Raw genomic sequence first — 57,671 nt, forward strand, 5'->3', positions numbered from 1 at the left:
GAGAAAAACTTCGTGAAAAATGTTCATTTTCACGAAGTTTTTTCATTTCCACCAAATACAACATAAAATGGGATTATTAAGAAATATTTTCGGACCAAGTAAGGAAGAAATCTGGGTACAATTAGAACAAGAAATCAATGCACAATTTATCATGAAAAAGAGTTTTCTGGTAGATGATTCTAAGGTAGTACTGGAACATAAAAATTGGACAATCGTACTGGATGTCTTTCATCGTTCTACAGGTAAAAGCACGATACCTTATACCAGAATGCGTTGTGCTTATGTAAACAAAGATGATTTTAGGTTTGAGATTTTCAAGGAAGGCTTTTTTGCAACAATCGGGAAATACTTTGGCATGGAAGATATTGAAATAGAAGATAAAATCTTTGACGATACTTTTGTGCTAAAAAGTAAGAATCCTGATAAAATAAAAGCATTGTTCAAGGATGAAGCCATCAAAAATGATTTTCTGGCATTGTCTAGTTTATCTCAATTTCAAGTAAAAGTTAAAGATGATGAAGGTTATTTTGGACAACATTTCCCTGAAGGCGTTGATGAATTATATTTAGAAGTAGTGGGTATCATCAAAGATTTAGCACAATTAAAAATACTGTTCAAGCTCTTTGCCGAAATCATGGATAGACTCTGCGAAATTGGTTCAGCTTATGAAACTCGCCATGAAATTGATTTGAAATAGCAATTTACCTTCATTAAACCTCTACAAGCTTAAATGAAGATTAGCTATCTGTTTTTTGCAATTTTTCACCCTTGAAAAAAATATTTGTAAGGTAGAAAAAAACATTTTCACCCTTGAAAAAAATATTTGTAAGGTAGAAAAAAACATTTTCACCCTTGAAAAAAATATTTGTAGGATAGAAAAAAACATTTTCACCCCTGAAAAATTATTTTGTAGGGTAGATAAAAATATTTTTACCCTTGAAAATATTTTTATTAAAGGGTTTTAGGAAAGAAAAAGGGGATGCTTAAACTCATGAAGGAGTAAGGCATTTTGTCAACAGGAGATAATGACTTAAACCTTAATCTTCTCTGAAATTTTGTAAATATCAAAGGCTACTTTTTGAAGATCGATGAATTGTTCGGCGATGAGAAGAGCGTCGTCATCTTCTTTAAAAACATGTTTAAGTGGAAGTATTTTTAAATCATTTTCCGCAACATTCTCATCTTTAATTAAGGTCATCATGGCTTCATTCAAAAGCTTTTCGCTGTTGGAAGCAATTTCTTTCAAACCTTCAATCGCAGGAATTTCTTCTCTGTGTTCCATAACATACAATGCCAATGTTGCTACATAAGAAGACATCAAATGATTTAATACCGAAAACTTGTGGATTTCTTTGATGCTGAGCTGTTTGCTTTTAGGTTCAGAGAACATTCTTTGGAATGCCGAAGCTAAATTGGCACTGCGAACATATACTTCTTTACGGATAATTTTATAGGGAATCTTATCATATTGTTGTCCGAAATAATAAGTTGAAACTTGGTGATAGTATGCCAAATTTACTTCTATCATTTCAACCAAAACTGTTTTGAGTTTTTGATGTTCCCAACTTGGTAGAAAAACGTGACTGGCAATAAAAGCGATACTTCCACCGATAATGGTATCATATACTCTTTCTATAAAAATGGCTCTACTTCCCATTCCTAAAAAATCATAGAGTATCAAAATAAAGGGCGTCATAAACAATACGCTGACTACATAATTTTTTCTTTGGAAACTGTAAGCACCCAACATACAAATCAATAAAATAGCAAAAAGAGCTTTACCGTCTTCAACCCAAGAGAGAATACTCATGCCGACGATTGCCCCGATAATTGTTCCAATCAAACGGTGATAATTTCTTTCTTTTGTCAAACTAAAAGCGGGTTTCATGATTACCATGATGGTCAACAAAATCCAGTTACTATGTAAGAAATTATAAGATTGAGCAATGATAAAACCTATCAACATCACAACCGATACTCTGATGGCATGACGAAAAATCTCTGACTTTAAGGCAAGATTCTCTCTGAATAAACTGAATTCATATTCTTCATGAGAGATAAAGTAAGCAGATTGTGTTTGACTTTTAGTCAATTTTCTAGCTTTTCTATCTTTAAAATGTCCGTTGATTTTTTTGATTCTATGAAAGATATTCTCAACATTTACTTCAATATTCTTCAAAGCTTGTACGCCACTTTCTTTGAAATTAGTACCGTATTCTCCTCTTTCTAAGGCTTCAATTTCAAGTTTTAAATCTCTAATCTCACGAGGTAATCTTAACGAAAGTTGAGGTTTAGTATCTGCCTTCAACGCATAGCCAACTTCTTCAAGCTGGTCGGATAATTGCAATAAAACTGTTTCAAACTGTTTTAAAATTCCTATTTCATCAAATTGTTTATGTAAAGTCTGGTAACTATAAAAAGTTGACATGATTTGTTCGAACAAATCCATCACATCTACAAAAACGATGACTAAGAAACGTCCTTGTTGTGTTGATTCACGGACAATTTCCCTACTTTTAAAGAGTAAATCACGAACGGCATTTTGTTTTTCATTGACCAATACTTGGCATTCTAGCAGTTTTTTATAGTTTTTATCGTAATCCATTCCTTCTTTATAAAACCCCGCTTTGATTCGCATGAAATGAGCAACTTCAATCACACAATCGCCCAAAGACTGTTGTGCTAAACGATAAGGCATGATTTCATACAAAGAAATACTGAGGGCAGAATACCATAAACCACCCGCAATGATATAAAGTGTATAGAGTAAAATTTCGGAAAAAGAGCGAATATCACCAATTCCTAAAGTCATTACCAATAAAGCTGCCGTGCCGATTGAAGCAATACGGTTGCCATACACGTAAAGCATTGAAAACAGAAAACTGAAGACAAGAATTAAAATGCCAAGAAGATAAACAGACGCATTGGCAAAGCCAGTTAACAAAGAAACGATAGAAACAACTAAGGTTGTAACCAACATCGCATTACGACGATGGGTAATTGGTCCGGGCGTATCGGGAATACTAGCACATAAAGCACCCAAAGAAACCGTAATGCCTATTTGTAATAAACCAAACTGAGATAAAATTAAACTGGGTACTAATGCACCAAAAGTAATCCTGAGTCCATCACCGAAGTAAGAACTCAAGACAAAATTCTTGATTTCGTTGGTCGTTTGTTGTGTTTTTGAAATCATGTTTTTTACTTAATGAGTGATTTAGTAAGTTATGAATGATTGAAATAATTTTAATCATAAAGCTGTTTAAACTTTCTTGATTTTCACACAATCTTTCTAAAGTCTCAAAATCAGTTTTTGTAAAAATAGATAAAATATTCAAGAAACTATGACGAAGATTGCCACTTCAATTTTCATTATGAACAACATTTAATATATTGCTCAAAAAATGATAACCTCTCTTCCTAAAAGACTATGTTTAAGAAATCTTTAATACTTTGTTGCTTCATCATCTTTAAGTTTGTCTTACAATCAACATTAATTGATGCTGGTTATGATTTACATCGAGACGAATACTTACATCTCGACCAAGCTCGTCATTTAGCTTGGGGATATTTATCTGTTCCGCCCGTTACTTCTTGGTTTTCTTATATTATTCTCTTGTTAGGGAATGGCATATTTTGGGTGAAGTTTTTCCCAACACTTTTTGGTGTATTAACCATGATTATCGTTTGGAAAGCCATCGAAGTACTCAATGGAGGAATTTTTGCTTTGATTTTAGGAGCAACTGCCATTACGCTGTCTGTAATTTTACGGATAAATACCCTTTTCCAACCCAATTCTTTAGATATACTTTGTTGGACATTTTTGTATTTCTCCATCTTGAAATACTTCAAAACACAACAAAATAAATGGTTGTGGATAGCAGGAGTTACTTTCGCTTTTGGCTTTTTGAATAAGTATAATATTGTCTTTTTATTGGTAGGATTATTACCTGCTTTACTGATAAGTCTACAGCGAAAAGTATTCAAAAATCCACATTTATATTGGACTATTTTGGGAACGTTTTTGTTGATACTTCCGAATCTAATTTGGCAATACGAAAACAATTTTCCTGTGATTCATCACATGGCATTACTCAAAAAATATCAATTAGTGAATGTAAAAAGGACAGATTTTCTGAAAGAACAAATACTCTTTTTCTTATCGTCTTTCTTTGTATTAATCGCTTCATTCATTTCATTTTTCAAGTATAAAGCTTTTAAGGAGTATCGTTTTTTCTTTTGGGCTTTTGTATTTTCTCTTTCCATTTTCGTGTATTTACAAGCAAAAGCCTATTATGCTATTGGTTTGTATCCGATTTTATTAGCATTCGGTTCGGTTTATCTGGAAAGTATCTTGAAAGAAGGCTGGACAATTTACCTTCGTCCCCTAGCGATTTTACTGATTATCGTTCTGTTTTTACCGATGATGAAAATTGCTTTTCCGAATTATAATCCAACAGAAATTCAACAGAGAACTGAGCTATACAAAAAGTTTGATTTGTTAAGATGGGAAGATGGCAAAGACCATACCATTCCACAAGACTTTGCCGATATGTTGGGTTGGAAAGAGTTGGCACAAAAAGTAGATAGCGTTTATGCAGGCATCACAGACAAAGAACATACATTAGTACTTTGTGATAATTACGGACAAGCAGGAGCTATCAACTATTATTCAAAATATCCAAATATCGGAGCTGTTACTACTAATGCTGATTATATCAATTGGTTTCCGCCACTTGATAAAACAGTAATTAAAAACATCATCTTGATAGAGGATTCGGATGATGATGATAAAAATCGTGAAAAAGAAAGACCACTTTTTCAATCAGTTACTTTAACAGGAAAAATTGAAAATCATTTTGCCAGAGAATATCAAACAAGTATTTATTTGCTAAAAGATGCAAAAGTGCCAATCAATCATTTTCTGGTAGAAGATATTGAGGAGGAAATGAAAGATTGGCGATAAAGAGTTTTCTTTATCGCCAATCTGTAGCTCAATTATTCTTCAATAGTAGCTGCCATCAAGCCAATAATTACATCATTACAAAGTGAAATTACTTGGATAGATTTGATTGGTTTTGAAAGAATAGGGAATTGATAAACATTAGCCGCTCCACCATCAATAGCCATATTACTAAAGCCTTTGATACTTGTATGTTTGGGATATTGTTTCATAAATTCGCCTGATTTTAATAACAAACGAGTTGGTCGTGCTGACTGATTGTATTGAAAAGCTTTTCCATCATAAAAATAATCTTGCTCGATTGGCCACCAATTGTTTGGATTATGTAATTCAAAAGTAGTTTGTTCCCCATTTTCGTATCGAATCACAATTTTTCCATTGACCATTTGGCTTTGCATTGGGTTTGTTGTCCCAGCCATTAATAAATGAATATTTTTACCTTGAACTTTTTGTTTGGGAAGAATCAGCAAAGTATCAGGGAAATTATCCCATTTACTCGTAAAGGCAATATTTACTTGGCTACTATCAGCAGGAGTAGCAAATGGAATTTGCTGATAATGAATGAGACCATTTTGTTGCTTTGCTTTTTGACGAAGTCCTGAATCGTCAATATTGGCATCTACTAAAGGATAACACCAATTACCAATTCCTTGAATAGGTAATTGTAAAGTAGCACTTTGCGGGCGTGGCGATAAATACTTATTTTTAAAAATACGAGTAACTTTATCGTTGAAAGCATTACTTAAATCAATGGTTTTAAATACTTGATTTTCAGTAATGTTTTGTAGTTTTTGCTGAACAATTTCAACTTTTTCTTTTAAGGAATTATTTGTTTTAGGATTGATTTTATCTCCTTCAAACAGTACTTTCACCAAAAAGCTTTTACCTTTTTGCGTGCTAATTTCAAGGATTGGCTCATCATTTCCGTTAGTTTTCCAAGTGAATTTTGTTGGTTTACCATTCACCAAAACCGATTTTACTTTTGTATATTCTGCTGGAATATTGAGGATGATTTCAGCGTTTTTCTGCCAAGAGGTTTTTATTTCATATTCATAAAGCTTTGTATTTTTCTTAAAATTAAACTCAATATCACTTGTTTTAAGGTTTGCATAAGCCCATTCATTCGGGAAACCCGGTTGAATAAGTATTTTACTTTCTAATAATTGTGGTCTGATTCCAAATAATCCTTCTACCAAACTTCTGCCAGCCATACCGATTCCATCTGCAAAATCTCTATACAGTTCACCTCTGATGGCATCTAAACTTGATAATTGTTCAAAACCACCCGGAGAAGCAGAAGTATAAAGACTTTCGATGAGTGTATTTCGCCAAATTTCGTAAGCTAATTTCTTATTTCCTGCTTGCCAACAAGCTAATGAAGTATGGAGGTTTTCGCTCAAAGCTACATTATTGATACTCCAAGTATAAGGTTGCCAATTGGTTGTGCTGAGTTGATAGAAATCTTGTTTGAGTGCTGGAATGCTGAAAGGAATATGCGGAATGTTATTTTCAACATATTTTGTCATAAGATATTGTTGTTTTGGCGAAGCCGCTTGTGCGTCGATAGCATGATAGATTGTCCAAAGTCCTGCCGAAGGATGCGTTAATTGTAAACCCAAAGCATCTTTGTATTCAGCAAAACAACCTGTTTCATCTAGCCATAATTTTTCTTGCAAAGCTTTATAAATCTTGTTAGCTTCATCTTCATAAGGTGTCTCATTTTTGCCTAATAATTTAGCCAAGAAAGCTGCCGAACGAAAAGCCCGATAATTATAAGCCGTAGCATGAGTAACGCCACCGCCACTATATTGCAAAGCATCACTTGCCCAAATACAGCAATAAGCATCGTAAAGTCCGTCGTTATCAGCATCAAAATTATGTTTTTCCCAAGCCAAGTGTTTTTCAATGGTTGCCCACATTTCACGAAGATAAGTAGTGTCGCCAGTCCAATTGAAGTGATTTAGCAATTGGTCGATATAAACCAAATTCATGTCATAATGATGCGCACGAATATCTCCGTTCGGATTTCTACAAATATATCCTTCTGTAAAAATACCTTTTCCAATTTTCTCAATTTGACGAGCCAAGTGCATGGCAGTATCTGGAGAAGAATGTGTTAAAGGAAATTCATCACCAACCTGAGATTTTGAATAAGCTGTAAAATGCGTTTTTGCTCTATCATGTTGACCAAGTACATCAGCAATATAAGGTCCACGCCAAGCAGGCAAACGCATTCGCCAAGCAACAGCTCCGTGCATATAAGTTGGACTATCCCATATAGCATCGGCAGCTAAACTTAAAGCTTGTCCCATCGGATTCAATAAAGTATCAGGTGTTTTAATTTGAATGGTATTGACGATTTTCTGACGCAATACTTCATTTTGCTTTTTAAAAGAAGGGATTTCTGCGTAAGTAATATCAGCACTATTTCCTTTTTGAATCAAGATAAATTGCTCCGTCTTTTGTAAATCGCCAATACTCATCAAACATGGATTGGTGATTTTATCAGCAAAATTTTTGACAGACAAAGGCGATTGTTGAGCCTTAGCCTCTGTAATGGCTAAAGTATAAGTATTAGGGAAAAGACCTGAAACTACTTGCGTAGAATCTTTAGGTTGATATTGAATTTGAAAAGTATTTTTCGAGAGCTTGATTTTATTGTTGCTACAATTTTCAGCTTTTAGGTAAAAATTACTTTCTGGGTCAGCACCAATATCACCATCTCTTGAAAATTTCTTAGCCGTAATTCCACCAAACAATGCTAATATTTGGGTTTGTTTGGGCATATTTCCTTCATAATGGTATTCAATTAGCATGGCTTCATGTGTGTAAGCGGCTGTTACTTTCAGTATCAACATGGCATCGCCCAATAATTCATCTTGAATTTTGTAGTACATTGCTCCATCTTGATACACTGTTTGGATTTTCTGTGCTTCCGACAACCATTTGCTTTTTGCGCCATTCAATAAACCGATTTTACAGTTTCCACCCATGCCGGGCAAATACAAAGCAAACTCTGGGAAATCGCCAGCTTCTACTCTAAAAGCAGAATTGCCTCCATACAAAGCTCGATTGAATTTTTGTTTTGGATTAACACAAACAAATCCGTTTCCCTGAAAAGGTTGATAATGTAAGTTTTTGACAACAGGTTTTATCTGGGCAGTAACCTGAATAGAAAATAGGAAGAAGCAAGCTAAGAATAGATAGTATTTCATAAATCATTTCATTTGAGAGTATCGTAAACATAAGGCTAAAAATGCCTTTTTTTACCCTATTCCCTGAAAATTAAATGATTTGTAGAACGACTTTATATTCGTTTTTAACTTGTTCCAGCCGTTGTCAGTGTCTTTGTGAACGAATGTTTTGCTTATTTATCAAAATGAAGTCTGTGGACAGATGAACTTTTGCAAAAATATTAAGGACTTTTTTTTTCTTCCATTCTTAACAATAACTTTTCTAAGTTATCAGCATCTTCACTCCATCTTTGGGGATTTGTAATGATGTATTGTTGGCATTTATGTAATTCATTTTCAAAACGAATAATATGTTCCCAATAATTTCTTTGCCAAACTTTTGCAGACTGTTGTTGTATTAAATGATTGTCTTTTAGATGTTTATAATAGCTGTAGAAGACTAGCGATTTAAAGCTACCGATAATATTTCCTAAAAGAGTATGTTTGGGGGATTTTAGAATCGCTTCATCTTTATTAATCTCACTATTTTCAATATGAATAATTGCATGAAGATGATTGGGCATAATTTGAAATGTATCTATCACAACGGAAGAAAAACGATTTGGAATATTTAACCATTCTTTTTCAATAATTGAACCTAAGTAGGAGAGATTCATTTCTTGATTTACAATTTCGCCAAAAATATTTTCACGATTGATTGAACAAATCGTGATAAAATATGAACCACCAGCAGAATAGTCGTGGTTTTTGTAGCGAATGGAATGTCTTGATTTTTTGTTTGGCATAGGATTAAGTGTAAAAATATTGTGTTCATTTTCGGCAACCGTTCGTCGTCCAAAGGTTTAATTCACAAAAAAATCGTTCTCGGCAACCGTAAAGGATTGCCGCTACATTTTTCGAAACAAATTATAATCCTTTGTAGTAGCGGTAACCCTTGCGGTTACCGTTCGTCGTCCAAAGGTTTTACTCACAAACAAATCGTTCATTCTCGGCAACCGTAAAGGATTGCCGCTACATTTTTCGAAACAAATTATAATCCTTTGTAGTAGCGGTAACCCTTGCGGTTACCGTTCGTCGTCCAAAGGTTTAATTCACAAACAAATCGTTCTCGGCAACCGTAAAGGATTGCCGCTACACTTTTAGAAACAAATTATAATCCTTTGTAGTAGCGGTAACCCTTGCGGTTACCGTTCGTCGTCCAAAGGTTTCACACACAAACAAATCGTACATTCTCGGCAACCGTAAAGGATTGCCGCTACATTTTTCGAAACAAATTATAACCCTTGTAGTAGCGGTAACCCTTGCGGTTACCGTTCGTCGTCCAAAGGTTTAATTCCCAAACAAATCGTTCATTCTCGGCAAGCGTAAAGGATTGCCGCTACATTTTTCGAAACAAATTATAACCCTTTGTAGTAGCGGTAACCCTTGCGGTTACCGTTCGTCGTCCAAAGGTTTCACTCCCAAACAAATCGTTCATTCTCGGCAACCGTAAAGGATTACCGCTACATTTTTCGAAACAAATTACAATCCTTGCGGTTACCGTTCGTCGTCCAAAGGTTTCACTCCCAAACAAATCGTTCATTCTCGGCAACCGTAAAGGATTGCCGCTACATTTTTAGAAACAAATTATAACCCTTGCGGTTACCGTTCGTCGTCCAAAGGTTTTACTCACAAACAAATCGTTCATTCTCGGCAACCGTAAAGGATTGCCGCTACATTTTTAGAAACAAATTATAATCCTTTGTAGTAGCGGTAACCCTTGCGGTTACCGTTCGTCGTCCAAAGGTTTCACTCCCAAACAAATCGTTCATTCTCGGCAACCGTAAAGGATTGCCGCTACATTTTTCGAAACAAATTATAACCCTTGTAGTAGCGGTAACCCTTGCGGTTACCGTTTATTTATCCCTAAAAACAATTTCTAAAAGACACAATCTCTCTACCAATCCAAGCTATTTTAAATCTCGTGATTTAATCGCTACTTCAATCTGTCTTAACACAAATGAACATAGCAAAAGTGCAATAGAACTTCCGCCACAAAGCAATACTAAACTGGAATCGTTGTATTTGAAAATGGAATAGCTTAGACCAAAAAGTACAATCAGCGTAGTAATTGAGAGGATAATGACAAAAGCCTTAAATTTTTTGTGTTTAGCTTGTAGTTCTTCTAAGGTTAAATGATCAAATTTTAGGTTCTCTTTCATGTTAATTATTTTGGTTTAAATGATTTAGTTTTCCTTCATACTACGTCATATATTTTGTGCTTTAACCCAGCAACTTATATTATTGTCTGTAGAAATAAGAGTGATTTTTGTATGCTTAAATATACTAAATCAAATGCAGAGAATGGTGCAAAATAGTATAAAATGTCATCATTAACATTGCACCAACACCAAATAATAATATCAACCCAATAATCCAAAGTATTAAAATCATACCTGCTTGGGCATAAGAATCTTCGGATTCATCAGCCAATACTTTTTGAACCTTTTGGACATTTCTGTACCGAATAAACAGAAAGACTCTGCCTAACAGAGAAAGAAAGATGTCTTTGATTAAATCGTTCATTGAGTACTTTCGCCGTTATCCCGTGTCTTCACGAACGACTATTTGTTGACTGTGGTAGTGTAATGATTTATCTATCAAAAGTTAGTGGAAATATAGTCTCGGCAAAGGAAAATAAAGCTAAAAAAGTAAACCGAAACGCTACGTTTAACGTAAATTTAAGAGAATTGCTTTTAGTTTAATTAATACAAGCACTCATAAAAAGGCTTTACTAATAATCTTCAGCAACAATATTCATACATCAGCATCAAAAGACTAGATAGAAAATGGTTATTAAAAAAGATAGTATCGAAAAAGATAGACTTAAAGAAGTACGTCGATTTTTAAAATTAGATTTTAGTAAATCATCAGATTTTCAGGATATTGTTGACCTTGCTGCACTGCTATGCGAAAAACCTGTAGCACTGATTACTATTTTAGATGAAGATGTAAATTGGATAAAAGTAAGGTCGGGTGTTGAATATGAAGTAATGCCAAGAGAAACGTCTTTTTGTCAATATGGTATTCAACAAGATGAAATTTTAATCATACCCGATGCTACTAAAGATTATCGTTTTGATGATAATCCGTTGGTACAATCAAACCCTCATGTACGTTTTTATGCAGGAGCACCATTGATTTTAAATAATGGATTAAAACTTGGAACGCTTTGTTTGTTTGATTTAAAACCAAATAAAATTACCCCATTACAAGAGAAAACTCTCTCCATTCTTTCAAGACAAGTTACTTACCTAATGGAATTAAAATTAGGACAAGCTTTATTAAAAAAACAATTAGAAGAAACAGAAGCTAAGAATAAGGCTTTAAGAAAAATTGCCTTTATGCAATCGCATGATATCAGACATCCTCTATCATCAATTATGTGTTTAGTTAATTTAGTAAAAGATGGTATTCATCCTGTAGATGAGCATTGGTTAGGAATGATTACGGAGGCAACCGATACTTTAGATAATAAAATCAAGGCGATTGTTAATGAAACTGCTGCCGATAGAAGCTGAGAGTAAGCTAACGAACTTTGGCACAAAAAACTCATGGCATGACTTATCAAATAATGCTGAGTAAAACCAGTCTATCGTCAGTCATGCCATGAGTGATTATTTAGCACCATTTTTTTCCATTGCTTTCAAGCTTTATGTAAGGTTGATTTTGACAATTTTGAATCCTATACTTATTGATTTGCTTACTCAAATGTAAATAAACATTCAATTCTTTATATTATCAGTAATAAAAAAGAAGTTCGTGGAGACACGAATTTCGGCAAAGAGTGAGATTAATCTATTTTACGGTTACGGGTTTCTATTCTTTTTTGTAGGATGTCAAACTTAATTTCTAAAGGCTTGATACTGTTTTCAATTTCAAGTATACTTGCATTATTAATTTGTAATTTTTCAAAATTAAGTTCAGAGTTATCTTTTAAGATTATATTTTGCTCTCTTAATCTTTTAATCTCCTTCCATTTTGGGATTAAAATAATACATAGTTCGGAAAATAGTTGTCTGTCGTCCCTTACCTTGACAAGCTCATTCTTAGCATTTTCAAATAATTCTTTTGGGAACTTTTCGTCAAAAACAAGCTCTGCAATGATTTCCAGTGAGTTTTTCCCATCAATTTCTTGGGTCTGTAAAGAATCGATAAGTTCTTTTTTTGTAAATTCTTTAGACATTTTTTATTTATTTGAATAATATTATGACTACAAGTAATTAAGTCGTCAATTTTTTTTTGATGTTTATTAGATTATTCCAAGTAGAAGCCCCGCTTTAAATAGAACAGGTTAAAATATATAGATTGACTCAATTGTCATTAGTGTCTTATCACATAATTATTTAATGACTTTTGCGATACATTTATTATTATTTGGAGTCAAAAAGAAGTTCAAAGAGGGACAAACTTTAGCAAAATATATTTCTATTTCCTTTCTTCTTTTTCTTTGTTGAAATATGAACCTGTCTCAACTTTTGAAGCATAAAAGTTAAAAAACAACCCTACAAAAGCAAAAAACAAAATAACTTGTGATACTGCTAAAAATTGTCCTAATGTTGTTTTTGGATAAATATCTCCATAACCAACTGTCGCTGTAGTAATGAAACTATAATAAACTGCTTCAAAGTTATTTGTTAACTGTCTGTTGAAAAAGTTTTTGTTAGTTAAATCACAATACGAATAAATTACTGCAAAATTTAAAGCTATTTCTATGTAATTGTAAAATAAGTTTATTAAAGATCTTTTGTAAGTTACAGGCTTGGTATTTAAGTCTGCACAAAAAATAAGATAATTCAAATATATTAAAGTGTCAAGTAGTAAATAAGCTGATAGACATGGTGTCCACCAATGGTTTGTTTGGTTGAAATAAAGTAAAATAATTGGAGAAGCCAATTTTGATAAAACTAAAATTTCCACTCCGATTTTTCTTCCTTGAAATCCAAACCAACCGGATACATGTCTAACATAAAGTCCAATAGAAATAAATTGAAAAAGCGTTAAGAATAGTCTATAAATTCGTTCAATACCAAAGTCTTTGTATGTTTCATTTTTCCAAAGACGTTTTAAGTTTTTGACTTGGTTCTGAAATGCAGGATTAAGTTTTCTATCAATAGAATAACTTCCTAAAAATAATGTCTTTATAAAATTTGATTTTTTTCTCATTTAAGATGTTATCTTGGGTTACTGCTAATTCATTAATATGTAAAGACTTTACAATATTTTTTGTCTTGTTAAAAAATAACTGCTATCTCTTACGTTTATTCGTGAATATACCAGTGACTGCAATCCACCCCCAACTTACCTAAACCCCACATACTTCCCAAATTATCATACGATAATTCCTCAAAAACTTATTAAACGGTAAATCGTCCTCAAAACATAACCTTGTTACTCAACAATAAAACGCCTCAATCTTGCATCACTTTTAAGCAAGATTTCAAGAAAATAGATTCACTTTAATCGCTTACTATGATGACTGTATTTGTCATTTTGTAAGCTTACAATAAAGTTTTGTTGACTTACAATGAAGCATTGTAAGTCAACAAAATTATTTTGCATGGTTGCAAAACTTTTTTGTAAGCTTACAATAACATTTTGTTGGCTTAAAAATTACATTGTAAGTCAACAAAACTATTTTGCATGTTTACAAAATTTCATTGTAAACAAACAAAATTCCATTGTAAGCTTGCAAAACTATTTTGCATGGTTACAAAACTTCATTGTAAACAAACAAAATGTCATTGCATTCTTACAATATTCCATTGTTGACTTGCAGAGAAGCGTTTGCAACCTGCAACATTCTTATGTTTGTCATCAATTTTTCTTCTTAAACCTTCCCCGTTCTTTCTCGCACAAACTGTGCTAAATCGCACATTTATTGTATTTTATATTTTGTTTAATTTGCTGATATTCAATGTATTATTGTTTGGCATTGTCTTTGGAATACTAATAGCAAATCTAATAAAATTATGGATAAAGAAATTTCTCAAAACCTGATTAAACAACGTAAATCTAAAAAATGGTTTATTGGTCTTTCGCTGGTGTTTGCCTTGCTTGTGTTGTTGTATTTTTTTAGAAACTCGCTTCAATCTTCTTTAGAGGCTTCTAAAATCAGAACGGCGGTGGCTGAAATTGGTAGTGTGGAAAATACTTTAACGGCTTCGGGCGAAGTAATTCCTGCTTTTGAACAAAGCATTAGCAGTCCAATAAAAGCGAGTATCAAAAAGGTGTTTTTTAGCACGGGTGCTGCTGTAAAGGCTGGTCAGCCGATTATGGATTTGGATAAATCGCTGACGCTTATCGAACTGGAAAAGCTCAAAGACCAATTGGCTTTGAAACAAAATAGCATCGGAAAACTCAAAATGGATTTGGATAAAAAAATCTATGATTCCGACATCAGCGACAAAATAAAATCGCTAACTATCAACCGTCTGAGAGCTGATTTGGAAGATACCAAACGCCTGCAAAAAGTGGGCGGACGCACACAAGAAGATGTCACCAAAGCCGAAAACATCTTGAAAATTGCTGAACTGGAAAAGGCTCAATTAGAAAACGAATTGAATTATCATCGCAAATCTGTGGGGGCAAATGTCCGTGAGTCGGAATTGAATGCTGAAATTGAAAGTAAGAATTTAAAAGAATTACAGCATAAAATCACGATGGCGGATATTGTTGCCGACCGTGCGGGCGTGCTTACTTGGGTAAATGATAAAATTGGTTCTGCCGTCAATGAAGGTGAAATGTTGGCAAAATTGGCTGATTTAGGCAGTTTTCGGGTAGAAGGTTCTTGTTCTGATGCCTATTCCGACCAATTGAAAGTGGGTATTCCCGTCATTGTAAAAGTCAACGAAATCAGTTTGCGTGGCATAGTCGTACAAATAAAACCTTCGGTAGCCAATGGCATTGTACAATTTTCAATTGCTTTAGACGACAATAAACACGCTTCACTTCGCCCCAATATGAAAGTAGAAGTGTTTATCGTCACCAATCGCATCGCCAATGCCGTGCGTGTTGCCAATGGCCCTGCATTTAATGGCAAAAGAAAAACATCAGTATTTGTCTTGGAAAAGGGCATTGCCAAAAGGAGGGAAATAGAAATTGGTTTGTCGAATTTTGATTTTGTAGAAATCAAAAGTGGCATTCAAGCAGGCGAAAAAGTGATTATTTCGGATTTGAGCCAATACGAACATTTGCAGGAAATTAAAATTGAACAACGATGAAAAAGATATTACTCGCTTTGTTGTTCATGGTGAATATTTGCTTTGCACAACAAACAGCATTAAGTTTAGAAGAGGCAGTACAAATGGCAAAAGATAAATCTATCGCCGCCAAACAGGCTTCTACCCAAAAGGAAACAGATTTTTGGCGATTCAAATCTTTTCAAGCGGATTTTAAACCGCAATTGAGTTTGAGCGGTGCTTTGCCCAGTTTTACTCGTTCTTTTATTCAAGTACTGCAACCTGATGGAACGGTGGCTTTTCAGTCGGTTTCTAACAATAACTCTACTTTAACGCTTGCTTTAAGCCAAAGTATAGCCAAAACGGGCGGAACGATTTTCATTCAAAAGCAATTACAACGCTTTGATGATTTTGAAAGAAATTCTACATTGTACAATGGCGTACCTGTGGCTTTTGGACTGAGTCAACCGCTTTTTCGATACAATCAAATGAAGTGGGACAAGCAAATTGAACCTTTGAAGTATTCAGAAAGTCAGCAGGTTTTTCTGGAATCTTTAGAAAAGGTTTCTTTAAATGTGAGTGATTATTATTTTGATTTATTGATTGCTCAAGTGAATTTACAGATTGCCGAAAAGAACCGAAGTAATAATGATACGCTGTATAAAATTGCTTCAAAAAGGTTGGAATTGGGCAAAATTTCAGAAAATGACATTTTACAATTGCGTTTGTCGGTGCTAAATGCCCAAAAAGATTTGGCTTCTGCCAAGCAACAAGCAGAAGTAGCGACTTTGCAATTGAAAGCATATATTGGTTACAGAGAAGAAAATAAGTTTGATTTGGCGATTCCTTTTCAGATTAAAAACTTTGAAATTGATGCCCAGAAAGCCATTCAAGCGGCTTTGGGAAGTCGCTCGGATGCGATTGCTTTTAGAAGAAGAATCCTTGAAGCCGAAAGAGATTTGAATAAAGCCAAAGCAGAAAATGGTTTGAATGCCAATTTGAATGTGGCTTTTGGTTTGTCGAATCGAGGCACAAAACCTTTGGATATTTACAAAAATGCCCAAGACCGTGAATTTGTAGAAATTCAGTTTACTTTGCCTATCATGGATTGGGGAAGGTCGAAAGCCCGAACAGAAACCGCAAAAGCGAATTTACAACTCACACAGCAAAGCGTAGAACAAGACAAGCTGACCTTCGAGCAGCAGATTTATACCCAAGTAACACTTTTTGAAATGTTACAAAAACAAGTAAAGCTGACGGCAGAAACCGATGAAATTGCTACCAAACGGTATCAAATTGCCCAAGACAGGTACATTTTAGCCGATTTGAGTATTACAGATTTGGGTATTGCTTTGCAAGAAAAAGACCGAGCTAAACGAGATTATATCGTTGCTCTTAGAGATTACTGGCGTGCATATTATACTTTACGATATTATACTTTATACGATTTTGAATTAAATGAATCTTTAAATCTTAGAAAATAATCATGATTAAACTCAGCAACATCGAGAAGGTCTATCAGACCAGCAATATTGAAACATTGGCATTGAACAATATCAATATCGACATCAAAAAAGGAGAATTTGTATCTATCATGGGACCTTCGGGCTGTGGCAAAAGTACGCTTTTGAACATCATGGGGCTTTTGGACGAACCTTCAACGGGAACAATTGCCATTGATAATAAGCCCGTTGAGAAGTTTACCGATAAAGATTTGGCGTATTTAAGAAACCAAAAAATCGGTTTTATTTTCCAAAGCTTCCATTTGATTAATGATTTATCCATTTTGGATAATGTAGAAATTCCATTGCTTTATCGTGCTTCAACGAATAAAAGTAGGAGAGAAGCCGCCAAAGAAGCTTTAGAAAAAGTAGGCTTGAGTAATAGAATGAAACATTTTCCGAATCAACTTTCGGGCGGACAAAAACAGCGTGTTGCCATTGCCAGAGCCATTGTAGGAAATCCAGAAATCATTTTAGCCGATGAACCCACAGGAAATTTGGATAGTGCAATGGGGAATGAAATTTTGAACATTCTGCTACAACTCAATGCCGCAGGAAGTACCATTGTGATGGTAACACACGATGAAAACATGGCAAAGAAAACCCATCGTTTGATTCGCCTTTTCGATGGCACACAAGTATCTTAGTTTAACCTCTAAAATCTAAAAATCATGTTATTCAATTATATCAAAATAGCGTGGAAAGTCCTTCTTCGGCATCCATTCTATACTTTTATTACACTCTTTGGCATTACGCTGACGCTGACAGTGCTGATGGTGATTACTTCTTTTATCGATCATTTAGTCGGAAGTCATTATCCAGAATACAAGAGAGATAGGTCGCTGTATATTATGAATATTGCCTTGCGAGATTCAGCTAGAACTTCCATGAATGGCGGCCCTGTTTCTTATAATTTTATTAAGGAACATTTAAAAACCTTGAAGACACCCGAAAAAGTAGGTTTTTCAACGATGATTAGTTCGGCTAATTCCTATTTGAATGGAAGAAGAATTAAAGTAAGTACGAAGTTTTGTGATGCTACTTTTTGGGAAGTAACCGACTATGAATTTTTAGAAGGAAAGCCTTTTAATGAACAAAATATTGCCAATGGCGAACACGTAGTAGTGATTACAGATGCCATGAAAAAACAGTATTTTGAGGACGAAACTGCTTCTGCCATTGGCAAGAGTATTGAAATTGACAACGAGAAATTCAAAGTAATTGGTGTAGTAAAATCTGCACCTGTTACTCGTATTATGACTTTTTCCGATGTGTTTTTTCCTTATAATTTGCCTAAAAGTAATTATCAATCCAAAGGCTTACAAGGTAGTTTTACCGCAATTATTTTGGCAAAAAACAAAAGCGATTTCAAAGCAATTCAAGATGAATTTGACGCTTCTGTCAGAAGAATTCCTTTGCCTATTATGAGTTGGGGAAATAGATTTGATATTATCGACATCAAAGCACAAACCTATGTAGATACTTTTTTGAATAGTTTTACAAGAGATGGACAACAGATTTTTCTGTACGTTGGTATTTTCTTTATTGTATTGATGTTGATGGGTTTGCCTGCTATCAACTTAGTGAATTTGAATGTGAGTAGAATCATGGAAAGGGCTTCAGAAATTGGTATTCGTAAAGCTTTTGGCGCACCTTCCAGTTCTTTAGCTTGGCAGTTTATTATTGAAAATATCTTTATTACGATGATTGGCGGTTCGTTTGCTTTGATACTTACCCTCATCATTATCAGTATTTTCAATGACAGCGGACTCATTCTTCATGCCGATTTGAGTATCAATTTTAGTGTATTTGGCGTGAGTTTATTGGTTTGTTTGATTTTTGGTTTGCTTTCAGGCGTAGTCCCCGCCCTCAGAATGTCGAAAATGAAAGTAATTGATGCTTTGAAAAGTTCTTAGAGGCTGTCGGACTTCGGCTATCGGATTTCGGTCTGATTACAAGACATTTTTTGGTAATGTGTAGCGGCAAACCCTTGCGGTTGCCGTTGAACGCAGGGCAATCGCAACAGTGCAACCGCAAGGGTTGCCGTTCAACGTCGGGCAAATGCAAACGTGGAAAACGCAGGCAATCGCAACAGGGCAACCGCAAGGGGGTGCCCCTACAACATATTGTTCGTGTAAAAATGTCTCGTAATCAGAATATCGGTTTAAAAAATCACTCAATCACTCATTCACAACTCACAATTAAAAAAATCACTCATCATTCAGCATTCAAAACTCAACACTCAAAATCATGTTAACGCATTTATTTAAACTCATCTGGAACAAAAAACGACACCATACTTTATTGATGGTAGAGATTTGGTTTTCCTTTCTGGTACTTTTTGGCGTAATGTCGCTGATAAGTTACAACTTCAAAAACTATTTAGAACCTATCGGTTTTGAATACGAAAATGTTTGGGCTTTGGACTTGAACAAAAACCAAGATACCACAGCCATTGCTGAAAAATTAAATACCGTTTTTCAGAAAATTCAGTCATATCCAGAAGTAGAAGTAGTAACAAGAATGTCTAATAATTCCCCTTTTTCATTTACACATAGTAATGGAAATATTAGCTACCAAAAGAATACTATCCTTGCTGATTATTATGTAGCCGATGAAGATTTTACAAAGGCTTTGGGCATGAAAACAATAATGGGTCATTGGTTTAAAAAAGCTGATGCAGTAGCCAAATTCAAACCTGTGGTAATTAATAAAAAAGCACAAGAAGCTTTGTTTGGAGAAGTAAATCCGATTGGCAAAGTAATTGGAGACAATCAAAAAGTAGTAGGAGTCATTGAAAACTTCAAAGCAAAAGGAGAATTTAGCGAAAATAGTCCTTGTATTTTTAATCTTGCTGATGATAAATATGAATATAATAAAGTACTGATAAAAGTAAAACCTGGCACAGATGCCAATTTTGAAGCAAAATTGACGAAAGACATCGGAGCTATCGCTAAAGATTGGACGACAGAAGTAAGTTACCTGACTGACCAACGCCAAAATCAGCATAATTTTGCTTTAGTACCAGTCATTATTTTTATGATTATTACCGTATTTTTATTGGTGAATGTGGCAATGGGCTTATTTGGTATTTTGAATTTAAACATTGCCAAACGTCGTGAAGAAATCGGTGTACGTCGTGCAATGGGAGCAACCGCAGGCAATATCAAAATTCAGTTTGTGGGCGAAATGTGGGTAATCACTACTTTCGGTGTTCTTTTGGGTATTTTATTTGCGGTGCAAGTTCCCTTAATGCACATGTTCAATATAGAAAGCAGTATTTATTGGATGGCAATTGGACTTTCTATCGTAATTTTATACGGCATCGTAACGCTTTGTGCTTATCATCCAAGCAGACAAGCCGCCAACATTCAACCAGCTATGGCGTTGCATGAACAATAGCCTTAGGCAATAGGCTTTAGGCTGTAAGCTTTTGAATGTACTTGTTTAAAGCTTATAGCCAACAGTCCTAAAGCAAAAAGACTGTAATAACTTCCTGCCTATAGCTTACAGCCTATAGCCTAAAGCAAAAAAAATGAACAAAATCCTTATCATAGACGACGATTTTGCTGTGCAGACATCACTTTCGTTGATGCTTCGGCAAGAAGGCTTTCAGGTGAAGACAACCTCTTCACCTGTTTTGGCGATGGATGTTATCGAAGAGTTTCAACCTCATTTAATTATACTTGACCTTAATTTTTCGATTGAAACTTCGGGCGATGAAGGCATAAAAGCCTTGAAAATCATTTGTCATACTTTCCCAAATATTGCTGTGATTTTACTAACAGGTTGGGGAACAATCAATTTGGCGGTGGAAGGAATGAAATTAGGAGCTAAAGATTTTGTGACTAAACCTTGGCAAAACGATTATATCATCCAGTCGGTTAATACGATTCTGAATCTTTCTCAGCAAAAAGTACAATCGCTCAATCGTAAAAAATTAGACCAACAATATCAGTTTGAGCACATCGTGGGCGATGACCCAAAGCTCTTAGAAATCCTTGAAACAATTGGCAGAGTAGGTATTACAGATGCCCCCATATTGATAACAGGCGAAAGCGGCACAGGTAAAGAACTGATTGCAGAAGCCATACACCAAAATAGTAAAAGAAGAACTAAGCCATTTATTAAAGTAAATCTAGGAGGTGTTTCAGCTAGTTTGTTTGAAAGTGAATTGTTTGGACATTTACGTGGAGCATTTACAGATGCAAAATCGGACAGAATTGGGCGTTTTGAATTGGCAAATAAAGGAACAATCTTTTTAGATGAAATTGGTGATTTAGATTTGTCGAGCCAAGTGAAACTATTGCGAGTTTTACAAGACAGAACTTTTGAACCACTGGGAAGTAGCAAAAGTAAAACGGTTGATGTAAGAGTAATTTGTGCGACGAACCGTAATTTGGAAGAAATGGTAGCGAACAATACTTTTAGGGAAGATTTGTTTTACAGAATCAATCTGATTTCGGTAAAATTGCCCGCTTTGCGTGAAAGACCCGAAGATATTGCAGCCTTGGCGATTTACTTTGCCAATAATTTGAAAACCATTTACGAGCGTCCGAATTTGAGTATTAGCCCGAAAGCAATCAATTGGCTTAAAACTTTAGCTTTACCTGGCAATATCAGACAACTGAAAAATTTGGTAGAAAAAACCATTTTATTAACACCAACAGATGAATTAACGATTGAAGATTTTCAAAAAAATATCTCCATCAATACTTCACAAACTAACAAAAATACTTTGCCAGAAGTAGGCACAATGACTTTGGATGAAATGGAATTATTGATGATTCAACGAGCAATGGCTTTTCATCAAAACAAAATTTCAAAAGTCGCTCGTTCGCTCGGCATCACTCGCTTTGCTTTGTATAGAAGATTGGAGAAGTTTAATATACCTTTTGTGGAGTGATGAGTTTTGAGTAAAATTTCAAAGTATAAAAAAGAGTACTCACATCTTCTTTCATTAGAGTGCGACTTTAGTCGCACTCTAATGAAAGAATTCAAGATAGATATTAAAACAATATTCACCAAAAATACTCCTCATTCAAAACTCATCATTCAAAACTCAAAAGCCTTGTCCCTAAAAGCCAAATATATTCTTTTCGTTACGCTCATTCATGCCGTGATTATCTTTTTAACTTTTCGGCTTTTGAATGAAAATAAGCTCTATTTTATCCTTTCTGAAATCTTGGTTTTGGCTTCGATTGCGATTGCCATCAAGTTATACCAAGATTTCATACAGCCTTTAAAATTCTTGTTGATGGGGGCAGAAGCGATAAAAGACCAAGATTTTTCTGTAAAATTCAGAAAAGTTGGTAAACAAGAAATGGATGAATTAATAGAAGTATATAATGCCATGATTGACCAACTTCGCAACGAACGCCTGCAAGCAATGGAACAACATTTCTTTCTGGAAAAACTCATTCAGGCTTCTCCGATTGCCATTGTGATTTTGGATTTTGATGGAAATATTACTAAAGCTAATCCTCAAGCCCAAGCACTTTTTAGTTTGCCAGAATACTCATCGAGTACTTTGTCATTAAGTCAAATTCAACACCCAATTATTCCATATTTGATTTTATTAGAAAACCGAGAAGCTAAAACTATTCAATTAAATGGTTTGAGTACTTATAAAATTCAACGTTCATTTTTTATGGACAGAGGTTTTGCTCGCCCTTTTTTGCTGATTGAAGAACTTACCAATGAAATCTGGGCAACTGAAAAGAAAGCCTACGGAAAAGTAATCCGCATGATGGCACATGAAGTAAATAATTCTATTGGGGCGGTGAATTCTATTTTAGAAGTAACTAAAAAATTTATTGAAGACGACGATTTATCCAACGCTCTAAAAGTAGCTACCGAACGTAACGACCGATTGAACCTTTTTATGAGGCGTTTTGCCGATATTGTGCGTTTGCCTTTGCCCAATAAAGAAATCAAAAGTATGAGTAATGTCGTTAAAAATGTAGTTGAACTGATGCGTTTACAAATGGAACAAAAAGGCATTTCATTACAAACAGCATATCAAGAAAACACCAATCAAGCAAGTTTTGACGTTGGACAAATTGAACAAGTATTAGTGAATATTTTGAAAAATGCCATTGAAGCTTGTGATGGAAATACAGAGAAAATAATACAAGTAAGCGTTACAAATACACAAATCATCATCGGTAATAATGGAAAACCTATTCCAGAAGCAATTGAAAAACAATTATTTACACCATTTTTTAGTGATAAACCAGAAGGACAAGGAATTGGATTAATGCTTTGTAGAGAAATTTTAAATAATCATGGGTTTGCGTTTTCTTTACAAACGAATAAAGAAAGCATTACAGAATTTATCATAGATTTTGTTTAGAAGAAAGAATTAATAAAAAACAAAAGAGGTCAAAATCATCATGATTTTGACCTCTTTAATATTAAAGAAAAACGAAAACTATTTCGTTAAAGCAGCTTTAAGATTTTCATCTAATGCCGCTAAGAATTCTTCAGTATATAAATAATGCTCGCCATGATTTACTTTATTTCCGTAAATACAAACAGCTAAATCTTTAGTCATTTTACCAGATTCAACAGTTTCAACACAAACTTGTTCTAAAGTTTGGCAGAAATTGATTAACTCTTGGTTGTCATCTAATTTACCACGGAATTCTAACCCACGAGTCCAAGCGAAAATAGAAGCGATTGGGTTAGTAGAAGTTGGTTTTCCTTTTTGGTGGTCACGGTAATGACGAGTAACTGTTCCGTGTGCTGCTTCAGCTTCCATTGTTTGTCCGTCTGGAGTAATCAATACTGAAGTCATCAAACCTAATGAACCGAAACCTTGTGCAACTGTGTCAGACTGAACGTCTCCATCATAGTTTTTACAAGCCCAAACGAAATTACCATTCCATTTCAAAGCAGAAGCCACCATGTCATCAATCAAACGGTGTTCGTAAACAATTCCTTTTTCAGCGAATGCTGCTTTGTAATCTGCTTGATAGATTTCTTCAAAAATATCTTTGAAACGGCCATCATATTTTTTCAAGATGGTGTTTTTAGTTGATAAGTATAAAGGCCATCCTTTGCTTAAAGCCATGTTGAAACATGAGTGAGCAAATCCACGGATAGACTCGTCAGTGTTGTACATTGTTAAAGCAACACCGTCGTTTTTGAAATTGAATACTTCAAAAGTTTGAGCTTCCGAACCATCTTCTGGAGTGAAAGTAACTGTTAATTTACCTTTTCCTTTTGTAACGAAGTCAGTAGCACGGTATTGGTCACCAAAAGCGTGACGACCAATCATGATTGGAGCTGTCCAGTTTGGTACTAATCTTGGAACATTAGAACAAACGATTGGCTCACGGAAAACAGTACCATCCAAGATGTTACGAATTGTTCCGTTTGGCGATTTCCACATTTGTTTCAAGCCGAACTCCTCAACACGTTGTTCGTCTGGCGTGATTGTAGCACATTTGATACCAACGCCGTATTGTTTGATAGCATTTGCAGCATCAATTGTTACTTGGTCGTTAGTTTCGTCACGGTATTCCATTCCTAAATCGTAGTATTTAATATCTACATCTAAGTAAGGAGTAATCAATTTATCCTTAATGAATTTCCAGATAATTCGAGTCATTTCGTCGCCATCTAATTCAACGACAGGGTTCGCAACTTTAATTTTTTCCATTGTGAAATATGCTAATTGGGAATTTTGAATTTTAATTGATTGAATTAATTCAAATTTCTTTTATTAAAGAATTATTTTGGGGCAAAGGTAATCAATGTATTAATACGGAATGTGTTTTGTTTATCTAAATTCTATATAGATTCATTCGTGCTTGAAAAAAATACAATTTTTAGTGCCTGAAAATAAAAATATTGAAAATCAGGCTTGATAAGAAACCAAGATTTAATTTTTAACTGAAAATGTCATTTTAACTAAAATAGTAACAAATCCTTTGAATATAATAAGAATTAATCTACTTACTTTGTATTCTGTTTGAAGGAGAATAATGCTAAAAGTGAAGTATTTACCCCAAAATGATATTAATTAATTTTATTTGTGGAAATCAAAAAGATAAGTCCTGAAGATACTTGGTCAATTCGCCAAAGTGTAATGTGGCCCGACAAACCACTTACTTATGTACAATTAGCCGAAGATGAAAATGGTTTACATTATGGAGTATTCGAAAATGACGAATTACTTTCAGTTATATCCTTATTTATGGAAAATGACAATGCACAATTTAGAAAATTTGCCACACAAGTAATTCATCAAGGAAAAGGGCGTGGTTCGGCTTTACTTAATTTCTTGATTCACGAATGTGAAAAACAACATATAAAAAATCTTTGGTGTAATGCCAGAACAACTGCTTATCCTTTTTATCAAAAATTTGGTTTTGAAATTGTGTCAGAAACTTGGACAAAAGATGGAATCGAGTTTGTGAAAATGAGTAAAACATTCAAAACCCAGATTTAATATTCATTAAAAATGACTGATTATATATTAAGAATAGATTGTCCTGACGAAAAAGGACTTGTCCATAAAATTACTGGAGTACTTTTTTTCAACAATCTCAATATTGAACGTACCGACGAATTTGTAGATATAGACAACAATCTTTTTTTCATGCGAGTAGCTTTTTCAGGAGATTGTGAACCTGAAAGAATTGAAGATGGCTTAAGAGGAATTTTACCCAATTCTGCCAATATCGACCTTTCGACCAAGCAAGTAAAAGATGTTGTGGTGTTGGTAACGAAAGAACATCATTGTTTGTCTGATTTATTGATTCGTAATGAATTTAAGGATTTGCCTTTCAATATTTTAGCTGTTGTCGGTAATCACGAAGTACTGCGTCCGCTTACTGAAAAGTTTAATATTCCTTTTCATTACATTCCTGCCGAAGGCATTACTCGTATAGAGCATGAAAAGAAAATAGAAGAATTGGTGAAAAGTTATTCGCCCGATTATTTGATATTGGCGAAATTTATGCGAATTCTTACCCCAGAATTTACCGAGAAGTTTAGCAAGAAAGTAGTCAATATTCATCACTCGTTTTTACCAGCTTTTATTGGTGCAAATCCTTACAAACAAGCTTATCAACGAGGCGTGAAAATTATTGGAGCTACAGCACATTTTGTAACGGATGATTTGGATGAAGGTCCAATTATTTTCCAAGATATTACTCGGGTAAATCATACCAAAAATGCTTTAGAAATGGCTCAGGCAGGACGTGACGTAGAGAAAATCGTATTGGCAAAAGCCCTAAAATTAGTCTTTGAAGATAGAGTGTTTATTCACGGAAACAAGACGATTATTTTTGAATAAAAATAAATAAAACTACTTTGAAATTATCAATCATCGTTGCCGTTGCAGAAAATGGCGTTATCGGACATAATAATCAGTTGATTTGGCATTTGCCAGAAGATTTAAAAATGTTTAAAAGACTTACTTCGGGGCATCCGATTATTATGGGTCGTAAAACTTTTGAATCTATCGGAAAGCCTTTGCCGAACCGTACTTCAATTATTATTACAAAAAATCCTGAATTTCAAATTGAAGGTTGCATTACGGTTCATTCTTTGGAAGAAGCCATCGAAGCAGCCAACGAAATAGAAGAAAACGAGGCTTTTATTATTGGTGGAGCAGAAATTTATCGCTTGGCTTTGCCTTTTGCAGATACGATTTACTTAACAGAAGTACATCATGTCTTTGAAGGCGATACTTTTTTCCCAGCAATTGATAAAGACCTTTGGGAAGAAGTAAACCGAACCGACCACGACACAGACGAAAAACATTTATACAAATACTCTTTTGTGGAATTGGAGAAATAAGTAAACTGAATTTGAAAATTTGAAGGTGTGCTGATTTGAAGATTGTTTTAATCAGTAATATTAAAAATCAAACTAATAATTTGTAGCGGCAAACCCTTGCGGTTGCCGTTTTAGATAAGGTAACCGCAAGGGTTACCTCTAACATGTTTAGTCTAATGAGTATTATTAAATGACGCTAAACTTTGCATCAATTCACAATTCTTAATTAAAATGATACAAATAGCCGACAAAGCCATTGATATTCAAGCTTGCATTGATGCCGCACAGTCTGACCGTGCGGGAGCTGTGGATGTATTTATCGGAACAGTCAGAAATCATAATAAACAAAAAGAAGTTGTTCGACTCATTTTTGAAACCTATGATACGATGGCAGTCAAAAAAATGCAAGAACTTGCCGACCAAGCTTGTGAAAAATGGGAAATCGAAAAAGTAGTAATGGTTCATCGCAAAGGAGTATTAGAAATCGGTGATGTAGCCGTAGTAATTGCCGTTTCTACGCCACATCGTAAAGCATCATTCGAGGCTTGTCAGTGGTTAATTGATACTTTAAAGCAAGTAGTACCCATCTGGAAAAGAGAGGTTTATGAAAATGGTGAAGAATGGTTAGAAGCCCATCCTTAATTACATAATCATCAAATTACAGCCACGAATATCCGAATTGTCGAATCTCCCCAATACTCTAAATTGTTGATTTCCTGTGACAAATGAGCCTAAATCTTTAGTTTCTATAAAAGAACATGAATCAACATTGGCTAAATCAATGACGTTGATGCCACCTCTTTGTTGATTTTCAAAGTTAAATGGGTCGTTTACATCACGTAATAAAATCTTCATCGAAGCAGGTAAATCAAAAATACCCTCGCCAAAAGAGTAGCCTTGAGAAAGTAATTCCGTCATGCCATATTCTGAATGAATTTTATCGACAGAAAAGGCTTTCGTTAAGATTTCGTGTACTTCTTCTCGCAATAACTCTTTTCTTCTGCCTTTCATTCCGCCCGTTTCCATCACGATTAAGTTGTTGAAATCTTGTAAAAAAGATAAATCTAAGCTTGCTTCGGCAAAATCCAACAAACCAAAAGTAACGCCGATTAAAAGAATTTTTTTCTCAGGATTTTCTGTCGAAATACGCTTCATTGTTTCTCCTAATTCCTGATAATTATTCAAGTAAAATCCTGAATCTGGCGATTTACTTTGTTGAATAAAATGCTGAACCATGTAAACCAAAGAAGAATTATTACGTTCAAGATAGGAGGGAAGTAAAGCTAAAATGGTAAAGTCTGAAAGTTTTCCATAAAATTTCTCAAAAATTTGTTCCGCAATTTGCAAGTAAAAATCAGGGTCGGCTACTAAATGTCTTGAAGTATTTTGTCCAGTCGTTCCGCTACTTTCAAAGATAACTTTAGGCTGAATATCGCCAGTGATAATACTTTGAGTCTTGAAAAATTCTATCGGTAAAAAAGGAATGTCTTTAATTGACTGGACTTTTGATACATCAACTTGAAGATTTTTTAAGTACTTTGCGTAAGTAATGTTATTTTGTGCTTGAAAACGGAAAATATCCAAAGCCAAAGCATCAAAATTTGCTGGATTTACTGTTAAAACGCTTGCTTTTAGTTGTGTTGATGTTATCATTTTTGTGGTCGATTCTTCAAATCTATCTACTGCCATTCTACAAAATTAAGCAATTCTGTAAATTGCAGAACAATAAAGCAACAAGCAAGAAGGATAAAACGTTATATCGTCAAAATATTTTTTTTATACTATGAAGAAGATTTTATACATATTTGGATTTTTAATATTGATGGTTTCTTGTACTGGGCTACCAGATTTCAGTAATACGCCAAGTATTTCCTATAATAATGTTCGTATTTTAACGGGTACAAGTACGGGGCAATTGGGTAATCCGACTAAAAGAGATTCTGTAATTATATCTATTGACTACCAAGATGGCGATGGTGATTTAGGATTCAATGATGCTGATTTTGCAGCACTCCAAAAACAATATGGTTTAGATGTAAGAACTTTTTTGATTGAACTTTATGTAAAAAAGAATGGAGCATTTGTATTGACCAATCCAAGCGTAAAGTATGGAGGAAATATTAGATTCCGATTGAAAGAAGGAGCTAAGCCTGGGCCAATCGAAGGAGTAATTGATTATTCTGTAAATTTTGAGTATAACTTAATCGAAGGAATCCCTGAATTAACTGGTAAGCGGGACACGGTAAAATTTGACGTAACCATTAAGGATAGAGCGATGAATACCAGCAATACCATTCAAACACCAGAGGTTGTGATTTATAAAGAATAAAAATCCTAAATATATCTTCTAAAAAATAGGCATGGCTTCGGTCATGCCTATTTTGTTTTGGGCTATTACAGCTTTGTAACAGCCTTTTCTACGCTATTTTTTTTAACTTTGATGATATATCTTACAATTAATTCTGTACAAACCGAAAAGCTATTCGTCAAATCATTAATCAACAATCAATTCCCATAACATTCGTGAAAAAACTACTCTTTTTTGCCTTAGTAATCTTCTCTGCTAATAATTACTCCGCATTGGCACAAAACAAAAAAGCCATTACTTTAGAAGACATCTGGTCTAAATACACTTTTGTACAGAAACAAGTACAAAACATCAACTGGATGAAAGATGGTGCATACTATACTGCCCTTGATAATGGCAAAGTTATCAAACACCAAGTAACAGATGGTGCTGCGGTTGAAACTTTATTCAACGAAGCCGTGAGTGTTGAAAACTTAGGAAAGAAAATCATCGTGGATGATTACGCTCTTTCTGCCGATGAACAAAAATTATTGATAAGTACTGAGTCTGAACCAATTTATCGTAGAAGTTCTAAGGAAGAAAACTTCGTTTATGACTTAAAGACCAAGAAATTAGTCCAGTTATCAAGCGGTGGAAAACAAATGTTTGCTACTTTTTCGCCTGATGGTGCTAAAGTCGCTTTTGTTCGTCAGAATAATTTGTTTGTGGTTGATTTAGCAACCATGTCTGAACAAAAAATTACCAACGATGGTAAGTGGAATTATATCATCAACGGTGCTTGCGACTGGGTTTATGAAGAAGAATTCTCGTTTGCTCGTGCTTTTCAATGGTCACCAGATAGTAAAAAGATTGCTTTCTATACTTTCGACGAAACCAATGTTCCAGAATACAATATGCAAATGTGGGGCAAGCTTTATCCTACAGATTACCGCTATAAATATCCAAAAGCTGGCGAAGCAAACTCTACAGTAAGCATTTCAGTACATCATTTATCAGAAGGGAAAACCATTAAAATGGACATTGGTTCTGAAACAGATATGTATATTCCAAGAATCCGCTGGACACAAGATGCTAACGTACTTTCAATAGAAAGATTAAACCGTTTACAAAATCGTTTGGACATTATTCATGCTGATGCCCAAACTGGTACAGGCAATATTGTGCTTACAGAAACAAGTAATACTTATGTGGATGTTGAAAACTTCGGAGATGATTTGACTTATTTATCAGATGGAAAATCATTTATCATGTCTTCTGAAAAAGATGGCTTTAAACACCTTTATCACTATGATATAACTGGTAAATTAATTCGCCAAATCACGAATGGTAAGTGGGAAGTAGATAATTTTTATGGCATCGACGAGAATACTAAAACACTCTATTTTACTTCTACCGAATTATCAAATACTGAACGCCAATTATTCAGTATTTCTTTAGAAGGAAAACTAAAAAAACAACTTTCGCAAGAGCATGGCATGAATACCGCAAGCTTTAGCAACGACTTCAAATATTATATCCTTCAACATTCTGCTTCCAATAGTCCACTGAAAGTAAGTTTACACAAAGCACCATCGGGACAATTAGTAAAAGTATTAGAAGATAATGCCGCACTCAGAAAAACACTTGAAAGCTTTGATATTGCCCAAAAAGAATTCATGACTATCAGAACCTCAGAGAACATTGAGCTAAACGCATGGATGATTAAACCAACGGATTTTGACCCTAAAAAGAAATATCCAGTCTTTATGTTCTTGTATGGTGGGCCGGGCAGTCAGCAAGTATTGAATCAATTTGATAGCTTTAATGCTTTTTGGTATCAACATTTGGCTCAAAAAGGATACATCGTGGCATGTGTAGATAACCGTGGTACAGGCGGAAAAGGAGCAGACTTTAAGAAATGTACCTACTTGAATTTAGGGAAATTAGAAGTAAAAGACCAAATAGAAGCCGCCAAATACTGGGGTAATTTGCCTTATGTAGATAAAACAAGAATTGGTATTCAAGGATGGAGTTATGGTGGCTATATGTCATCCAACTGTTTGTTTCAAGGAGCTGATTATTTTAAAGCAGCCATTGCCGTTGCACCCGTAACCAACTGGCGTTTTTATGATAGCATTTATACTGAACGCTTCTTGAGAACGCCCCAAGAAAATGCAAAAGGCTATGATGAAAACTCACCCGTTACTTATGCCAAAAACTTAAAAGGAAATTTCTTATTAGTACACGGTACAGGCGACGACAACGTTCATTTTCAGAATTCAATCGCTTTAGAGGAGGCATTGATTAAGGCAAATAAACAATTTCAATCGTTTTATTACCCTAACAAGAATCATGGTATCTATGGAGGAAACACACGTTTCCATCTTTACACAATGATGACCAACTTTATCGAGAAAAACTTATAAGCATTCCTGATTAATAGGGAAGGTACAGAGCGTAGAAGCAATTGGCTATTGTTTAAGTAATATTAAGGGAGGTAAATATGAGTTGTGAATTGTGAATGATGAGTTGTGAGTTTAAAATATTGATATACAATGTTTTAAATTGAAAAAGATGTCGTTATTCATTTTGAATATAATATTTATTTTAAAAGACAAATCACTTAATGAATACTTTCGATAGCCAATTTTATAAATGCAGTCGCTTATCCCGTCCGTGCGATAGCCTATCCCGTGAGTGCAGGAGCTAATAATATCAATGCAGTCGCCTATCCCGTCAGTGCAGGAGCAAATAGTATCAATGCAGTCGCTCATTCCGTCAGTGCAGGAGCAAATAGTATCAATGCAGTCGCCTATCCCGTTAGTGCAGGAGCTAATAGTATCAGTGCAGTCGCCTATCCCGTCAATGCAGGAGCTAATAGTATCATTGCAGTCGCTTATCCCGTGAGTGCAGGAGCTAATATTATGAATGCAGTCGTCTATCCCGTAAGTGCAGGAGCTAATATTATCAATGCAGTCGCCTATCCCGTGAGTGCAGGAGCTAATATTATCAATGCAGTCGCCTATCCCGTTTGTCACATCCGTAGCACGAGTTTCCAACTCGTGAAATAGAGAATAGTTTTATTAAGCCATCGAAATTAATGATAAGCAATATATGAAACTCTGCTTCGCAATACCTGAATTATTGATATATAATTTGGAGGAGTATAGTATTTATTATGAATGTTTTCAAGGTCCTGATTGGTCAGAAGATTGAAACTAATCATTTGGCACTGTCCGCCTTTATTTCATTTAATTGGTTAGTTATTTGTTTTGCATAGAATTGAGAATCATTTTTAAAAAACAATTTCAAATCTTCTGTCATCTTGATTCTAAATGTGTATTTTTCCCCATTACTCATATAAATTGTATAAGCATTATTGAATACACTTGTCATCTCAATTTGTTTAAATTGAGCAATCGGAACTTTTTGTGTACCATAGATATTCTGGAGTATTAGAAAACCGTCTTCATACCAAATGTTCCACATTTTCGCACTGCTATAATTGATAATAACGGTTATCAATAGAATCAAAATCATCATCAATAGTCCATTTAATGTAAAAGAATACAGTATTATAATTGTTGAAACTATTAAAAAAGACAAAGTGAAAATCCAAGTCATTATTTGAGAGATTTTTATATCAAACCGACTTATGTTAATTCTATCAATCATTTTAGTAAAAGGTATGAGTTGATTCTTCTATTCATATTAAAGAAAAGAAATTATAGCAAATGAAAAAAATCAAAGAATTTTTGATTTACATTATTTATTTCACATACAGGTATTATTCAAAAGATAATAAAGATTTGGTTGACGCAAAGATTCATTCCTTTTTTGTATTGTTAACGGTTGGTTTTCTATATTTTTCTCCAGTTATGTTTTACTGTACATCAACATTTGGCTTGTCAAAATATTGGGATAATGATTTATTTTTTTTAGAAAGAAGACTTGCTATAGGTATGATACTAGTAATCCAGACAATAGTATCTTTTTTTATCTATAGAAGAAAGAAGAAAAAACTGCAACAATATTTTGTCTATTTCGATAATCAATTTGATGAAGAAAAACATAAACGATATAAGAAGTATGTACTATCTATTGCAATTGGTGCTGTAATATGGCTTTTTCTAGGTGTTGTCATTGTTGGTGAAATTACTGGATAGTCAGCAAAAACTATAAAGATTAAGAAATAGTATAAATCATTTCCCCATGAAACTAAAACTAACTTCCATCATCATTTTTGTTCAAAGCATAGAAGTACTGAAAGACTTTTATGTAGGTATTTTGGCATTGGAAATCATTGAAGAATATGGAAATAATTGGTTACTCTTAAAAGCAGGGGAATGTCAAATCGGATTACATAAAATAGGGCAACAGTATTTAGAGCAAAATCAAGAAGCTTTCAAATTTGATAATAATACCAAAATTGTTTTTGAAGTAGAAGAAAACCTTTATGTGCTGAGAGAGCAACTAATCGCCCAACAAGTAACATTAGGCGAAGTAAAAACTTTCGATAATTACGATTACTTTTTATGTAATGGAGAAGACCCAGAAGGAAATGTCTTTCAATTAAAACAACAAAAACCAAAACCGTAGCACGAGTTTGCAACTCGTGAAATCACTTTTATTGTGTTCAAAAAAGAAGCTCGTGTCTCCACGAACTTCTGTAAAACAATGCTTTTTTTTAATTCCAAATGTCATTCATCTCTGTCAATACAATTGGTTTTCCATCGGTAACTACAATCGTATGTTCGTGTTGTGCCATAAAACCACCTTTGTTTCCAACCATTGTCCAACCATCATGCAATGTTTCAGCGTAAGTTGATGTAGTTGAAATGAATGTTTCAATAGCAACGACTGAGTTTCTCTTAAATCTCGTTGTATTATACTTATCTCTGAAATTCGCTATTTCACTTGGTTCTTCGTGAAGACTTCTTCCTACTCCGTGACCTGTCAAGTTTTTAATCACTTTGTAACCTCTTTTCTTTGCTTCGGTTTCAATTAAAAGTCCAATATCAGAAATACGAACACCACCCTTAATATTATATATCGCTTTATGTAAAATTTGTTTTGAAGCTTCAACCAATTGTTGATGTTGGTTTACATCATTTCCAATGACAAATGAAGCACCATTATCCGACCAAAAACCATCAAGTTCTGCCGAAACATCAATATTGATTAAATCTCCTTCTTTTAAAACTTTTCTGTTTGAAGGAATGCCATGACAAAATTCATTATTAGTACTAATACAAGTCCAACCTGGAAAACCATAAGTAAGATAAGGTGCAGATTTAGCTCCCAAGTCATTCAAGATTTGTCCACCGTAATTATCCAACTCTTTCGTTGTGATACCCGGCTGAGCAAATTTTCTCATTTCTTTCAACGTGTAAGCAACCGCCTCACTAATTTTTTGCATTCCAACTAATTCTGATTCTTTTGTTATCGACATATTTTCTTTTTCTAAAGTATTGTTATGATGTTTTGTAGCTAGACCGCTAACTTTTAAATATAGATAAATGTACTTTTTTCCCTAATATGTAGGAAATGGATGATATATAAACCAATAGTTTTTTACTTAACAATGGAAACAGTAGAGGAAGTTCATATAGCTATTCATGGACATTGGTAAAAACAACAAAATACCTTATTTTCAAGTATAATTGACAATGATAAAGCCTCCTTTGGGAGATTATTCTGTAAGTAGATACTATTTTTAGGAAGAAATATTTGGCTCAAAGTATGGCTTTATTTATTGAAAAGTTTAACTTACTTATCATTTATATAATTAATTTTAATTATGACTAACGAGCATTCACAACTTTACGTCAGAGCCAAACAAATATGGGGAACAGTGGTAAAAGATGAGCCCGGATATCCGCTCGAATTAAAATTACAATTGGAGTTACACAAGCAACTTCTTAATCTTTTTCAACCAGGTACTTACTATTATTATGTGTTTAACATTTTTGAAGCAGACTTTGATTTTGTAAGTCCAGGCATTACTAATATTCTGGGCTATATGCCTGAAGAAATGGATATTCATTTGTTTTTGGATTCTATACATCCCGACGACAAACCTTATTTTTTACAATTTGAACAGCGAATTACAGAGTTTTTCAAGAATTTGCCCTTTGAGAAAATATCGAAATATAAAATGCAGTACGATTTAAGGATGCGTACAAAAGACAAACGTTATGTTCGACTATTACATCAAGCAATACAAATAGATTTTGACGAAACAAATTACTATCGCACGTTGGATGTTGATACCGATATTTCGCATATAAAGAATGATGGCATACCTTCGTTTTCCATCATAGGGCTCGACGGAGAACCATCATACTACAATATTACCGAGACTAACACGCTTACCTTATCTCATAATCTTTTTACACGAAGAGAACGAGTGATTTTAAAAATGATTGTAGAGAATAAAACGAGTAAAGAAATAGCTAGTACACTTTTTATAAGTTTACATACAGTAAACACCCATCGTAAAAACATATTGAGAAAAGCTAAGGTTACAACAGCAGTGGAACTCGTGCGTAAAGCGATTCAGGAGGGTTGGGTGTAAATTGCTAATAGTGATAAAATTATTTATGAAAAACTGTACACAATGATACATTAAGGCTACTATCGCCATTAGTTTATATCATCGGTTTGATAAATGTGTTTTTAGTTTTTAGCTATTTAGAAAGCCTTGCTCATTTTTAAAATACCTACCTATAGGTATTGTCTTACCTACCCTAATTTAATAAGTTTGTCACGTTGATAATAGCTCTAAGGATTTAAATTCATGATTAAACACTCACAATACAATGATATGAGGTGTGATTCTGTTCGTGAAGGCGTCTCAGTACTAATGTAGAATGATAAAAACTACAAGTTTTATGATATTGTTTAAACAAGTGGAGACAGGCAACTTCTATACAATTTTTAGTAACTAACACAATTAAGTGTATTCATATTGATTAACTTAGAAACAATGATAATCTATGAGAAAATCAGTAATCATTTCGACTGTAATGCTATGTTTTCTTCTTGTCGTAGGATGTAAACTAAAAGAAAATGATGATATTACACCAATCCCTACCAATGGTTTAATTGCATACTTTCCTTTCAATGGTAATGCCAATGATGAGAGTGGATATAAAAACAATGGGGAGGTAATTCAAGGAGTGGCTTTAACTGCTGATAGAAAATTAAATAAAGACAAAGCCTATAGTTTTGGAGGTTTTGACAACGTTGGTTATATCAAAGTCAATAATTCAGAAAATATGCATCTAACCAAGACACTTTCTATCTCTATTTGGTACAAACTAAACTCATACTATGGAATGGATAGCTATGCAAAAGCAAGTCAAAATGGCTATCACGTTTTGATTGGAAAAGAAGGAGACAGAGATGGCTTCTATATGGCAGTTGATAATAATCAGGCTATTAACAAACAGAATGTAGCTTTTTACAACAAAATTACCTTTAGTAGTAATTTCTCAATACTTGGTAATCCAACAGGCACAAATTCAGAAAACACTAATAAATGGATTCATGCCGTGACAGTGATAGATGAAGTAAATGCCAAATTATACATTAATGGTACACTTATTCAGACAACACTAGTATCTCCTGACTTTTCAAGTGCAAATGCCAAAAATTTGTATATCGGTACCATGATGGCCTTAGGCACAAATTGGTATCCATTTAATGGCTCTATTGATGACATAAGAATTTATAACCGTAGCCTATCTGATACTGAAATAGTAGCACTTTCGAAAGAATAGGATAAGGTTTTCAGCCTTTTATTATATCACCTATCAGATAAAATAGAAAATCATTAGTATTGTTATGTTTTTTTGATGCAGTGTGTGAAATTAATATGGTTATTACTAATAATGTTTTGTCTTTTGTATGTTTGATGCCTTATTCTTATAATACATAGTTCTATTCTTTTAAGTTAAATATATTTCAAAATAGCAAAAAGATTCATTAAAGCCCTATATAAAGGCTTTGTCAAATAGATAAAAATTAAAACCGCATGAGATGAAAAAATACTTTTTATTATTAGTTATAATTTTTAGCATATTAGTACTTAATAAAAGTTATGGTCAAATATCTGTTTATTTTTGTGAGAAAACAGGAGCTATTGGTATTGCTACAGGAGTTACTAATGAAGGTTTTGAAAGAGATGAAAGAGCTAGAGTGGATTGTATTAACAAGGGGGGAGAATCTCCTTGGCCAATTGTAAATGGTAATAATATAGGTTCAGGGTGTTATGCCGTTGTAAGAGGAAGAACAGCTAGTGGAGCAAATGCTTGTGGTGTTGCCTATGGAGGTAATAGAACAATAGCCCAATGTATTGAAGCAGCAAAGAGAGAAGCTATTTTTAGAAATGCTACTGAAAACAGCCTATCTGTTTATACACAAGGATGTGTTGAGCCACTACCCCCTCAAAAATCTCCTAATAATAATCAAACTCCAACTGTAAAACCTGAATGGTCTGATTGGAGACCCTTTACTGCTCAAGATTGTAATCTTAATATTGAATATAGATATTTGGTAGAAAGAGGTTTTGCTTTAAACTATCAAGTACATATGTGGTTTGAGGTTCGAAATAACAATAATAAGACCGTTTCTTATACTTTTAACTTATTGGATAGTAAAGATAAAGTGCATTTTGGAGATAAACACACTACTAATCCAGGAGAAACAACACGTTTTGTTCATAAAATGAGTGGTGATTATATAAAAAAATGGCAACCTAAAGACATTGTTTATACTACAACTGGAAGACCTGTTTGTGAAAAAGAAGTAACCCAACAAGTCAACAATCAAAATAATCCTTCGAACGATAGCCAAAAAGCAAACCAGACAAGTTCTCAAACCAACATAATGGAGCTCATTAGTAAAAAAAATAACTTGTGTGAGGAGTTTAATAATTTGATAAAGAATGGAGGTAATGCAAACCCAACATTTGTAGATCTATGCACAGGAAACCAATCTAATTATTCAATCAATGATCATGCACGTTTAAATAATGAGATTGCTAGATTAGAAAGTGCAATAAGTATAATGAATAAGCAAACAGAAGGAAAAACAAAAACTCAAGAAGAACAACAGAGAAAACAGAACGAATTACAAAAAAGACAACAAGAAGAACAAGAACGTATTAGAAAAGCTCAGGAAGCAAAAAGAGCACAATTTGATGGAGCTATTCAAAACGGTGATAACGCATTGAACAGTAAACAGTATGACAATGCAATGAGTTATTACAGCCTTGCTAAAAACTATGCTCAAAACTCTAATGAAAGTACTTTTGCACAAAATAAATACAATCAAGCCTTTGAGGCTAAAAAAACAGCAGAACGACAAGTAAGAGTTGCAAAACAACAAGAAAAAGATAAAAAGGAAAATTTAGAATATGCAGGTTTAGCAACAAGTGTTGGAGGTATGATGGCTCTATTAAATGATAGTTATAGTTATAAATGGTATGCCATGAAATTCCAAGCTGGTTTGGGCTATGAAAATTTCCCTATTTATAGCAATAATGCAAGTCAATATCATGTAAATAATTCGTATATAGAATCTTTCACGCTTCCAACTTTTCACATGGGCTTTAAATCTGGATTTTTTAATAACAAAGGAGTATCTTTTATGCTCAATCCTTTATTGAATGCAGGTTTTAGTGCATTAAGTGCTGGTACAAGTGGAGGTTATGTTGAGTATGGTTCAACAGCAACATTATATTTAAGCCACAAATCTCGCTCAAAATTTAAAGTTTTTGCTGAAGGAGGCTATTTTAATAGAGAAGGGAATTATTCTTACGATGCAGATGCAGCAAATGGTGGAAATTCTGCAACTGATGATGTTAGAAAAGGTACTTTTAAGTATGATATTATGAAATACGGAGGAGGATTTATGTATCATCTGATATATGATGGGAAAGAAACTTATATGCGTCCTGCCGTATTTTTTGAGAAGCCTTCTTTCTTTACAAAAGATGATAAGCCTGTTTTAAATTTTAATTTTCAAGTAAATATCTCAAGTGAAATAATTTTTGATTTCAACTACTCGACGGATTATTTTATTGGAGGAGATGTTACTTATCCAACAACATTACAATCAGAGAAAATGAAATACTTTAGTATAAAAATTATTAAGCAAGGTAAGTTATATTAATAATAATTACGAAGTATATGTTTTATAAAATTTCAGCCTATAGGCTGAAATTTTTTTGCCTTTTTAAGTCGAAAAGGCTAAAAGACCTTTACTCTCTCTGATGAATCCAAATATATTTTTGCCATTCCAATAAATAAATTACACTTAATTTAGGTGTAAAGTAAAACATTACTCGGACTAAATAAGCTAGCAAACCATAAAAATGGGATAAACTCAAACTACCCACAATCCACATCCACGACAATTCCAACGCCTTTAAAGTCTTTTGATAGTGCTATATTTTGTACTTGTTCGGCAATAAAGGCTTTTGCTCCTTTTAGATTGATGGTTTTTTCGAGTTTTATCATGATTTCAAATAAATACTGATTCCGTACTCTTTCTACCAATGGTTTTTCTGGGCCTAATACTCTTGGTGTTCCCAATTTTTCGATAAGCTTTTGGGCTAAAGCTTGGGCTGCTTTTTCGGCATTGGGTTGGTCGATATGTCTTAAAGTAATCTTGATTATTCTGGTAAAAGGTGGATATTGAAAGTCTTCTCGCTCCTTGATTTCGTCTTGATACAAACCTTCGTAATCATTTTCAATAATCTGTTGCAGTATTTTTTGCTTTGGATTATTGGTCTGAATCAATACTTTTCCTTGCGTTCCTCTTCGTCCTGCTCGTCCTGCTACTTGTGTCAGCATCTGAAACGCTCTTTCTGAAGAACGAAAATCTGGAAAATGAATCATTCTATCCGCATCAAAAATGCAGACAAGGCTTACTTTTTCAAAGTCTAATCCTTTAGAAACCATTTGCGTACCCACCAAAATATCTACCGCACCGCTTTCTACTTCATTAATCAGGGTTTGGAAAGCCGTTTTGGTTCTGGTAGTATCTAAATCCATGCGGGCGATTTTGGCATTTGGCAAAAAGATTTGTAATTCTTCTTCCAATTTTTCTGTGCCATAACCTCTTGTTTTCAACTTGGTAGAACCGCAAGCCTGACAAGTTTTTGACATCGGTTCGTGGTGTCCGCAATAATGACAACGCAATTCCTGATTGCTGTAATGATAAGTAAGACTCACATCACAATTGGGACAAGCCGCAATAGTATCGCAATCTTCGCACTGAATATAAGGCGAATAACCCCGACGATTTTGAAATAAAATGGTCTGTTGTTTTTTCTCCAGATTCAAGCCCATTGTGTCTAACATCAGGTTTGAAAAATCACCTTTGGTTAGTTTTTGTTTTCGAGCCGCCTTAATGTCGATAAGTTCAATATCGGGCAATTGCGTATTACCAAAACGCTCTTTCATTTCTACAAAACCATATCTTTCTGTTTTAGCATTGTAAAAACTTTCGATAGAAGGCGTTGCAGAACCCAACAATACTTTGGCTTTTTGTCGATGAGCAATCACGACCGCCACATCTCTGGCATGATAGCGAGGAGCAGGGTCGAATTGTTTATAAGAAGTTTCGTGTTCTTCATCCACGATAATAAGTCCAAGATTATCAAAAGGCAAAAACACCGCAGAACGCACGCCTACCACAAATTGAAATTTGCCCGAAACTACACCTTTCCATACTTCAACCCGTTCATTATCCGAAAAGCGAGAATGATAAATTCCCATTTTATCGCCAAAAACTTTGCGTAGTCGCACCACAATTTGGGTCGTTAGGGCAATTTCTGGCAATAAATACAATACTTGCGAGCCACTTTCTAGTACTTGTTCAATCAGTTTGATATATACTTCGGTTTTTCCACTGCCCGTAATGCCATGTAAAAGCGTAGTGTCTTTTGTCTGAAAACTTTGCATGATTTCAGTAAAAGCTTTTTCTTGAGATTCGGAAAGTACGGGCGTTGGAGCTTCCACAAAGTCAAGGTCCTCTTCAAAGCGACTAACGATTACTTCAAATTGTTCAAGAATACCATTTTTCAATAAAGTACTCAGCGAACTTTCCGAAACATTGGCTTTGGTCAAGGCACTTTTTTCTAAACCTTTTTTGTTCAATTCAGGCGTGCGGAGGACGGGAACGAACTTTAAATAATTCAAAATCACATCCAATTGTTTGGGCGATTTTTCTAATTCGCCAATCAAAGCCGTTAAGTAACTTGCATCTTCATAAAAAGGATTTAGCCTGATTTTTTTAAGAATTTTGGGCGTATATTTTTCACGTACTTCTTCAAAAACAATGACAGCCTTTTTCTGAATTAAAGACTTAATGATGTGATAAACATTCTTTACTTCGGCAAAACGTGAGAGTTCATCATAATTCAAAGACTGATGTTTTTTCAGTTCTTCAATGATTTCGTTTTCACGTTCTGTCAATAAAGCAGGCTGGTCGAATTCGGGATTAAACTGTACTTTCGATAAACTCGAAATCTTCAAACCCGAAGGCAAAGCAATGTTCAGTACTTCGCCGACGGTACACATATAATAATCGGCAATCCAATAGAAAAGCTCAATTTGTTTGGTATTCACCAAAGGAGCGTCATCTAATATTTCTAAGATATATTTGGCTTGATATTTTTCTGGCGGTTTGTTGTGGATACGGGCAATAACAGCCGTAACCACCTTGGTTTTCCCGAATTGTACAATCACTCTTAAACCCGTAGTGATGCTGGCAGCGTACTCACGTGGCACACGATACGTAAAAGTATTCGGTACAGCAACGGGTACAATTACATCGGCAAAAAGGGTGATTTCTTCTGTATATAAACTTGTTTGATTAGTTTCTAAGGATTGCATTTGCGTGATTGAAGTATTCCTAAAGTTTGAAAATGAATTGAGCGAATACTAAATTATTTCTCGAAATTGTTGAGATGACCGCAATTTACGGGAAATAATGTTTTGGTAATGCAGCCGACCAGCCATAAATAGATAAATCTCGTAGTTTTGTTGCTAATACTCGCTTTTGACTAAAAGCCATAATTAACATGCTAAAATTACTCCTCATTTTCTCCATTACCTTCCTCATCAGTTTTGCGGGTTCATTTCATCCTGGGCCTTTGAATATGTCGGTGATTCAAAATACTTTGAAGAAAAATCTTCGTGCAGGACTGTGGATGACTTTTGGAGGAGTAATTCCTGAAATGATTTATGGCTATTTGGCTGTTGAAGGCTTAAAGATATTTGAACGATACCCACTTATTTTTGAAATCATGCAATGGGCTGTTTTGCCAATTTTATTATTGGTTGGTTGGAATTATTTAAAACCTAAAAAAGCGTTTATCGAATCCCCAAAAGCTTCTGATGTTAAAACCGAACCTAAAATTGCAGTCGGTGGAGGAGATATTTTTAGAGGTTTTCTTTTGTCCTTGCTCAATCCACAACTTTTACCTTTTTGGTTGATTATCTTGATTAATTATCAGAATTACAGTTTCTTAAAGATTGAAAATGAATTCGATAAAGTTGCTTTTGTGTTAGGAGCAAGTATTGGTGCTTTCTTCTTGAATTATCTCTGTGCATTCATTGCTAATCAAAAAAGAGGGCTAATTTTCGAATATTTATCACAGAATATGTTCGATAAAATTATGGGTTGGACTTTTATTTTTATAGCTTTTTTGCAAGCTGTAAAGCTATTGGTGTTTTAATAAAATAAAGTTTTTGAATATTTTTTTGAGAGTTCTAATTTTATGAGTAATTATGCGATAATTTATTAAACCATAATTAACTAATTTAATTCCAATGACACCTAGATTTACTTTTCACAAGTGTATTCTACTGATTACTTGTGTGCTATTAGGTTTTTATACCAAAGCTCAAACTCCCACTCCGATTACTTTCGGTAAAGTAGATTTGAAAGACCTTCAAATGAAAAGCTATCCCAAAGACACTGCTGCTGAAGCAGTTGTACTTTGCGACTATGGCGAATACGCTTATTACTTTGGTAAAGACATGCCAAAAGTTACTTATCGCCGACACATCCGCATCAAAATTCTCAAGAAATCTGGCTTTGAATATGCAAGTCAGAAAATCCCGTTTTATGTGACAGACAATGTCGATAAAGCAGAAACAATCAGTAATCTGAAAGCAATAACTTGGAATGTAGAAAATGGAAGCCCGACAAGCTATACGATGTCGGACGATGAATTTTTTGAGGAAAAAGAAACAAATACACTTTACTATAAAAAATTTACTTTCCCACAAGTTAGAGAAGGCTCTGTGCTAGAATATTCTTATGAAATAGAATCGGGCTTGTGGTATCGTTTACGCAATTGGAATTTCCAAACCAGTATTCCTACACTTTGGAGTGAATTGCGTGCTGAAATCCCAGCTTATTTTGACTATAAAATTACATTGAACAGTCTTTTGCCTTTGAAAGTGCAAGAAACAAAACAGGGTAGTCAGAATTTTATGCGTAGCAGTGTTCGTGACCCTTATCTTGCTTATAGATTTGCCATTGAGGATATTCCTGCTTTAAAAAAAGAACCTTTTTTGACAACCCTTGAAAACTATCGTTCTAAACTTAGTTTTGAATTAGCGGTAACTTATTTACCCAACCAAGGAAAAATAGATTATTCGCAAACTTGGGAGGCACTCAATGAAACTTTATTGATGAGTGATTATTTCGGAAAGCAAATCAAGAAATATGATGAAGCTCAGAATATTGCCAAGCTCCTAAAAACACAAACCAAAGATTCATTGGCTTTACTGACGGCTGCCTATCAGTATATTCAAAGTAATATGAAATGGGACGGTGAAAATGAAGTATTTACCTCAAGTGTTAATTTGAATAAAGTAGCAGAAAAGGGCTTAGGGAATTCAGCAGAAATCAATTTGATGTTGGTACGTTTACTTCGTGAATGTGGTTTTGATGCCAACCCGATGATATTGAGTACTCGTGAAAATGGTTTACCGACAGATTTAGTTTTATTAGATAGATTTGATTTTACTATCGCACATGTTTCCTTGAATGGTAAAGATATTTTGCTAGACGCAACTAGCAAATATGCTCAAGTAGATATGCTTCCGCTACATTGTTTGAATGAAAAAGGGAGATTGATTGTCAGAAAAAATAGTCGTTGGATACCGATTCCTGCTCGCCCAATAAGCAGAAAAGTAAGTTTGATTAACATGGAAATTTTGCCTGACCAACAGATGAAAGGAAACGTAAATATTTCTTATGTTGGGCATGATGCTGTTTTTTTTAGATCAGCGGTATTGAGTAAAGGAAAAGAGGATTACATCAGTAATTTCAAGAAAAACAAACCCAACCAGACTATCAGTAAGTTGGATTTATTGGCTATTGATTCCTTAGGGCTGATGCCAGAGATGAAAATCCAAACGGTTTATAATGAAGCCTACACCATCGCTGGCGACCGCATCTATTATACTCCGATGCTTGATTTGGGAGAAGAAACCAATCCATTCAAATCGCCAATCAGAAATTATCCCGTTGAGTTTGGTGTACCACAAGAAGAAACATTCAGTGCTATTTTCAAAATTCCTGCTGACTATGTAGTAGAAGAAATGCCAAAAGGTGAAAGTATTACTTTACCCAATAATGGCGGTCGTTTTGATTTTAGAGTAACATTATTGGAAGGAGAAGTTAAAATAGACAGCAAAGTAAGTTTAAAGAAAGCACTTTACAGCAGTGAAGAGTATTCGGCTCTACGAGAATTTTACAACAGAATTATTGCTAAACATGCAGAGCAGATTATTTTGAAGAAGAAGTAAAAAGCAATGTAACTTTGAAATCTGGCTTTGTAGTTGGGAGTGTGTTGACTCCCTAAGAATAAATTGATTGAGAATGTAAACTTATAAGGATTTGAGGTTAAGGTTCTTATTATTAGTTGATTATAAAATTATTACAGGTTTGATTTAATACTTATAAACTCACTACATACATTAATAATACACATACAAATGAAAAAAAATACCTTTTTTAAAAGTAGCCTTGGTTGCTTTTTATTATTCCTAGTAACCTTTTCAATCAATGCCCAAAATAGTCCTATCAAATATGGCAAAGTGGACATGGCTGATTTACAAATGAAAGCCTACGACAAAGATACTTCTGCCGAAGCAGTAGTACTTTGCGATTTCGGAACGCACAATTACACCTATCGTGAAGGACAAGGTTTAAAAGTTGCTTATGAAAGGCATCGAAGAATCAAAATCCTCAAGAAATCTGGTTATGAATGGGCTACTTATTCATTTGGATTGAGTAATTCCAGAACAGGAACTGCTAAAGAATACTCTTCTAATATCAAAGGAGCCACTTACAATTTAGTAGATGGAAAAATCGTAACGACCAAATTAGAAAAAAGCTCAATCTTCCTAGAAAAGAAAAGTGAGAATCTGATGATTCAAAAAATCACATTGCCCAATGTTCAAGAAGGCTCAGTCATAGAATATTCATACAGAATTGAATCAGACTTTGATACAGAAGTTCGTTCTTGGGAATTCCAAAGAAGTATTCCAACACTGTGGAGTGAATATCAAGTAAAAGTGCCAGATTTTTACCAATTCCAATTAATTACACAAGGTTATGAACCTTTTGTGGTATCATCCATCACTAAAGAATCTTTGAATTTTGGTCCTGGTTTAGAGGGTGTCGCTGCTACCTATTACAGATTTGTTCAGAAAGATGTACCTGCTTTAAAAGTAGAACCATACATTACTACGATTGAAGATTATCGTTCGCAAGTTGAGTTTGAGATTTCTGCTTATGTGCCAACAGGAGGTATTCCCAAACATTTTTCTTCTACATGGAATGATTTCTCAAAAACCTTAACCAATTATGATAATTTCGGAAGGTTACTCAACAAAGGAGGTTTTCTGAAAGAAGTAGCCGCAACGATTAGAGCAACTGCCAAAGATAGTTTGTCTAAAATTCAAGCAGCCTATAATTATGTTGCCAAGAATATGACTTGGAATCAGCAAAAGAGTTTCTATGCAAGTGGAACGTTGAAAAAGGCTTTTGAAGCAAAAACGGGAAATTCGGCAGACTTGAATTTGATGTTGATTGCTTTGCTCAGAGAATTGGATATTGAAGCTGACCCCGTTGTGTTGAGTACTAGAGATAACGGGCGAGTATTAGATTTTTATGTGCTTGAACGCAAGTTCAATTATGTAATTGCGGCGGTAGATGTACAAGGACAATGGTTATTGATAGATGCTACAGAGCCAGGAATGCCTTTGGGGACTTTACCGATGCGTTGTTTGAATGGAAAAGGAAGATGGATTCATGGTGAATCAGGCGATTGGGTTGAACTAAAAACCAATGCAAAACTAGCAAAAACATTGATTGCAAACTTTGAAATTTTGCCAGAAGGACAAATAAAAGGACAATTAAGCATCAATCACATCAGTTATGCAGCACATGACGAACGCATGCAAATCAAAAAAGATACCAAAGCAAAATACATTGATAATCTTAAAAAATCGCATAATAACTGGGAAGTAAAAAAAGTTGAGATTGAAGATGAAAACGAAATTGAAAGACCGCTACAAGTAAAACTAGATTTGAATATCAATGAAGGGGTAGGAGTAGCAGGAGATAGAATTTATTTTAATCCGATGATTGGTGAGGGCGAAAACAAAAACCCTTTCACTACATTAGAAAGAAGATTTCCAGTTGATTTTGGTACTTTGATTGAAGATAGTTTTATCGCTACTTATACCATACCAAAAGGTTATGTAGTTGAAGAAATGCCTAAAAGTTTAAGAGTGAATTTACCAGAAGATGCTGGCAGATTTGCTTTTATGGTGGCTAAATCAGAAGATATTATTACGATTTCTAGCAAAGTTATGTTAAAGAAAACCATGTATTTTGCCGAAGAATATGAATTACTAAAAAGGTTTTACGACCAAATTATTCAGAAACACGCAGAACAAATAGTTTTAAAGAAAGCCCAATAAATAATGAAAGCATTTATCATCAGTTCACTACTATTGACAAGTATTTTGAGTAATTCTTTTGCTCAGAATACTTGGAATGTAGCCAGCATTCCAGCAGAATTAAAGGAAAAAGCACATGCTGTAATTCGTAAAAGCGAAACCATTTTTACGGTTAAAAACCTAGGAGAAGCTACTGAAAAGAATCATAGAGTAATCACTATTTTGGATGAACAAGGCTTACAATATGCTTCTATGACGCTTTTTTATAGTAAGCTTGAAAAAGTAAATAATTTTGAAGGTGTATTGTACGACAGTAATGGAGAAAAAGTAAAAAAAATAAAGAAGGATGATATTCAAGATGGGAGTGCCGTTGGAAATGGAACACTTTTTGGCGACAACCGTTATAAACATGCGGAATTCAAATATGCGATTTTCCCTTTCACGGTAGAGTTCACAACAGAAACAACAAATAAAAATTTACTTTTTTATCCGATGTGGTTTCCGCAAGAAGACGAAGAAAATGTAGCAGTTGAACAATCGTCTTTAAAAATACAAATGCCTGCCAATTTGCCACTTCGTTATAAATCAATTAACGGATTAGCAGAACCTACCTTGGAAAATATTGCAGAAACGAAAAGTTATACTTGGCAAGTAAAGAATTTACAAGTTTATGAAAATGAACTTTATTCACCTAAATGGACACGCTACGGAAAAGGAGTATTGACTGCTCCGAATGAGTTTGAAGTAGAAGGTTTCAAAGGAAGTATGAAAACGTGGAAAGATTTGGGTGAGTTTGATAATATTTTAGGAAAAGGAAGAGACGTTTTACCCGAAAATGTTCAACAAGAAGTAAAACAATTGGTAGCAAATATTAGCGACCCAACCTTGAAAGTAAAAAAGGTTTATGAGTACTTACAATCTAAAACCCGTTACATTTCTATTCAATTAGGAATTGGTGGTTGGCAACCTTTTGAAGCGAGTTATGTAGCCGAAAAAGGTTACGGCGATTGTAAAGCATTGTCGAATTACACAAAAGCCTTGTTGAAAAGTGTTGGCATAGAATCATTTTATGCGTCCATCAGAGGAGGAAGTAACGAGCGAGATATTCATTCAGATTTCCCTTCTCAGCAATTTAATCACGTAATTGTGTGCGTGCCAATGAAAAACGATACTATTTGGCTGGAATGTACTTCACAAGATAATGCTTTTGGTTATTTGTCTGATTTTACAAGTGACCGTTATGCACTTTTATCAACACCAGAAGGAGGGAAATTAGTGCGAACGCCAGTTTATAAAGCCAAAGACAATCAGCAAAATAGGAATATTAAAGTAGCTTTGGCAGAAGATGGAAATGCTACAGTTACTGCTGTAACAGAATATACTGGACTTTTATCGGATGATTATTCGGATATTAAAAACTTATCAAGCAGAGAAGAACAGCAAAAACATCTTTATAAAAGAATTAATATTCCCAGTTTTGAAGTAAACAGTTTTTCTATTCAAGATGAAAAGAAAAGAATTCCAACGGCTACTGTAAAATTAGATTTGAATGTAAGGAAGTGTGCATCAAAAAGTGGAACGAGATTGTTTTTAACGCCTAATTTAATGTCGGCGATTAATACTGTTCCGCCAGCGTTGGATAAACCTCGTCAAACAGAAGTAGTGTTAAAAGTTGCTTTGACCGAAACCGATTCTGTTACTTATCAATTACCTAAAAATGCTACTTTAGAATTTAAACCAGAAGGAATTAAGTTTGAAAACCGTTTTGGTACTTATCAATCAGAATTTCAGGTAAAAGATGGAAGCTTATTGTACATTAGAAAATTAGTGAGAAATCAAGGCAAATTTCCACCAGAAAGCTATGCTGAACTCATTGAATATTACAAAAAAGTAAGCAAAGCTGATAGAACACAAGTGGTTTTGAAGCTTTAGGATAAGTGTCTATTTTTGTTAGAATTTATGGCAAATTATAGATTCTAGGACTAATAACTAATATATCAAAATGAAAAACATTGAGCTACTAAAACTAGAGGGGAAATTACAAAATCAAGCAATAATTGATTTATTGGAACATGATACATTTTTAACTAAAACTCAAATTGATGAAATTATTGAAATTGGTGAAGATGTATTGCCAGATTTAAGATTAATTATTGAGGCATATTTGGAGAATCTTGATTCCCTCAAAGAGTATTCCGAAAACTTAGTTCCTTTTTTTCATATTACTAATTTTTTGTCTTATTTGAAAGATGAGAATGCTTTTGATTTAATGATAAGGCATATCAAAAGTGATTTTAATGTACTGTCTGATATTTATGAGGATTCAATAAATGACCAGCTACCTCTTTTCTGTGCTATGTTTCCAAACAGAATAAAGGAAGTAGAAGAAGCTTTGTATGATAGAAGTATCACTTATGCCAATAAAGATTTGTTAAGTGATGTATTTGTCAAAATGGCAATCATTCATGATAATGAAATCGTTAAGCAAGAAGCGATTTCAGTCTTGTTAAAATATCTTGAATTTTTATCTATTCCTGAAAATAGAGAAGGTTTTGCAATCACTGAAGGTGAAGATATTTCTTGGATAAATCTCGACGAACACCTTGCTTTTCTTATTAGTGATTTGTACAATTTGTTAGGAGAAGATGTAGCAACGGATTATGTTAAATCTCTATTCGAGCAAGATTTAGTTGAAACTAATATTTTTGGAGATTTGGATGAACTATTGGAAAGCAAACGAGAGTCATTTGATGCGTACCCAGATATATATGGAGTTAATGAGGAATGGGAGGAGTTGGTCGAAGAACAGAGACAATTTGAGGAAAATCGTAAACGATTAGAGGAAGAAAATCGTTTACTACAAGCACAGAGAATGGCTCTTTTAAATCAAGCAGAAAAGTTTGAAAAACTCTACAAGCAATACAATAGAAATGATAAAGTAAGTGTAAAATATGAAGATGGCACAATTTTGAAAGATGTTAAATTTAAAAAAATTGAGGAGGATTTGAAAAATGAAAAGTGTTCAATAATTAGCTGATGCTCATAAGCAACTTTAATGCTCAATAATTTTAGTTTGTGAACGTTAAGTATTTATTCCAAATCAAAACAAATTATTATGCTTCATAAAACTAAATACATTGCAATTTTTGGATTGCTTTTTACACTTACTTGGTTTTCGGCTTGCAAGAAAACAGAAGACGATGTTGTCAATAATGCAACAAAAGACGTAAGAGATAGTGTTTATGCTATTTCACAATCGTTATACCTCTGGAATACGAGTTTACCAACAGCTACATTATTTAAACCGACAAGTTATCCAACTGCTGACTCGGTGATGAGAAAAGTAAGAACTTATAGTCCTTTCGTAAATGGAAAATATCAAGATAGATGGAGTTTTGCCATTGAGAAATCTGTTTGGGATAATTATGTAAGTGGAAATAGTTCAGATGCTGGAGTACAGTATGGCTTTGTAAGTGCGACAGATTTAAGAGTGAAATTAGTTTATTCGCAGTCACCAGCGGGTTTGTTGGGAGTAAAACGTGGTTGGAAAGTATTGAAAATCAACGGAGTTGATGCTACAACGACTAATATTAATCAGTTAAATACAGAATTAGGTAAGAGTTCTCAGACAACTGTTTTTGTGAAACCTGATGGTACGCAACAAACACTTACTCTTACTGCGGGAGCTTACAAAGCTGATTATGTAATGAACCCGAAAGTGTTTTCTGTCAACGGAAATAATGTAGCTTATTTTGCCTTTGATTCATTTTTAGGAGATGCTATTGGTAATAAAACTGCTCAGACAACGCTTAATGTCTTAGACCAAACATTTGCTGATTTTAAATCAAAAAATGTCACAGAATTAATTTTAGATTTAAGGTATAATGGAGGAGGTTATGGACTGGTTTCTAATTATTTAGGTAATTTAATTGCTCCAACGTCTGCCATTGGTAAAATATTTGCCAAAACAGAGCATAATACTATTTACACACAATACAATAGCACAGATTATTTTGCAAATGCTGCCAATGGATTGAAACTAAGTAGAATAGTAATCATAGTAGATAAAGGAACTGCATCGGCAAGCGAGGAATTAATAAATGCTTTAAAACCTGTTATGACCGTTAAATTGATTGGAAATACAACACATGGCAAACCAGTGGGTTATTATGCAATTCCAACGATGGATTATTACGCTTTTCCAGTTGCTTTTCGAAATGTTAATTCAGCAGGAACAGGCGATTTTTATGAAGGTTTTTCAGTAGATAAAGTTCAGACGGATGATTTTACCAAAGATTTAGGCGATGAGAATGAAGCTTGCCTGAAATCTGCTTTGGAGTATTACAGAACGGGTGTCTTACAATCAACAACTCAGACAGCTAGAATTAGTGCTGAAATAAATCAATTGAATAGTAAAATATCAAAAGAGCGATTGAAATTAACGGTTTATGATTTTCCTCAAAAGTAACCTTGTAAGGTTATTTTAAACTCAAAGAATAAAAATCTTTACCCCACAAGATTCAAGCAATCTTGTGGGGTTTATTTTTGTCTTCTTTTTTTTGATTAACTTTGTATTTCCGAGAAATTTTAAAAGGAATGAATTTCTCAATCACGAAATCTTACATTGCATTTAGAATGAAAATCTCCCTTAATTGGCTTAAACAATTTGTAGAAATAACAGAGTCGGCTCAAGAATTAGATCAACTCTTAACTGGAACGGGCTTAGAAGTAGAATCCATCGAGCGTCACGAAGCAATTTTGGGCGGTTTACAAGGTTTTGTAGTAGGTGAAGTACTTACTTGTGAGCGATTTATGGTCAAGGAAAAACAGTTGAGCTTAACTACTGTTGATGTGGGTGGAGAAACGCCTTCACAAATTGTTTGTGGTGCTACCAACGTTGAAGCCGGACAAAAAGTAATTGTTGCTACTGTCGGAACTACGCTTTACGACCATGCAAAAGGTGTTGAGATTTTTAAAATCACCAGTAAAAAAACTTACGGACATCTTTCGGAAGGAATGATTTGTGCCGAAGACGAAATCGGACTTGGTACTTCACACGCTGGTATTATGGTGTTGGATACCGATTTGCCAAATGGAACGCCTGCGGCTCAGTACTTTAATTTAGAAGCAGATTTATTAATCGAAATCGGATTAACGCCCAACCGTGCAGACGCTGCTTCGCATTGGGGAGTAGCTCGTGATATTAAAGCTAAAACTGGTCGTGCTATTACTCTGCCTTCGGTTGAAGCTTTCAAAGTTGATAATAATAACTTTCCGATTGAATTAATCGTTGAAGACGCTACGGCTTGTCCACGTTTTTGTGGTGTAACTCTTGATGGCGTAACGGTGAAAGAATCGCCAGAATGGTTGCGTAAATATTTGGAAACCATTGGTTTGCGTTCAATTAATAATATTGTAGATATTACCAATTATATCTGTCATGGCTTAGGGCAACCGATGCACGCTTACGACTGGATTGCCATTTCAGGACAAAAAGTAATTGTAAAAACTTTGCCAGCAGGTACAAAATTTACTACACTCGACGAAGTAGAACGTACTTTGGGCGAAACAGATTTGATGGTTTGTAATGGCGACGAACCGATGGGAATCGCTGGAATTTTTGGTGGAACAAAATCAGGAATCAAACCAGAAACGACTCGTGTTTATTTAGAAGTAGCCTATTTCGACCCTGCTTCGGTAAGAAAAACGGCTCAACGTCATGGCTTGAAAACGGATGCTTCTTTCCGTTTTGAACGTGGAACAGACCCAAATGCCAAATTATACGCTTTGAAATATGCAGCTTTGTTGATTCAAGAATTGGCAGGTGGCGTAATTGCTTCGGAAGTATCTGATTTTTACCCGAATCCCATTGCAGATTTCAGCATTCCAGTTTTATATAAAAACGTAAACCGTTTGATTGGTAAAACCTTGGATAAAGCTTTAGTAAAATCAATTCTTGAATCTTTAGATATTGCGATTCAGAACGAAGACGAAAATGGTTTTACGGCAATCGTTCCGCCTTACCGTGTGGACGTTACTCGTGAAGCCGACGTAATTGAAGAAGTACTTAGAATTTATGGTTTTGAAAATGTAGAATTGTCTGAAAATCTTGGAACGGAATTTTTATCTGGTTTCCCGCAAAAAGACAGAGAACAATTACAATTAAAAATTTCGCAAGTATTGGCGGCGAATGGTTTCAACGAAATCATTACCAATTCTTTAACAAAACCTGCTTATTCTGCCTTGATTAAAGCAGATTTACCGAATGATGACGTTGAGATTTTAAACAAATTATCAGAAGATTTAGGCGTAATGCGTCAGTCGATGGTGTTTTCTGGTTTAGAAGTATTGGCACACAATATCAACCGTCGTCAGAAAGATTTGAAAATGTTTGATTTTGGAAAAACCTATCACAAAATCAATGATAAATACGTTGAAAAACGCCATTTAGCTTTGTATGTAACGGGAAATACAGAAAATGAAACGTGGCAATTGAAATCACAAAAAGTAGCTTTCCATACTTTGGCAAGTGCTGTAAATAAAGTATTGGGAAGTTTAGGTTTCAAAAATCTTGACACAAAACCTTTAGAAGGAACGGCAACTTTTGAATATGGTTTGAGCTACGTCTTGAACAAAAAAGAAGTAGCTAAAGTAGGTTTAGTAAAACCAAATGTGGCGAAAAAAGCAGAAGTAAAACAGCACGTTTTCTTTGCTGATTTTGATTGGGATTACTTGTTCAAACAATATAACGACAAAGCAGTTTTTGTAGAATTACCGAAATTCCCAGAAGTACGTCGTGACCTTTCTTTGGTGATTGACAAAACTGTTACTTTCGACCAAATTCAGAAATTGGCACGTAATTATGAGAAAAACTTGTTGCGTCAAATCAATGTTTTTGATGTGTATCAAGGTGAAAACTTAGGAGCAGATAAGAAATCTTATTCAGTAAGTTTCATTCTTCAAGATTACGAACAAACCTTGACGGACAAAGTAATCGACAAAACAATGGAAAAACTAATGGCAGCTTTTGAAAAAGAAATCGGAGCAGTGATTAGAAAATAAATTTATCTGATTGAAAAAATTAAAGGTCACAAGAATTACTGTTCTTGTGACCTTTAATTTTTAGCCCTTAAAAGTTTCCATAATTTACTTGCAAACAAGCTAAACCCAGTTCGTTTCTCCATAAGTCAACTATTTGATTACGGTCGTCCAAAATGAATTCTACGAAAAATACATCTTTAATATACTGCTCATAAAACTCTTTCTTTATTTCAACATCTTTACGACTATCACCTGTTTTTCGCATGTATAGGGCATCATATTGAATGCGATTATAATGTAACCAATTAATCGTTTGACTTTTTGCTTGGTCTTCTCTGCCCGAAATCAAGATGATTTTTGACCCTTTTTGATGATAGGTTTTCAATATTGCAGCAATAGGTTCATTCAGTAAATCTGTTTCACAGCTTTTAGAATCATAAGGACTTCTATCATGAATGATAGCTAAAGTGCCATCTAAATCACAAATAATAGCTGGCGGTAAACTATCGTCTTGTACTTCATAATATGGTCCACGTTCTTTAGTCCTTGATTTTGATGGCTTAATAGTATCGGAAGTTATATCAGTTTTTTTCAACATATACTGATGATAGAATTTCATAATTACTTCCCGACCTACTTTCTTGTCTCGTCTTTCGTCTCGAATAATACATTCTTCTAAAGACGTATCAAATTCTTTAAATGTTATGGTTACTTTTTTGCCAGTTTCTTTTACATATTTTTGTGCTACTTCACGAATCCTCTCAATGGGTTTTTCCGAAAGGTTTGTGTCATCTATTACCACATTTTTGCCTTCTTTCAAGGCTTCCATTAGCATTAGATTGCGAACAGTATCGACAAATTTTTCGTTTTCCAGCGAATACTCAGAGGAGTCTAACATCTCTCTCAACTCATCTTTATTAAGCCTTTTCCAAGAACCTTTATTGTCTCGAATCAACTTTCTTGCAAAAGTCGATTTTCCACTGGCTGGTAAGCCTCTTAATATTAATATTTCCTTCATAAAATCTCTATAAATTTACTGCTTCTCTTACTTCTAATAATAGCGAATTAACAAATAGTGTTTCAATGTCATTAGGCAAAGTACAGGTATCGAAAAGTTGGTGCAACTGCTCAATTTCATACTCTGCCTGTTCTATAAAAGCCTCCAAATCAATTTCTCCATGTCTTATTTTCAAAAGTTCTTTGGCATTTGGTCGTCGTACATGAATAGTTCCTTCCATAGCAATCTCAAAGGCAATGTCCAATAATCTTCGGCAATGCAAAAGGTTCTTTCCATCTATTTGTTGTCCATGATTATTTATATCAACATACCTTTGCGTATTTCGTTTAGTCAACCATTCGTTATATTGTTTGTATTCTCGGCAATGTGCTGAATACCCTTCCTGATTGTAATATAAAATAGTCAATGGGTTTTCTTCTTTTGGGATACTTGAAAGCTTCAAAGCATTGCTTTTTTCTGCCACAATTCCATGATAGCCCAAACAGTTCAGTGCATCGTAATACAATGAAAAACAATCTTTAAAATGGTTTAAAGCCACCAACCCACATTGGTTTTCATCAAGTTGATTGATAGCCAAATACGTTAAGAGTGGAATAGTTTTTCCATTTTCATACACATAACAAAAATCGTAAGGAGACTTTCTTTTTACTTTCTCATGTTCCCAATTCATCTTCTTTTGTAGTCCTTTAGCTTTTTTGATTTGGGCAATAGCATATCCACCAAAAGAGTGTAAACATTTTTTGGTCAGGAATTTATGTCTTTGACGAATGATTAAATCGAAAGCAGGATGTTTTTCAATGATACAGTCTTCGGGCATAAACAATAACTCCAACATCGTAGGGTTTGCAGATTGGAGTAATTGTAAATATCGTCTAACTTCATAATAACATTCATCCTTACTAAGCTCAATTTGTTCAAGGTAGTTAAACCCAATTAAGTCTTTGGTCGATTGGGCATAAACGCCTTTATAATCAATATCAGAGTTTACAGTATTAGTACCATAGGCTTGGCTACCTACTATGGTTTTGAAGAGTGTAGTCGTGTTCATTGGCTATAAAGTATTTATTTCTTCCCTGAAATAAACATTTGTTTTAATTGATCTAATACTTGTCCACCCCCAGTGACTGAGATAGTGTTGATTTTATCTGCTATTTTTTCGATGTATTCCATTTCTTTTAATCTAAATAACATTTCATTTTCCTCCATTAATTTAGCTGTATTCAATAAACTACGAGTTGAAGCAGTCTCTTCTCGTCGCATGATGATATTCGCTTGAGCTTTCTTTTCAGCTATTAGTACTTGGTTCATAATGTCTTTCATTTCGCCAGATAAAATAATGTCTTTAATTCCGCAGCCTACTATACTAACACCAAGTACTTCTGTTTTAGAAGTAATAGATGTAATAATGAATGAAGATACACTTTCTTTTTTCTCCAAAAGTTCATCTAAGGTCAAAGTACCAATATATTCTCGCAACGCTAATTGAATAGATACATATAATTGTTTTTCATAGTCTTTGTTTTCTAAAGCAGCTTTAATGATGTCAATTATTTTATATTGAGCAAAGAAATTCAACCGTAAGGATGCTTTATCCTTTGTCAAGATTTCTTGTCCAGATATTTCAATTTGAAGAATACGAGTATCTATTTTGGCAATATGAATAGAAATGCTATTTTTCCACCAATAATAGGTTCCTGCAACTAATTGTTTCTGAAATTTACCATCTACAAATAATAGTGCTTTTTCATACGACTCTACGTTGAAAGTACGAACAAAAGGTAAAAGTTTAGTGGTTAAGGTTGTTAAATTGATAGCTTCTGTAATTTCAATTTTACTTAAATCTACTTTCGTGTAGGTATAACTGATTAAACCTTTCCAAAACGCATATTTACCAGTTGTCAGCGTAGTTTTAAACAACTCGTTTTCATATTGTAAGAAAACTTCATTGTCTTTTACTTCTATAATATCCAGCATTGAGGCAATTTTTGTGTCTTGCAAGAGTATGTTTAAATTGTAATTAATCGTAAAGGGTTCTGTCATATCATATACCTTACAAGTTTCATAAGGCATCAACCAATAATTCCCTTCTGTTAAGACTTTACTGTAATTTTCATTTTTGAAAACTAACCCAATTTTATATGCTGATATTTTTATGTACTTCATTGCTTTATTTGTTTTTTGTGAAAAAATAGCCAATTAAACCATCCAAAAAATGCGGATTTGATTTGAGTAAGAAAGCTGTTAAAAGGTATTTAGTTAATTGGTTGATTTTAATTTGAGCTCAGAATTTATTAACCAATTATTTTATCACACACTATTACGCCATTCTTACGGTATCCATCTTATTCAAGCCTCTTTCAAATTGAGATAAAAATCATCTCTAGTTTAATTGACTATTTTAATGAAATTAACTGCTTTACCAGGCTTAGCTACACCAAAATTAAATTGGTGACAGGATTCGAACCTGTGTTCATAGGGTTAACCTAAATTATCTTCAACAGCATATTAAAAGCTAAAGCTTTAATACTACATGGTTCTTTAAAACCAACGTCGTGGGTTTTGATAATCATTATTAACAGTACAAAGTTGATTAGTTCCTACGCAAGGTATTTGCGTAGATATAATTAATTTCAAAAAATGAATAAATTCTCT

At 34.2% G+C, this 57,671-nt stretch carries 44 protein-coding genes; 29 read left to right on the plus strand and 15 right to left on the minus strand.

Features of this window, described 5'->3' with window-relative positions; all coding sequences use genetic code 11:
• Positions 1 to 67: 67 nt before the first annotated feature.
• Positions 68 to 697, plus strand: coding sequence for a DUF3137 domain-containing protein (locus VB776_RS03285; protein ID WP_323325993.1), 630 nt, complete (start codon positions 68 to 70; stop codon positions 695 to 697).
• A 333-nt stretch (positions 698 to 1,030) separates the two neighbouring features.
• On the opposite strand, the gene VB776_RS03290 is transcribed toward VB776_RS03285, so the two are convergent.
• Positions 1,031 to 3,196: an FUSC family protein gene (locus tag VB776_RS03290; protein WP_323325995.1), complete on the minus strand. Its 2,166-nt coding sequence runs from the start codon at positions 3,194 to 3,196 to the stop codon at positions 1,031 to 1,033.
• 234 nt (positions 3,197 to 3,430) lie between these two features.
• Here VB776_RS03290 and VB776_RS03295 point away from each other — a divergent pair, with 234 nt between their 5' ends.
• Positions 3,431 to 4,966 (plus strand): glycosyltransferase family 39 protein, encoded by a 1,536-nt coding sequence (locus tag VB776_RS03295; protein WP_323325998.1) that lies wholly within the window; start codon positions 3,431 to 3,433, stop codon positions 4,964 to 4,966.
• A 32-nt stretch (positions 4,967 to 4,998) separates the two neighbouring features.
• Here the strand turns inward: VB776_RS03295 and VB776_RS03300 are convergent, their stop codons facing one another.
• From VB776_RS03300 to VB776_RS03315, 4 genes are all read right to left on the minus strand, one after another.
• Positions 4,999 to 8,178: a DUF4450 domain-containing protein gene (locus VB776_RS03300; protein ID WP_323326000.1), complete on the minus strand. Its 3,180-nt coding sequence runs from the start codon at positions 8,176 to 8,178 to the stop codon at positions 4,999 to 5,001.
• A gap of 200 nt (positions 8,179 to 8,378) precedes the next feature.
• Entirely contained in the window at positions 8,379 to 8,942 is a 564-nt protein-coding gene (locus VB776_RS03305; protein ID WP_323326002.1) for a transposase, read from the minus strand.
• 1,164 nt (positions 8,943 to 10,106) lie between these two features.
• Complete coding sequence (locus VB776_RS03310) at positions 10,107 to 10,358, minus strand: hypothetical protein (protein WP_323326004.1); 252 nt, start codon at positions 10,356 to 10,358, stop codon at positions 10,107 to 10,109.
• Positions 10,359 to 10,482: 124 nt separating this feature from the next.
• Positions 10,483 to 10,722, minus strand: a complete 240-nt coding sequence (locus tag VB776_RS03315) for a hypothetical protein (RefSeq protein ID WP_323326006.1) — start codon at positions 10,720 to 10,722, stop codon at positions 10,483 to 10,485.
• A 263-nt stretch (positions 10,723 to 10,985) separates the two neighbouring features.
• Between VB776_RS03315 and VB776_RS03320 the strand changes: the two genes are divergently transcribed.
• Positions 10,986 to 11,717 (plus strand): sensor histidine kinase, encoded by a 732-nt coding sequence (locus tag VB776_RS03320; RefSeq protein WP_323326008.1) that lies wholly within the window; start codon positions 10,986 to 10,988, stop codon positions 11,715 to 11,717.
• A gap of 272 nt (positions 11,718 to 11,989) precedes the next feature.
• Here VB776_RS03320 and VB776_RS03325 read toward each other — a convergent pair whose 3' ends face one another.
• Both VB776_RS03325 and VB776_RS03330 read right to left on the minus strand, forming a co-directional pair.
• On the minus strand, positions 11,990 to 12,382 hold the full coding sequence (locus tag VB776_RS03325; protein WP_323326010.1) for a hypothetical protein: 393 nt from the start codon (positions 12,380 to 12,382) through the stop codon (positions 11,990 to 11,992).
• A 242-nt stretch (positions 12,383 to 12,624) separates the two neighbouring features.
• Positions 12,625 to 13,362: a potassium channel family protein gene (locus VB776_RS03330; RefSeq protein ID WP_323326012.1), complete on the minus strand. Its 738-nt coding sequence runs from the start codon at positions 13,360 to 13,362 to the stop codon at positions 12,625 to 12,627.
• 806 nt (positions 13,363 to 14,168) lie between these two features.
• On the opposite strand from VB776_RS03330, the gene VB776_RS03335 reads away from it, so the two are divergent.
• The 7 genes from VB776_RS03335 (at position 14,169) to VB776_RS03365 (ending at position 23,234) form a co-directional block, all read left to right on the plus strand.
• Positions 14,169 to 15,419: an efflux RND transporter periplasmic adaptor subunit gene (locus VB776_RS03335; RefSeq protein ID WP_323326014.1), complete on the plus strand. Its 1,251-nt coding sequence runs from the start codon at positions 14,169 to 14,171 to the stop codon at positions 15,417 to 15,419.
• Positions 15,416 to 16,861 carry a TolC family protein gene (locus VB776_RS03340; protein ID WP_323326016.1) on the plus strand — a complete coding sequence of 482 codons (1,446 nt, stop codon included), beginning with the start codon at positions 15,416 to 15,418 and terminating at the stop codon, positions 16,859 to 16,861. Before VB776_RS03335 ends, VB776_RS03340 begins: the two co-directional genes overlap by 4 nt.
• 2 nt (positions 16,862 to 16,863) lie before the next feature.
• Positions 16,864 to 17,526: an ABC transporter ATP-binding protein gene (locus tag VB776_RS03345; protein ID WP_323255990.1), complete on the plus strand. Its 663-nt coding sequence runs from the start codon at positions 16,864 to 16,866 to the stop codon at positions 17,524 to 17,526.
• A gap of 24 nt (positions 17,527 to 17,550) precedes the next feature.
• The gene (locus tag VB776_RS03350; RefSeq protein ID WP_323326018.1) at positions 17,551 to 18,795 is read left to right on the plus strand and encodes an ABC transporter permease; all 1,245 of its coding nucleotides are present in this window, start codon (positions 17,551 to 17,553) and stop codon (positions 18,793 to 18,795) included.
• 334 nt (positions 18,796 to 19,129) lie between these two features.
• Positions 19,130 to 20,281 carry an ABC transporter permease gene (locus VB776_RS03355; protein WP_323326020.1) on the plus strand — a complete coding sequence of 384 codons (1,152 nt, stop codon included), beginning with the start codon at positions 19,130 to 19,132 and terminating at the stop codon, positions 20,279 to 20,281.
• Positions 20,282 to 20,414: 133 nt separating this feature from the next.
• Positions 20,415 to 21,785, plus strand: a complete 1,371-nt coding sequence (locus VB776_RS03360; protein WP_323326022.1) for a sigma-54-dependent transcriptional regulator — start codon at positions 20,415 to 20,417, stop codon at positions 21,783 to 21,785.
• Between the two features lie 81 nt (positions 21,786 to 21,866).
• Positions 21,867 to 23,234, plus strand: a complete 1,368-nt coding sequence (locus VB776_RS03365) for a sensor histidine kinase (RefSeq protein ID WP_323326024.1) — start codon at positions 21,867 to 21,869, stop codon at positions 23,232 to 23,234.
• A 78-nt stretch (positions 23,235 to 23,312) separates the two neighbouring features.
• On the opposite strand, the gene VB776_RS03370 is transcribed toward VB776_RS03365, so the two are convergent.
• On the minus strand, positions 23,313 to 24,545 hold the full coding sequence (locus VB776_RS03370) for an NADP-dependent isocitrate dehydrogenase (protein WP_323326025.1): 1,233 nt from the start codon (positions 24,543 to 24,545) through the stop codon (positions 23,313 to 23,315).
• 375 nt (positions 24,546 to 24,920) lie between these two features.
• Between VB776_RS03370 and VB776_RS03375 the strand changes: the two genes are divergently transcribed.
• The 4 genes from VB776_RS03375 to VB776_RS03390 all read left to right on the plus strand — a co-directional run bounded on the left by VB776_RS03375 (position 24,921) and on the right by VB776_RS03390 (position 27,313).
• Positions 24,921 to 25,337: a GNAT family N-acetyltransferase gene (locus VB776_RS03375; protein WP_323326027.1), complete on the plus strand. Its 417-nt coding sequence runs from the start codon at positions 24,921 to 24,923 to the stop codon at positions 25,335 to 25,337.
• 12 nt (positions 25,338 to 25,349) lie between these two features.
• Complete coding sequence (purU, locus tag VB776_RS03380) at positions 25,350 to 26,186, plus strand: formyltetrahydrofolate deformylase (RefSeq protein ID WP_323326029.1); 837 nt, start codon at positions 25,350 to 25,352, stop codon at positions 26,184 to 26,186.
• Positions 26,187 to 26,203: 17 nt separating this feature from the next.
• Positions 26,204 to 26,692 (plus strand): dihydrofolate reductase, encoded by a 489-nt coding sequence (locus VB776_RS03385; protein WP_323326031.1) that lies wholly within the window; start codon positions 26,204 to 26,206, stop codon positions 26,690 to 26,692.
• Positions 26,693 to 26,902: 210 nt separating this feature from the next.
• Positions 26,903 to 27,313, plus strand: coding sequence for a molybdenum cofactor biosynthesis protein MoaE (locus tag VB776_RS03390; protein WP_323326033.1), 411 nt, complete (start codon positions 26,903 to 26,905; stop codon positions 27,311 to 27,313).
• Here the strand turns inward: VB776_RS03390 and VB776_RS03395 are convergent, their stop codons facing one another.
• Complete coding sequence (locus VB776_RS03395) at positions 27,314 to 28,360, minus strand: LuxE/PaaK family acyltransferase (RefSeq protein WP_323326035.1); 1,047 nt, start codon at positions 28,358 to 28,360, stop codon at positions 27,314 to 27,316. It lies immediately after the preceding gene.
• A gap of 94 nt (positions 28,361 to 28,454) precedes the next feature.
• Between VB776_RS03395 and VB776_RS03400 the strand changes: the two genes are divergently transcribed.
• From VB776_RS03400 to VB776_RS03410, 3 genes are all read left to right on the plus strand, one after another.
• Entirely contained in the window at positions 28,455 to 29,000 is a 546-nt protein-coding gene (locus VB776_RS03400; RefSeq protein WP_323326037.1) for a hypothetical protein, read from the plus strand.
• Positions 29,001 to 29,194: 194 nt separating this feature from the next.
• Positions 29,195 to 31,384: a S9 family peptidase gene (locus VB776_RS03405; RefSeq protein WP_323326039.1), complete on the plus strand. Its 2,190-nt coding sequence runs from the start codon at positions 29,195 to 29,197 to the stop codon at positions 31,382 to 31,384.
• Positions 31,385 to 31,651: 267 nt separating this feature from the next.
• Positions 31,652 to 32,029, plus strand: coding sequence for a hypothetical protein (locus VB776_RS03410; protein ID WP_323326041.1), 378 nt, complete (start codon positions 31,652 to 31,654; stop codon positions 32,027 to 32,029).
• 151 nt (positions 32,030 to 32,180) lie between these two features.
• On the opposite strand, the gene VB776_RS03415 is transcribed toward VB776_RS03410, so the two are convergent.
• On the minus strand, positions 32,181 to 32,501 hold the full coding sequence (locus VB776_RS03415) for a hypothetical protein (RefSeq protein WP_323326043.1): 321 nt from the start codon (positions 32,499 to 32,501) through the stop codon (positions 32,181 to 32,183).
• A 191-nt stretch (positions 32,502 to 32,692) separates the two neighbouring features.
• Here VB776_RS03415 and VB776_RS03420 point away from each other — a divergent pair, with 191 nt between their 5' ends.
• Both VB776_RS03420 and VB776_RS03425 read left to right on the plus strand, forming a co-directional pair.
• Positions 32,693 to 33,124, plus strand: coding sequence for a hypothetical protein (locus VB776_RS03420; protein WP_323326045.1), 432 nt, complete (start codon positions 32,693 to 32,695; stop codon positions 33,122 to 33,124).
• 46 nt (positions 33,125 to 33,170) lie between these two features.
• A complete protein-coding gene (locus VB776_RS03425; RefSeq protein WP_323326047.1) occupies positions 33,171 to 33,557 on the plus strand; it encodes a VOC family protein in 387 nt (128 codons plus the stop codon).
• Positions 33,558 to 33,645: 88 nt separating this feature from the next.
• Here the strand turns inward: VB776_RS03425 and map are convergent, their stop codons facing one another.
• Complete coding sequence (gene map, locus VB776_RS03430; RefSeq protein ID WP_323326049.1) at positions 33,646 to 34,410, minus strand: type I methionyl aminopeptidase; 765 nt, start codon at positions 34,408 to 34,410, stop codon at positions 33,646 to 33,648.
• A 348-nt stretch (positions 34,411 to 34,758) separates the two neighbouring features.
• On the opposite strand from map, the gene VB776_RS03435 reads away from it, so the two are divergent.
• The 3 genes from VB776_RS03435 (at position 34,759) to VB776_RS03445 (ending at position 39,137) form a co-directional block, all read left to right on the plus strand.
• Entirely contained in the window at positions 34,759 to 35,535 is a 777-nt protein-coding gene (locus tag VB776_RS03435; RefSeq protein ID WP_323326051.1) for a LuxR C-terminal-related transcriptional regulator, read from the plus strand.
• Between the two features lie 421 nt (positions 35,536 to 35,956).
• Entirely contained in the window at positions 35,957 to 36,742 is a 786-nt protein-coding gene (locus tag VB776_RS03440) for a LamG domain-containing protein (RefSeq protein ID WP_323326053.1), read from the plus strand.
• Positions 36,743 to 37,001: 259 nt separating this feature from the next.
• Positions 37,002 to 39,137, plus strand: coding sequence for a hypothetical protein (locus VB776_RS03445; RefSeq protein ID WP_323326055.1), 2,136 nt, complete (start codon positions 37,002 to 37,004; stop codon positions 39,135 to 39,137).
• Between the two features lie 218 nt (positions 39,138 to 39,355).
• On the opposite strand, the gene priA is transcribed toward VB776_RS03445, so the two are convergent.
• Entirely contained in the window at positions 39,356 to 41,866 is a 2,511-nt protein-coding gene (gene priA, locus VB776_RS03450; RefSeq protein WP_323326058.1) for a replication restart helicase PriA, read from the minus strand.
• Positions 41,867 to 42,054: 188 nt separating this feature from the next.
• Between priA and VB776_RS03455 the strand changes: the two genes are divergently transcribed.
• The 7 genes from VB776_RS03455 to pheT all read left to right on the plus strand — a co-directional run bounded on the left by VB776_RS03455 (position 42,055) and on the right by pheT (position 54,022).
• The gene (locus VB776_RS03455; protein ID WP_323326060.1) at positions 42,055 to 42,711 is read left to right on the plus strand and encodes a LysE family translocator; all 657 of its coding nucleotides are present in this window, start codon (positions 42,055 to 42,057) and stop codon (positions 42,709 to 42,711) included.
• A gap of 94 nt (positions 42,712 to 42,805) precedes the next feature.
• Positions 42,806 to 44,797, plus strand: a complete 1,992-nt coding sequence (locus VB776_RS03460; protein WP_323326062.1) for a DUF3857 domain-containing protein — start codon at positions 42,806 to 42,808, stop codon at positions 44,795 to 44,797.
• A gap of 189 nt (positions 44,798 to 44,986) precedes the next feature.
• Positions 44,987 to 46,981, plus strand: a complete 1,995-nt coding sequence (locus tag VB776_RS03465; RefSeq protein ID WP_323326064.1) for a DUF3857 domain-containing protein — start codon at positions 44,987 to 44,989, stop codon at positions 46,979 to 46,981.
• Between the two features lie 3 nt (positions 46,982 to 46,984).
• Positions 46,985 to 48,892 (plus strand): DUF3857 domain-containing protein, encoded by a 1,908-nt coding sequence (locus tag VB776_RS03470; protein ID WP_323326066.1) that lies wholly within the window; start codon positions 46,985 to 46,987, stop codon positions 48,890 to 48,892.
• A 70-nt stretch (positions 48,893 to 48,962) separates the two neighbouring features.
• Positions 48,963 to 49,997, plus strand: a complete 1,035-nt coding sequence (locus tag VB776_RS03475) for a hypothetical protein (RefSeq protein WP_323326068.1) — start codon at positions 48,963 to 48,965, stop codon at positions 49,995 to 49,997.
• 78 nt (positions 49,998 to 50,075) lie between these two features.
• A complete protein-coding gene (locus VB776_RS03480) occupies positions 50,076 to 51,428 on the plus strand; it encodes a S41 family peptidase (protein ID WP_323326070.1) in 1,353 nt (450 codons plus the stop codon).
• A gap of 167 nt (positions 51,429 to 51,595) precedes the next feature.
• A complete protein-coding gene (gene pheT, locus VB776_RS03485; RefSeq protein ID WP_323326113.1) occupies positions 51,596 to 54,022 on the plus strand; it encodes a phenylalanine--tRNA ligase subunit beta in 2,427 nt (808 codons plus the stop codon).
• Positions 54,023 to 54,089: 67 nt separating this feature from the next.
• Here the strand turns inward: pheT and VB776_RS03490 are convergent, their stop codons facing one another.
• From VB776_RS03490 to VB776_RS03500, 3 genes are read right to left on the minus strand one after another with little or no spacing between them, the layout of a single operon-like run.
• Entirely contained in the window at positions 54,090 to 55,019 is a 930-nt protein-coding gene (locus tag VB776_RS03490) for a phosphatase domain-containing protein (RefSeq protein ID WP_323326072.1), read from the minus strand.
• Between the two features lie 7 nt (positions 55,020 to 55,026).
• Positions 55,027 to 56,067, minus strand: coding sequence for a DNA polymerase beta superfamily protein (locus VB776_RS03495; RefSeq protein ID WP_323326074.1), 1,041 nt, complete (start codon positions 56,065 to 56,067; stop codon positions 55,027 to 55,029).
• A 14-nt stretch (positions 56,068 to 56,081) separates the two neighbouring features.
• Entirely contained in the window at positions 56,082 to 57,182 is a 1,101-nt protein-coding gene (locus tag VB776_RS03500) for a slipin family protein (RefSeq protein ID WP_323326076.1), read from the minus strand.
• Between the last annotated feature and the right edge of the window lie 489 nt (positions 57,183 to 57,671).

Source organism: Arcicella gelida (genome assembly GCF_034931025.1).
GTDB classification, from domain to species: Bacteria; Bacteroidota; Bacteroidia; order Cytophagales; family Spirosomataceae; genus Arcicella; species Arcicella gelida.

Excerpts from the sequence above, each read along its gene's own strand:
- VB776_RS03285 (WP_323325993.1), top strand. The coding sequence starts at position 68 with ATGGGATTATTAAGAAATATTTTCGGACCAAGTAAGGAAGAAATCTGG.
- VB776_RS03290 (WP_323325995.1), bottom strand. The coding sequence starts at position 3,196 with ATGATTTCAAAAACACAACAAACGACCAACGAAATCAAGAATTTTGTC.
- VB776_RS03295 (WP_323325998.1), top strand. The coding sequence starts at position 3,431 with ATGTTTAAGAAATCTTTAATACTTTGTTGCTTCATCATCTTTAAGTTT.
- VB776_RS03300 (WP_323326000.1), bottom strand. The coding sequence starts at position 8,178 with ATGAAATACTATCTATTCTTAGCTTGCTTCTTCCTATTTTCTATTCAG.
- VB776_RS03305 (WP_323326002.1), bottom strand. The coding sequence starts at position 8,942 with ATGCCAAACAAAAAATCAAGACATTCCATTCGCTACAAAAACCACGAC.
- VB776_RS03310 (WP_323326004.1), bottom strand. The coding sequence starts at position 10,358 with ATGAAAGAGAACCTAAAATTTGATCATTTAACCTTAGAAGAACTACAA.
- VB776_RS03315 (WP_323326006.1), bottom strand. The coding sequence starts at position 10,722 with ATGAACGATTTAATCAAAGACATCTTTCTTTCTCTGTTAGGCAGAGTC.
- VB776_RS03320 (WP_323326008.1), top strand. The coding sequence starts at position 10,986 with ATGGTTATTAAAAAAGATAGTATCGAAAAAGATAGACTTAAAGAAGTA.
- VB776_RS03325 (WP_323326010.1), bottom strand. The coding sequence starts at position 12,382 with ATGTCTAAAGAATTTACAAAAAAAGAACTTATCGATTCTTTACAGACC.
- VB776_RS03330 (WP_323326012.1), bottom strand. The coding sequence starts at position 13,362 with ATGAGAAAAAAATCAAATTTTATAAAGACATTATTTTTAGGAAGTTAT.
- VB776_RS03335 (WP_323326014.1), top strand. The coding sequence starts at position 14,169 with ATGGATAAAGAAATTTCTCAAAACCTGATTAAACAACGTAAATCTAAA.
- VB776_RS03340 (WP_323326016.1), top strand. The coding sequence starts at position 15,416 with ATGAAAAAGATATTACTCGCTTTGTTGTTCATGGTGAATATTTGCTTT.
- VB776_RS03345 (WP_323255990.1), top strand. The coding sequence starts at position 16,864 with ATGATTAAACTCAGCAACATCGAGAAGGTCTATCAGACCAGCAATATT.
- VB776_RS03350 (WP_323326018.1), top strand. The coding sequence starts at position 17,551 with ATGTTATTCAATTATATCAAAATAGCGTGGAAAGTCCTTCTTCGGCAT.
- VB776_RS03355 (WP_323326020.1), top strand. The coding sequence starts at position 19,130 with ATGTTAACGCATTTATTTAAACTCATCTGGAACAAAAAACGACACCAT.
- VB776_RS03360 (WP_323326022.1), top strand. The coding sequence starts at position 20,415 with ATGAACAAAATCCTTATCATAGACGACGATTTTGCTGTGCAGACATCA.
- VB776_RS03365 (WP_323326024.1), top strand. The coding sequence starts at position 21,867 with ATGAAAGAATTCAAGATAGATATTAAAACAATATTCACCAAAAATACT.
- VB776_RS03370 (WP_323326025.1), bottom strand. The coding sequence starts at position 24,545 with ATGGAAAAAATTAAAGTTGCGAACCCTGTCGTTGAATTAGATGGCGAC.
- purU (WP_323326029.1), top strand. The coding sequence starts at position 25,350 with ATGACTGATTATATATTAAGAATAGATTGTCCTGACGAAAAAGGACTT.
- VB776_RS03390 (WP_323326033.1), top strand. The coding sequence starts at position 26,903 with ATGATACAAATAGCCGACAAAGCCATTGATATTCAAGCTTGCATTGAT.
- VB776_RS03395 (WP_323326035.1), bottom strand. The coding sequence starts at position 28,360 with ATGGCAGTAGATAGATTTGAAGAATCGACCACAAAAATGATAACATCA.
- VB776_RS03400 (WP_323326037.1), top strand. The coding sequence starts at position 28,455 with ATGAAGAAGATTTTATACATATTTGGATTTTTAATATTGATGGTTTCT.
- VB776_RS03415 (WP_323326043.1), bottom strand. The coding sequence starts at position 32,501 with ATGATGATTTTGATTCTATTGATAACCGTTATTATCAATTATAGCAGT.
- VB776_RS03420 (WP_323326045.1), top strand. The coding sequence starts at position 32,693 with ATGAAAAAAATCAAAGAATTTTTGATTTACATTATTTATTTCACATAC.
- VB776_RS03425 (WP_323326047.1), top strand. The coding sequence starts at position 33,171 with ATGAAACTAAAACTAACTTCCATCATCATTTTTGTTCAAAGCATAGAA.
- map (WP_323326049.1), bottom strand. The coding sequence starts at position 34,410 with ATGTCGATAACAAAAGAATCAGAATTAGTTGGAATGCAAAAAATTAGT.
- VB776_RS03435 (WP_323326051.1), top strand. The coding sequence starts at position 34,759 with ATGACTAACGAGCATTCACAACTTTACGTCAGAGCCAAACAAATATGG.
- VB776_RS03440 (WP_323326053.1), top strand. The coding sequence starts at position 35,957 with ATGAGAAAATCAGTAATCATTTCGACTGTAATGCTATGTTTTCTTCTT.
- VB776_RS03445 (WP_323326055.1), top strand. The coding sequence starts at position 37,002 with ATGAAAAAATACTTTTTATTATTAGTTATAATTTTTAGCATATTAGTA.
- priA (WP_323326058.1), bottom strand. The coding sequence starts at position 41,866 with ATGCAATCCTTAGAAACTAATCAAACAAGTTTATATACAGAAGAAATC.
- VB776_RS03455 (WP_323326060.1), top strand. The coding sequence starts at position 42,055 with ATGCTAAAATTACTCCTCATTTTCTCCATTACCTTCCTCATCAGTTTT.
- VB776_RS03460 (WP_323326062.1), top strand. The coding sequence starts at position 42,806 with ATGACACCTAGATTTACTTTTCACAAGTGTATTCTACTGATTACTTGT.
- VB776_RS03465 (WP_323326064.1), top strand. The coding sequence starts at position 44,987 with ATGAAAAAAAATACCTTTTTTAAAAGTAGCCTTGGTTGCTTTTTATTA.
- VB776_RS03470 (WP_323326066.1), top strand. The coding sequence starts at position 46,985 with ATGAAAGCATTTATCATCAGTTCACTACTATTGACAAGTATTTTGAGT.
- VB776_RS03475 (WP_323326068.1), top strand. The coding sequence starts at position 48,963 with ATGAAAAACATTGAGCTACTAAAACTAGAGGGGAAATTACAAAATCAA.
- VB776_RS03480 (WP_323326070.1), top strand. The coding sequence starts at position 50,076 with ATGCTTCATAAAACTAAATACATTGCAATTTTTGGATTGCTTTTTACA.
- pheT (WP_323326113.1), top strand. The coding sequence starts at position 51,596 with ATGAAAATCTCCCTTAATTGGCTTAAACAATTTGTAGAAATAACAGAG.
- VB776_RS03490 (WP_323326072.1), bottom strand. The coding sequence starts at position 55,019 with ATGAAGGAAATATTAATATTAAGAGGCTTACCAGCCAGTGGAAAATCG.
- VB776_RS03495 (WP_323326074.1), bottom strand. The coding sequence starts at position 56,067 with ATGAACACGACTACACTCTTCAAAACCATAGTAGGTAGCCAAGCCTAT.
- VB776_RS03500 (WP_323326076.1), bottom strand. The coding sequence starts at position 57,182 with ATGAAGTACATAAAAATATCAGCATATAAAATTGGGTTAGTTTTCAAA.